At 68.7% G+C, this 54,505-nt stretch carries 59 protein-coding genes and 2 CRISPR repeat arrays; of the genes, 22 read left to right on the forward strand and 37 right to left on the reverse strand.

Annotated elements, in window-relative coordinates:
- Positions 1 to 105 precede the first annotated feature (105 nt).
- Both H0524_RS21920 and H0524_RS21925 read right to left on the reverse strand, forming a co-directional pair.
- Positions 106 to 2,196 carry a P-loop NTPase fold protein gene (locus H0524_RS21920; protein WP_180200340.1) on the reverse strand — a complete coding sequence of 697 codons (2,091 nt, stop codon included), beginning with the start codon at positions 2,194 to 2,196 and terminating at the stop codon, positions 106 to 108.
- Between the two features lie 355 nt (positions 2,197 to 2,551).
- Positions 2,552 to 3,208 (reverse strand): recombinase family protein, encoded by a 657-nt coding sequence (locus H0524_RS21925; protein WP_255436158.1) that lies wholly within the window; start codon positions 3,206 to 3,208, stop codon positions 2,552 to 2,554.
- 305 nt (positions 3,209 to 3,513) lie between these two features.
- Here H0524_RS21925 and H0524_RS21930 point away from each other — a divergent pair, with 305 nt between their 5' ends.
- Positions 3,514 to 3,759 carry a hypothetical protein gene (locus H0524_RS21930; RefSeq protein ID WP_255436159.1) on the forward strand — a complete coding sequence of 82 codons (246 nt, stop codon included), beginning with the start codon at positions 3,514 to 3,516 and terminating at the stop codon, positions 3,757 to 3,759.
- Positions 3,760 to 3,836: 77 nt separating this feature from the next.
- Positions 3,837 to 5,062: direct repeats of the CRISPR family, unit length 30 nt; unit sequence GTTGCGATCCCTGGTAGGGGCGATGAGGAC.
- 112 nt (positions 5,063 to 5,174) lie between these two features.
- On the opposite strand, the gene cas2 is transcribed toward H0524_RS21930, so the two are convergent.
- From cas2 to H0524_RS21975, 9 genes are all read right to left on the reverse strand, one after another.
- Positions 5,175 to 5,438 carry a CRISPR-associated endonuclease Cas2 gene (gene cas2 / locus H0524_RS21935; RefSeq protein ID WP_180200342.1) on the reverse strand — a complete coding sequence of 88 codons (264 nt, stop codon included), beginning with the start codon at positions 5,436 to 5,438 and terminating at the stop codon, positions 5,175 to 5,177.
- 3 nt (positions 5,439 to 5,441) lie between these two features.
- Positions 5,442 to 6,422 (reverse strand): type I-B CRISPR-associated endonuclease Cas1b, encoded by a 981-nt coding sequence (gene cas1b / locus H0524_RS21940; protein WP_180200343.1) that lies wholly within the window; start codon positions 6,420 to 6,422, stop codon positions 5,442 to 5,444.
- Positions 6,422 to 6,916, reverse strand: coding sequence for a CRISPR-associated protein Cas4 (locus H0524_RS21945; protein WP_180200344.1), 495 nt, complete (start codon positions 6,914 to 6,916; stop codon positions 6,422 to 6,424). Before H0524_RS21945 ends, cas1b begins: the two co-directional genes overlap by 1 nt.
- Positions 6,916 to 9,354 carry a CRISPR-associated helicase Cas3' gene (cas3, locus tag H0524_RS21950; protein ID WP_180200345.1) on the reverse strand — a complete coding sequence of 813 codons (2,439 nt, stop codon included), beginning with the start codon at positions 9,352 to 9,354 and terminating at the stop codon, positions 6,916 to 6,918. The genes H0524_RS21945 and cas3 overlap by 1 nt, the downstream gene beginning before the upstream one ends.
- 4 nt (positions 9,355 to 9,358) lie before the next feature.
- Positions 9,359 to 10,039 (reverse strand): CRISPR-associated protein Cas5, encoded by a 681-nt coding sequence (gene cas5, locus H0524_RS21955; protein WP_180200346.1) that lies wholly within the window; start codon positions 10,037 to 10,039, stop codon positions 9,359 to 9,361.
- Positions 10,039 to 11,070, reverse strand: a complete 1,032-nt coding sequence (cas7i, locus tag H0524_RS21960; protein WP_180200347.1) for a type I-B CRISPR-associated protein Cas7/Cst2/DevR — start codon at positions 11,068 to 11,070, stop codon at positions 10,039 to 10,041. Before cas7i ends, cas5 begins: the two co-directional genes overlap by 1 nt.
- Positions 11,067 to 12,530 carry a hypothetical protein gene (locus H0524_RS21965; RefSeq protein WP_180200348.1) on the reverse strand — a complete coding sequence of 488 codons (1,464 nt, stop codon included), beginning with the start codon at positions 12,528 to 12,530 and terminating at the stop codon, positions 11,067 to 11,069. Before H0524_RS21965 ends, cas7i begins: the two co-directional genes overlap by 4 nt.
- On the reverse strand, positions 12,527 to 13,318 hold the full coding sequence (locus tag H0524_RS21970) for a CRISPR-associated endoribonuclease Cas6 (RefSeq protein ID WP_309225198.1): 792 nt from the start codon (positions 13,316 to 13,318) through the stop codon (positions 12,527 to 12,529). The genes H0524_RS21965 and H0524_RS21970 overlap by 4 nt, the downstream gene beginning before the upstream one ends.
- Before the next feature lie 248 nt (positions 13,319 to 13,566).
- Positions 13,567 to 14,872: a CRISPR direct-repeat array (repeat unit 28 nt; unit sequence CCTCATCGCCCCTACCAGGGATCGCAAC).
- A 169-nt stretch (positions 14,873 to 15,041) separates the two neighbouring features.
- Complete coding sequence (locus H0524_RS21975) at positions 15,042 to 15,626, reverse strand: hypothetical protein (protein WP_180200350.1); 585 nt, start codon at positions 15,624 to 15,626, stop codon at positions 15,042 to 15,044.
- A gap of 526 nt (positions 15,627 to 16,152) precedes the next feature.
- Between H0524_RS21975 and H0524_RS21980 the strand changes: the two genes are divergently transcribed.
- The 3 genes from H0524_RS21980 to H0524_RS21990 all read left to right on the forward strand — a co-directional run bounded on the left by H0524_RS21980 (position 16,153) and on the right by H0524_RS21990 (position 18,156).
- Positions 16,153 to 16,893 (forward strand): ParA family protein, encoded by a 741-nt coding sequence (locus H0524_RS21980; RefSeq protein WP_026185875.1) that lies wholly within the window; start codon positions 16,153 to 16,155, stop codon positions 16,891 to 16,893.
- 1 nt (position 16,894) lies between these two features.
- Positions 16,895 to 17,791 (forward strand): ParB/RepB/Spo0J family partition protein, encoded by an 897-nt coding sequence (locus H0524_RS21985; protein ID WP_180200351.1) that lies wholly within the window; start codon positions 16,895 to 16,897, stop codon positions 17,789 to 17,791.
- A gap of 137 nt (positions 17,792 to 17,928) precedes the next feature.
- Complete coding sequence (locus H0524_RS21990) at positions 17,929 to 18,156, forward strand: hypothetical protein (RefSeq protein WP_180200352.1); 228 nt, start codon at positions 17,929 to 17,931, stop codon at positions 18,154 to 18,156.
- A gap of 145 nt (positions 18,157 to 18,301) precedes the next feature.
- On the opposite strand, the gene H0524_RS25190 is transcribed toward H0524_RS21990, so the two are convergent.
- From H0524_RS25190 to H0524_RS22055, 13 genes are all read right to left on the reverse strand, one after another.
- Positions 18,302 to 20,194: a hypothetical protein gene (locus H0524_RS25190; RefSeq protein ID WP_255436160.1), complete on the reverse strand. Its 1,893-nt coding sequence runs from the start codon at positions 20,192 to 20,194 to the stop codon at positions 18,302 to 18,304.
- 574 nt (positions 20,195 to 20,768) lie between these two features.
- Complete coding sequence (locus H0524_RS22000; protein ID WP_180200353.1) at positions 20,769 to 21,023, reverse strand: hypothetical protein; 255 nt, start codon at positions 21,021 to 21,023, stop codon at positions 20,769 to 20,771.
- A gap of 87 nt (positions 21,024 to 21,110) precedes the next feature.
- Positions 21,111 to 21,914, reverse strand: coding sequence for a phage Gp37/Gp68 family protein (locus H0524_RS22005; RefSeq protein WP_309225200.1), 804 nt, complete (start codon positions 21,912 to 21,914; stop codon positions 21,111 to 21,113).
- Positions 21,915 to 21,916: 2 nt separating this feature from the next.
- Positions 21,917 to 22,516: a hypothetical protein gene (locus H0524_RS22010; protein WP_180200354.1), complete on the reverse strand. Its 600-nt coding sequence runs from the start codon at positions 22,514 to 22,516 to the stop codon at positions 21,917 to 21,919.
- A 24-nt stretch (positions 22,517 to 22,540) separates the two neighbouring features.
- Positions 22,541 to 24,571, reverse strand: coding sequence for a hypothetical protein (locus H0524_RS22015; RefSeq protein ID WP_180200355.1), 2,031 nt, complete (start codon positions 24,569 to 24,571; stop codon positions 22,541 to 22,543).
- 87 nt (positions 24,572 to 24,658) lie between these two features.
- Positions 24,659 to 25,687, reverse strand: a complete 1,029-nt coding sequence (locus tag H0524_RS22020) for a hypothetical protein (protein WP_180200356.1) — start codon at positions 25,685 to 25,687, stop codon at positions 24,659 to 24,661.
- Positions 25,687 to 26,154: a hypothetical protein gene (locus H0524_RS22025; protein WP_180200357.1), complete on the reverse strand. Its 468-nt coding sequence runs from the start codon at positions 26,152 to 26,154 to the stop codon at positions 25,687 to 25,689. Before H0524_RS22025 ends, H0524_RS22020 begins: the two co-directional genes overlap by 1 nt.
- Before the next feature lie 12 nt (positions 26,155 to 26,166).
- A complete protein-coding gene (locus tag H0524_RS22030) occupies positions 26,167 to 26,520 on the reverse strand; it encodes a hypothetical protein (protein ID WP_180200358.1) in 354 nt (117 codons plus the stop codon).
- Between the two features lie 189 nt (positions 26,521 to 26,709).
- Positions 26,710 to 28,044 (reverse strand): hypothetical protein, encoded by a 1,335-nt coding sequence (locus H0524_RS22035; protein WP_180200359.1) that lies wholly within the window; start codon positions 28,042 to 28,044, stop codon positions 26,710 to 26,712.
- 41 nt (positions 28,045 to 28,085) lie between these two features.
- The gene (locus H0524_RS22040; RefSeq protein ID WP_180200360.1) at positions 28,086 to 28,301 is read right to left on the reverse strand and encodes a hypothetical protein; all 216 of its coding nucleotides are present in this window, start codon (positions 28,299 to 28,301) and stop codon (positions 28,086 to 28,088) included.
- A complete protein-coding gene (locus tag H0524_RS22045) occupies positions 28,302 to 28,808 on the reverse strand; it encodes a hypothetical protein (RefSeq protein WP_180200361.1) in 507 nt (168 codons plus the stop codon).
- The gene (locus H0524_RS22050; RefSeq protein ID WP_180200362.1) at positions 28,805 to 29,482 is read right to left on the reverse strand and encodes a GGDEF domain-containing protein; all 678 of its coding nucleotides are present in this window, start codon (positions 29,480 to 29,482) and stop codon (positions 28,805 to 28,807) included. Before H0524_RS22050 ends, H0524_RS22045 begins: the two co-directional genes overlap by 4 nt.
- Positions 29,479 to 29,775: a WhiB family transcriptional regulator gene (locus H0524_RS22055; protein WP_180200363.1), complete on the reverse strand. Its 297-nt coding sequence runs from the start codon at positions 29,773 to 29,775 to the stop codon at positions 29,479 to 29,481. The genes H0524_RS22050 and H0524_RS22055 overlap by 4 nt, the downstream gene beginning before the upstream one ends.
- 239 nt (positions 29,776 to 30,014) lie before the next feature.
- Between H0524_RS22055 and H0524_RS22060 the strand changes: the two genes are divergently transcribed.
- Entirely contained in the window at positions 30,015 to 30,779 is a 765-nt protein-coding gene (locus H0524_RS22060) for a GntR family transcriptional regulator (protein WP_180200364.1), read from the forward strand.
- A gap of 13 nt (positions 30,780 to 30,792) precedes the next feature.
- Positions 30,793 to 31,626: an aldo/keto reductase gene (locus tag H0524_RS22065; protein ID WP_180200365.1), complete on the forward strand. Its 834-nt coding sequence runs from the start codon at positions 30,793 to 30,795 to the stop codon at positions 31,624 to 31,626.
- Between the two features lie 79 nt (positions 31,627 to 31,705).
- On the opposite strand, the gene H0524_RS22070 is transcribed toward H0524_RS22065, so the two are convergent.
- The 3 genes from H0524_RS22070 to H0524_RS22080 form a co-directional block, all read right to left on the reverse strand.
- Complete coding sequence (locus tag H0524_RS22070; protein ID WP_180200366.1) at positions 31,706 to 32,119, reverse strand: hypothetical protein; 414 nt, start codon at positions 32,117 to 32,119, stop codon at positions 31,706 to 31,708.
- Positions 32,116 to 32,277, reverse strand: a complete 162-nt coding sequence (locus H0524_RS22075) for a hypothetical protein (protein ID WP_180200339.1) — start codon at positions 32,275 to 32,277, stop codon at positions 32,116 to 32,118. Before H0524_RS22075 ends, H0524_RS22070 begins: the two co-directional genes overlap by 4 nt.
- Positions 32,278 to 32,506: 229 nt before the next feature.
- The gene (locus H0524_RS22080; protein ID WP_180200367.1) at positions 32,507 to 33,664 is read right to left on the reverse strand and encodes an epoxide hydrolase family protein; all 1,158 of its coding nucleotides are present in this window, start codon (positions 33,662 to 33,664) and stop codon (positions 32,507 to 32,509) included.
- A 63-nt stretch (positions 33,665 to 33,727) separates the two neighbouring features.
- On the opposite strand from H0524_RS22080, the gene H0524_RS22085 reads away from it, so the two are divergent.
- Together H0524_RS22085 and H0524_RS22090 are read left to right on the forward strand one after the other, a co-directional pair.
- Positions 33,728 to 34,708 carry a YafY family protein gene (locus H0524_RS22085; RefSeq protein WP_180200368.1) on the forward strand — a complete coding sequence of 327 codons (981 nt, stop codon included), beginning with the start codon at positions 33,728 to 33,730 and terminating at the stop codon, positions 34,706 to 34,708.
- Positions 34,709 to 34,893: 185 nt separating this feature from the next.
- Positions 34,894 to 35,409, forward strand: coding sequence for a hypothetical protein (locus H0524_RS22090; protein WP_255436162.1), 516 nt, complete (start codon positions 34,894 to 34,896; stop codon positions 35,407 to 35,409).
- Here the strand turns inward: H0524_RS22090 and H0524_RS22095 are convergent.
- Positions 35,393 to 35,689 carry a hypothetical protein gene (locus H0524_RS22095; protein ID WP_018223808.1) on the reverse strand — a complete coding sequence of 99 codons (297 nt, stop codon included), beginning with the start codon at positions 35,687 to 35,689 and terminating at the stop codon, positions 35,393 to 35,395. The genes H0524_RS22090 and H0524_RS22095 overlap by 17 nt on opposite strands.
- Positions 35,686 to 35,970 (reverse strand): hypothetical protein, encoded by a 285-nt coding sequence (locus tag H0524_RS22100; RefSeq protein WP_018223807.1) that lies wholly within the window; start codon positions 35,968 to 35,970, stop codon positions 35,686 to 35,688. Before H0524_RS22100 ends, H0524_RS22095 begins: the two co-directional genes overlap by 4 nt.
- 188 nt (positions 35,971 to 36,158) lie before the next feature.
- Here H0524_RS22100 and H0524_RS22105 point away from each other — a divergent pair, with 188 nt between their 5' ends.
- Positions 36,159 to 36,344: a hypothetical protein gene (locus H0524_RS22105; RefSeq protein ID WP_018255990.1), complete on the forward strand. Its 186-nt coding sequence runs from the start codon at positions 36,159 to 36,161 to the stop codon at positions 36,342 to 36,344.
- A 17-nt stretch (positions 36,345 to 36,361) separates the two neighbouring features.
- Positions 36,362 to 36,748 (forward strand): hypothetical protein, encoded by a 387-nt coding sequence (locus tag H0524_RS22110; RefSeq protein ID WP_180200369.1) that lies wholly within the window; start codon positions 36,362 to 36,364, stop codon positions 36,746 to 36,748.
- 155 nt (positions 36,749 to 36,903) lie between these two features.
- Here H0524_RS22110 and H0524_RS22115 read toward each other — a convergent pair whose 3' ends face one another.
- The 6 genes from H0524_RS22115 to H0524_RS22140 all read right to left on the reverse strand — a co-directional run bounded on the left by H0524_RS22115 (position 36,904) and on the right by H0524_RS22140 (position 40,987).
- Complete coding sequence (locus H0524_RS22115) at positions 36,904 to 37,305, reverse strand: hypothetical protein (protein ID WP_180200370.1); 402 nt, start codon at positions 37,303 to 37,305, stop codon at positions 36,904 to 36,906.
- Positions 37,302 to 37,607, reverse strand: coding sequence for a hypothetical protein (locus tag H0524_RS22120; RefSeq protein WP_180200371.1), 306 nt, complete (start codon positions 37,605 to 37,607; stop codon positions 37,302 to 37,304). The genes H0524_RS22115 and H0524_RS22120 overlap by 4 nt, the downstream gene beginning before the upstream one ends.
- A 41-nt stretch (positions 37,608 to 37,648) precedes the next feature.
- A complete protein-coding gene (locus H0524_RS22125; RefSeq protein ID WP_180200372.1) occupies positions 37,649 to 37,810 on the reverse strand; it encodes a hypothetical protein in 162 nt (53 codons plus the stop codon).
- Positions 37,811 to 38,053: 243 nt separating this feature from the next.
- The gene (locus H0524_RS22130; RefSeq protein ID WP_180200373.1) at positions 38,054 to 39,076 is read right to left on the reverse strand and encodes a hypothetical protein; all 1,023 of its coding nucleotides are present in this window, start codon (positions 39,074 to 39,076) and stop codon (positions 38,054 to 38,056) included.
- Positions 39,054 to 40,547, reverse strand: coding sequence for a relaxase/mobilization nuclease domain-containing protein (locus H0524_RS22135; protein ID WP_180200374.1), 1,494 nt, complete (start codon positions 40,545 to 40,547; stop codon positions 39,054 to 39,056). Before H0524_RS22135 ends, H0524_RS22130 begins: the two co-directional genes overlap by 23 nt.
- Positions 40,544 to 40,987, reverse strand: a complete 444-nt coding sequence (locus H0524_RS22140; protein ID WP_309225201.1) for a hypothetical protein — start codon at positions 40,985 to 40,987, stop codon at positions 40,544 to 40,546. The genes H0524_RS22135 and H0524_RS22140 overlap by 4 nt, the downstream gene beginning before the upstream one ends.
- 411 nt (positions 40,988 to 41,398) lie before the next feature.
- On the opposite strand from H0524_RS22140, the gene H0524_RS22145 reads away from it, so the two are divergent.
- The gene (locus H0524_RS22145) at positions 41,399 to 41,734 is read left to right on the forward strand and encodes a hypothetical protein (protein ID WP_180200376.1); all 336 of its coding nucleotides are present in this window, start codon (positions 41,399 to 41,401) and stop codon (positions 41,732 to 41,734) included.
- A gap of 65 nt (positions 41,735 to 41,799) precedes the next feature.
- Here the strand turns inward: H0524_RS22145 and H0524_RS22150 are convergent, their stop codons facing one another.
- On the reverse strand, positions 41,800 to 42,978 hold the full coding sequence (locus tag H0524_RS22150) for a M23 family metallopeptidase (protein ID WP_375372021.1): 1,179 nt from the start codon (positions 42,976 to 42,978) through the stop codon (positions 41,800 to 41,802).
- A complete protein-coding gene (locus H0524_RS22155; protein WP_180200378.1) occupies positions 42,933 to 43,355 on the reverse strand; it encodes a hypothetical protein in 423 nt (140 codons plus the stop codon). The genes H0524_RS22150 and H0524_RS22155 overlap by 46 nt, the downstream gene beginning before the upstream one ends.
- Positions 43,356 to 43,689: 334 nt before the next feature.
- On the opposite strand from H0524_RS22155, the gene H0524_RS22160 reads away from it, so the two are divergent.
- The 11 genes from H0524_RS22160 to H0524_RS22210 all read left to right on the forward strand — a co-directional run bounded on the left by H0524_RS22160 (position 43,690) and on the right by H0524_RS22210 (position 54,360).
- Positions 43,690 to 44,109, forward strand: coding sequence for a DUF6668 family protein (locus H0524_RS22160; RefSeq protein WP_180200392.1), 420 nt, complete (start codon positions 43,690 to 43,692; stop codon positions 44,107 to 44,109).
- Positions 44,106 to 44,402, forward strand: a complete 297-nt coding sequence (locus H0524_RS22165) for a hypothetical protein (RefSeq protein ID WP_180200379.1) — start codon at positions 44,106 to 44,108, stop codon at positions 44,400 to 44,402. Before H0524_RS22160 ends, H0524_RS22165 begins: the two co-directional genes overlap by 4 nt.
- Before the next feature lie 9 nt (positions 44,403 to 44,411).
- Positions 44,412 to 45,155: a hypothetical protein gene (locus H0524_RS22170; RefSeq protein WP_180200380.1), complete on the forward strand. Its 744-nt coding sequence runs from the start codon at positions 44,412 to 44,414 to the stop codon at positions 45,153 to 45,155.
- A gap of 78 nt (positions 45,156 to 45,233) precedes the next feature.
- A complete protein-coding gene (locus tag H0524_RS22175; protein ID WP_255436164.1) occupies positions 45,234 to 46,418 on the forward strand; it encodes a hypothetical protein in 1,185 nt (394 codons plus the stop codon).
- Positions 46,415 to 47,884, forward strand: a complete 1,470-nt coding sequence (locus H0524_RS22180) for an SCO6880 family protein (RefSeq protein WP_180200382.1) — start codon at positions 46,415 to 46,417, stop codon at positions 47,882 to 47,884. The genes H0524_RS22175 and H0524_RS22180 overlap by 4 nt, the downstream gene beginning before the upstream one ends.
- A gap of 9 nt (positions 47,885 to 47,893) precedes the next feature.
- Positions 47,894 to 49,372, forward strand: a complete 1,479-nt coding sequence (locus tag H0524_RS22185; RefSeq protein ID WP_180200383.1) for an ATP/GTP-binding protein — start codon at positions 47,894 to 47,896, stop codon at positions 49,370 to 49,372.
- Positions 49,369 to 51,144, forward strand: coding sequence for a type IV secretory system conjugative DNA transfer family protein (locus H0524_RS22190; RefSeq protein WP_180200384.1), 1,776 nt, complete (start codon positions 49,369 to 49,371; stop codon positions 51,142 to 51,144). The genes H0524_RS22185 and H0524_RS22190 overlap by 4 nt, the downstream gene beginning before the upstream one ends.
- A complete protein-coding gene (locus tag H0524_RS22195; protein ID WP_180200385.1) occupies positions 51,141 to 51,614 on the forward strand; it encodes a DUF4913 domain-containing protein in 474 nt (157 codons plus the stop codon). Before H0524_RS22190 ends, H0524_RS22195 begins: the two co-directional genes overlap by 4 nt.
- A 50-nt stretch (positions 51,615 to 51,664) precedes the next feature.
- Positions 51,665 to 52,126 carry a hypothetical protein gene (locus tag H0524_RS22200; RefSeq protein WP_180200386.1) on the forward strand — a complete coding sequence of 154 codons (462 nt, stop codon included), beginning with the start codon at positions 51,665 to 51,667 and terminating at the stop codon, positions 52,124 to 52,126.
- A 96-nt stretch (positions 52,127 to 52,222) separates the two neighbouring features.
- Positions 52,223 to 53,170: a tetrahydrofolate dehydrogenase/cyclohydrolase catalytic domain-containing protein gene (locus H0524_RS25675; RefSeq protein WP_218942422.1), complete on the forward strand. Its 948-nt coding sequence runs from the start codon at positions 52,223 to 52,225 to the stop codon at positions 53,168 to 53,170.
- Positions 53,167 to 54,360 carry an amidase gene (locus H0524_RS22210; RefSeq protein ID WP_180200388.1) on the forward strand — a complete coding sequence of 398 codons (1,194 nt, stop codon included), beginning with the start codon at positions 53,167 to 53,169 and terminating at the stop codon, positions 54,358 to 54,360. The genes H0524_RS25675 and H0524_RS22210 overlap by 4 nt, the downstream gene beginning before the upstream one ends.
- Positions 54,361 to 54,505: the final 145 nt, after the last annotated feature.

Genomic DNA, 54,505 nt, shown 5'->3' on the forward strand with positions numbered 1-54,505 from the left:
AAAAAAACCACCACGACCGCCGGGCACGGAGGCATCAGGGGCAAGGTGACCCGGACCGCAGCGCCGGCCACGGCGCGAGGACCGGAAGCACCGCGGCAGCCAGGCTTATCGGCAGGGTTCGCCGGGGCTGGCGTCCAGGCCTGCCTGTTTTCTGAGACGGCTGATGTGTACGTAGGCCAGTTCCACGCTGGTGGGCATGACGCTGCGGGCGACGGCGAGGCGTTCAGCCACTTCCATCAGGTCGGCGGTGGTGGAGGGAAGGAAGACTTGGAGAATCGTGCCGTAGTAGAACAGGGCGACGCCGATCTCCATCGCGATGCGGTCATCGATGACCGCATCTTCGTGGGGGGGTAGTAGCTTGCGGGCCGCGATCAGCAGAGCCGCGGGGTCTCGTTGGGGCCAGTCGGGGTCGGCTAGGCGTTGTAGGTGACGGACGGCGGCGCTGCCCTTCAATTCGGTGTGGACTCGGCTGATCAATCCGGATTTGAGACGCTGGATCTCTTGGTGCACGAGTTCGTGCGCTAGTGGCGTGAGGTGGTCCTCGTGCAGACTGCGTCGCGAGTCGATGAGGGCGCGCGCGGACCGGATGAGGTCTCGGGGGATGCCACCACTGAGGCAGTGACACAACGCGATGAACGCGGTGGGGACGCCGACCAGTCTGCGGGCGAGCAGGTCCTGGGACTGGTCTATCTGTAGGACGGGAAGCCGGACGACTTCGTCGAAGGTGCTGTCGATGACTGGCCTGATTCCGATCATCCGTCGTTCGAACTGGGCCAGGGCGTCCTCGGATACGGTCAGTAGGTAGGTGCAGTGATTAATCCCAAAAATTCCTTTTATATCGTTGATGAAGCGCTCGGCGGCTTCGGCGTCGGTAACCCGATCGAGTTCGTCGATGACAATGATGAGGTTTTTGTCAGTGCCGGCGTGGTGCCGCCACCAGGTGACGAACATGTTGGCGAACTGCTGGTATGACCTTACGAGGTCGGGCAGGGACGCCGCGTGCTCCAAGAGCTGTCGTGTGTGCTTGCGCCCCAGTTCAAACCCGATCTTTGCTTTCAGCCCAGCGCTGTGCTCGGTGGAGACGCTCTGAAGGAACCGGAGTTTCTGCTCGTCATGCGCGGCACGTTGAAGGAGGTCGGCGGCTCCGGGTAGACCCTGAGGTGGTCGGAGTGCACCGATCCATATCGTGCTGACGACTAGCGCAGCGATGAAGGCACCGGCCTGCCAAGCATTGATCGGTGGGTGGCTGTCGGTCAGGTGTTGCGGGAGTTCGGCAGCAGTAACTTCCCACTGGAGCGCGGCGAGGTACCCCGCTGTCAGCAGCCCGATGCCCTGGAGCGCAGTGATCAGTCTGTTCATGGCACGTCGCCACCGACTGTCGCGCACGGCCGAAACCCGCAGGGTCACATGGACGCACAGTTGCCGATGCAGTGCTATCACGAAGTCCCGGGCCTCGTAGGTGGCGGGCGCTTCCAACGACAGGCAGCTGTCGCCTCGAGCGTCGGCGTCGGCTGCGATGGCGTGCAGCAATGTGCTCTTCCCTGCACCTCGAGGACCGCTGACCGCTACCGCCGATACCCCTAGCTCCCGGATGAGGGTAGAGATCCGCTCTCGTTCGACGCGGTCAATGTAGTAGCCACTACCCGCACGGGCGCCCAACGCGGGAGCCTCGTCAAACAGAAGCACGTCCGGCGAGTGCCGCTCGGTCCAGATATTTATCGCGATCCGCACATGCGGCAGCAGACCATCACATGCCCGCTGTAACGCCAGCCGGTGGCGGAGGAAGCTAGCCCGTGCCGCGACGCAAAGCCCAACGATCATCGAGACCATCACGATCACCGCAGTGAGCATGACCGCGGCCATGCCCGTCGTTCCCAACTGCGCCATAGTCTCTCGTGTCCGCCGTTCCAACTCGTTGGACACAGGAGGAATGTTACTCGCAGTGATCACGGCGATGAGTAGGACCAGGCTGTACGTGAACAACTGTGAGCGCAACGTCTCTCGGAGTTTTACGTACTCGCTGATCTCCGCACGCGCGAGCCACTTCACGCGGTCCCGCACAAACTCCCCGGCATCATGAACCGACAAAAAGTGAGCGAACTCCGTTCTGGACAGTGCGTTCCTGACCGCCACGTCGGTAAACCACTTCGCGCGCTCGAGGCGCCACTGCCGCCGTACATCGATGGCTTCGTCCATCGCCGACCTTGCGTTGACTGTCAGCCACTGCACTACCCGCACAGTCTCGGCTCCCACGCGAGCACCCCACCGAGTCGACGCTGGGTGTGCCTCTGGCTTACGCGCTGACACGCCCTCACCCACGTCTTCCCCACGGTCGGACTTCTCCGCGGCGATGCCGCCACCGCGCTCGCCCCTTCGTGACTGCGACACACTCCCTCAATACCGGAAACAACCTCACGCATGGGGCGGACGTCGTCTTGACGACAAGGCGCTTGAGAACCAGGGTTCGGGAAGTCACGCCAGGCCGAGGTGAGGCGATTACTCTCGGTGGCGGCTCGCCTCGGCAGGCCTGGCGTTCGCTACGCGACCCCGGTTACGTCGACTTTGACGACGGCTGATCCCTGCCGTCGTCGGGTCGCAGCGCCCGGTACAGCGTGGAGCGGCCTACACCCAGGTGCGCGGCGATAGCCGTGACGGACTCGCCGCGGGCCTGTCGGGCGCGGGCGACGTCAAGCTGGTCGGCGGTGACGGCGACCGGTCGGCCGCCGCGGCGGCCCTGCGCGGCCGCGGCCCGCAGCCCGTCGAGGGTGCGTTCACGGATCAGCTCGCGTTCCAGCTCGGCGGCCAGGGCGGCGACGGCGAACAGCAGCCGGTCGGCGATGGTGGCGCCGTCGGGACGGTGCACGCCGGCGCACACCCCCGTCAGGATCTCCAACACGATGCCCCGGGCGTGTAGCTCATCCTCGATGAAGACCAACAGTTCCTTCATCGACCGGGCGACCCGGTCCGGCTTGTAAATCACCAGGGTGTCGCCGGGCTGGAGCCGGTCCAGGGTGGCGCGCAGCTTCGGCCGCGCGCCGCGGGTACCCGCCGTCTCGGTCACCACCTCGCGGCAGTACGCGCCGGCCAAGGCGCCGAGCTGCGCCTGGTGGTCCTGCCCGCGGGTTGACACCCGCGCGTAGCCGACCCGGATCCGGTTGTGCGGCTGCTGCCTGGCGTTGGCTGGTACCACAGCGGGGGCGCTCGTCATGGCGAGCATCGTCTCGGAAACGTCCCGCAACACGGGGGACGACACACCGGTTTCGAGACGAGTTTCGGGACTCCGCGGCCTGCGGAAACGTCGGCGGCCACCACCGCGACGGGTCCGTCCCGGAAACCCTCATTTCCGGGACACCACCGAGCGAGGCTGGCCACGCGAAGTCGAACGACATACCGCCGCGCTCTCCCGCATCCACGACCTGCTCACCGAACTCGGAGAACCGGCCAACTCCGTCGTCTACGAGCCCGCCGCTGGCGGCCAGGTAGCTCCAAGCGAGGCTTGACCGCATGAGCTCGATGGACGACACACGCTGGGTACGCAGCCGCGCAGACCTCGTCACCTTCGTTGAACGACTCAGCCAGGAGGCCGCAGCCGGGCCCGCAGACTGGGAGAACCCGACGGTGGACCGCTACCTCGAAGCCCTCAGCGCCTGGATCGACGGCATGGACGACTACTTCCGTAACCGTGGCGAGCCCGTGCCGGAGCAAATGACCTGGGGCCTGATCGCCGACATGCTCCGGGCCGCTTGCTTCTACGAGTAAGCGCCCGTCCGCCAAGATCGCGGAAGTGTCCAGAAAAGGAGAGACGTTGGACCAGAACAGTGCGCCACTCCGCCCTAGTTGCGATCCCTGGTAAGGGCGATGAGGACCGTGTGGAGCGCCCTCGCAGTGGTGCTGCTGTTCGTGTTGCGATCCCTGGTAGGGGCGATGAGGACGAGAGCTCGCCGTTGTCTGCGAAGGATCGCACTGCCATGTTGCGATCCCTGGTAGGGGCGATGAGGACCGGTTCTCCAGGTCAAAACTGCTGGGTAGCAGATGTTGCGATCCCTGGTAGGGGCGATGAGGACTGGAACGGGTGATGGGTCCGTCGGTGATCCAGGCGCGTTGCGATCCCTGGTAGGGGCGATGAGGACGAGGGTTCGCCCAACGGACACAATCGTCGCTACCGTTGCGATCCCTGGTAGGGGCGATGAGGACGACCCTGGTCGCGAGGTCGCTATCTCCGTCGAGGAGCCGTTGCGATCCCTGGTAGGGGCGATGAGGACCGCCGCCTACGCCATCGCCAACGACGTACACAACCGGTTGCGATCCCTGGTAGGGGCGATGAGGACAGGGTCAGGCGCGCCGAAGCCGTTGACGTGCAGCCTGTTGCGATCCCTGGTAGGGGCGATGAGGACCCCCGCGTGCCGGTGCGCTGGAGCGTGCCGGCCATGTTGCGATCCCTGGTAGGGGCGATGAGGACCGGAGGTGGTCGACTCGGTGCAGCTGGTCGGCAGACTGTTGCGATCCCTGGTAGGGGCGATGAGGACCAGGAACGCCACGGCCTGGAAGGTCGCGCTCTGATCCAGTTGCGATCCCTGGTAGGGGCGATGAGGACCGATCAGCCACGCGGTACCGGCCGCGCCCAGTGCACGTTGCGATCCCTGGTAGGGGCGATGAGGACCGCTCCCCAGTAGCGATCATCGCGGTCGACCTCCTGCGTTGCGATCCCTGGTAGGGGCGATGAGGACCCCCGCCGGCCGGGGAGAGCGAGTCGCAGGCTCGCCGGTTGCGATCCCTGGTAGGGGCGATGAGGACCTGCTAGCGAGCAGCACCCCGAGCACGACATCCAGTGTTGCGATCCCTGGTAGGGGCGATGAGGACGCGTCCAAGAAGCACCCGGGCAACACCGCCCCCTCATGTTGCGATCCCTGGTAGGGGCGATGAGGACGGCGACGCCGAGCGCCGGGCCACCACCCGACCCGACACGTTGCGATCCCTGGTAGGGGCGATGAGGACGTGGGACCTAGTAATGGAAATGGAGTCCTGTGATTATGTTGCGATCCCTGGTAGGGGCGATGAGGACCCCAACGTTAAGTCCCTGGTCATGGGCCCTCTGACTGGCCAGTTGCGTGCTCAATTTGCAGCGAACCTCCGGTAGTGCAATCTACCTCGGCATGTCGCTGAACCGGCCAAGATCACAAGATATCTGAAGGGCTGGGTTGAGACCGCCCCCACTCCTGCCGCTGGCCAGTCGTGCCGGGAGGGAACGTGTAGACGAGCACGCTGTCGTACGACGCGTCGATCGCCTTGTCGACGGCGCTCCGGAAGCGGCGGAGTTGTGCGTCGCTGAGGTTGCCTTCGAACACGCTGCGTTGGACGTGGTGCAGGTACTGGCGGCAGGTACGCAAAATCTTGGGGTTGCGGTTCGCGGCGGTGTCGTAGACGACGATCACGTACACGGGTCACCACCAGATCCGAAACGGCTTGTACGGCTCGCGTTCCAGGCAGTAGCGGGCCAGGCGCAGCGCTTCCAGGTACAGCAGTTCGTCGTAGGCGACCTTCCGGCCGAGGCTGCGGTGCTGGACCGTCTTTGCCAACTCATCGCGTACGGTCTGTACGACCAGCTTCCGGCCGTTTTCGCTGAGCATGGCCTGGTTGACGTCAGAGTCGAAGTGGTGAGGTTCGAGCTGGTCCCGGCTGGCCAGTCGCAGGAGTAGTCGTTCGGCGAACAGAGGTTTGAACACCTCGGCCAGGTCGAGGACCAGTGAGTGTCGCTGCCGTTCCATGGTGCTGTGCAGGAAGGCGATGCCGGTATGCAGTGGGGTCAGACGCAGCGCGGTCAGCACTCGGGCGTAGACGATGCCGTTGACGTATGAGATGAAGGCGTTGCCAGCGTTGCGCGGCGGTCTGCGGTGCCGGCCGCTGAGTTGAAGCCATTCGGGTAGGCGAGTGTCGAGCACTTGCCACGCGGAGCGGCGGAAGGTGCCTTCGGCGCCCATGAGTTGGTTGCTCGACTCCGCCGCTCGCACTGATGTCTTCAGGGTGGCATAGGGCGTGTCGAGCAGGTCACGGTCAACGACGCGGCGGACGTTGAACGCGGTGGCGATCACCAGGTCCCGGGCGATGGGGAGGCTGGCGTGCGGGTCGGTGGCGAGCTTGGCCTGGGCGATAACTGTCTCGCCGGAGGTGCTGGTGTCGCTGGTGAGCAGGGAGCCGGCGTAGTCGCCGTAGTGGCTGAGAAAGTGGAGGTTGACGCGGTGCCGGTTGAACAGGGAGACGACGGCCGTGTTGATGTCAACGGTGGAGCAGGCAACGATGTCGCGGACGTCGGTGATGGGGATGTGAACCTTGTCGCCGGTGTCACGTTCGATCACGAGGGACTGGTCCTGCCGTCGAATGCGGCAGGCGGTGGTAAGCCAATAGGTGCGGCTCGCGGCTGGCATCAGTCACTCCAGCAGTAGTCGAGGAAGCTACATCCGCGGCAGGCGCTGCGGGTCAGTCGGGGTGGCGGGGTGTCGGCAGAGACGACGGCGAGGGCTTTTTGGACGTCAGCCAGCGCCTGTTCTACCTCGCTAGCGCCATAGACAATCTTCTTCGTACGCCGGGTCTTGGGGTAGTGCAGAACCGCCCCTTGTGCCGGGACATCGACTTCATGTAATCGGTAGCAGTAGTGGATGGCCTGTGCCTCATCGGCTGGGGTGGGCCGGGTGGAGGACTTCACCTCGTGGACCCACTGCTGGCCGTCCATGTGATCGAGTCGGGCTGCACCGAGGTCGACCGGTGAGCTTCGCTGGTAGGAGGTGTCGTGCACGGCTTCGCCCAACTGCACGGCGGTGTTGAGGTGTTCGGGGCGGACGCCGCGGGCGTAGAGCCAAAGCTGCCGTTTGCAGTGGTAGAGGTACTTGATGTGCACGCCGCCGATGTCTGCTTCGCGCATCAGATGACCTCGCCGGGCTGATACCGGTTCGCCCCGACGGTCCCCCGGATCGCGGTGAGGCCCCGGTCAGGGCGGTAGTCGCCATCGATGATTTCGACGCCGAGGGATCGGTCCAGGCGGCTCAGCCCGACTGCCCAGCCGGGCAGCGGGATAAGCCAGTCCGCAGCGAGTAGGCGGCCTTCGGCGCGGCGGGTGGTCGAGGTCAGCGCGGCCTCATATTCGGGCAGGTCTTCGAGCAGGACCGCTTCGGTGCCGTCGAACATGCTGTCGAAGGCATCGGCGAGGTGGCTGCGATCGTCGTACGGTCGCTTGAAGGTGAGAAAAGCCTGTTGGAAGTCGGCACGAGCGGTGTCGACCTGGTGCCGCCACTCCTGTCCCCAGGTGCTGGCGTAGATCTCGTCGAGCCACTTCGTGGCGTGTTCCTCGTCCACGGCGAGGTCGGCGTGCTGGTGCAGGATCCGCATCGCCGCGCGGGTGGGTTCGCTGTCGTAGACACCGTCGGCGTAGTCGACCTGCCGGCCCGCGCCGCGGCGGGGGCAGAATGACGGCTCGTGCACGACGACGTCGGCGGGTTCCCGGGCACCGGCCCGGTTGACCCGCCCGAACCGTTGCAGCAACGCTTCCAGCGGCGCTCCGGAGGTGAACAGCAGGTCGAAGTCGACGTCGAGGGAGACCTCCACCACCTGCGTCGCCACGACGAGGCCGGGGAACCGACGCCCGCAATGGGTTCGGTGAGCGCCGTACCGGTCGATGATTTTCCGCTCGATGCGGGTGCGGTCCATTCGCCGGAACCGGGAGTGCAGCAGGATGGCACCGTCCGGGCCGTGCGCGGCGATGGCGTCGTCGGCCAGGGCGTCGAACACTGTCTGGGCGTCGGCGACGTTGTTCGCGACCATGAGTACGGAGCGGCCTGCGGTCAGGTGAGCTCGGGCTTCCCGCAGGGCCTCGTCGTCGGTGAGGTGGTGCGGGCGTAACCGGAGCCGGTGGCGGGGCAGGGTCAGCCCATCCGGAGCAGTGACCAGCTCGACCGGATCTCCGATAGCGTCCCGGACCAGGTCCGCCAGCACGGCCGGCAGGGTCGCCGACATCACCGCGACGCGACCACCGAGCCGCACCCAGATTCCCGCGCCCGCCAGGATGAACCCCAACCGCTTTGGGTCGTACGCGTGCAGCTCATCGAGAACGAACACCGAGTTGGCCGAGTCGAGCAGGATCCCAGCGTGCGCCGGCCCCGCCAGCGCCGCGCGCAGCAGCTGGTACGGCGTACCGACCCGGACGGTTTCGCGGAAGAGTTCGGTGGCGGCACGCCGAGCTACCGCCTTGCGGGCGGCGTAAAGCGGCAGCGCTCCATCCGGGCCGGGGGCGTCCGGGTCAGCGCTGGCGGCTTCGTCGATCGCGGTGGCGAGGTGGTACGACGCGGCGCGGGAATGCGCCACGCCGACGAGTTCCCGGTCGCCGAGTACGCCGACGAGGCGGTCTGCCATCGCGTTGATCGACGCCAGGTAGGGCAGCACGAGGAAGACCCTCGGTGCTCCCGCGCCGGCGGCGATGAGGTCAGTGACCTGTCGGGCGGCCCAGAACAGGCCGGCCTCAGTCTTGCCGCTGCCGGTCGGCGCCCGCAGCAACAGGTGCCCCCGCAACGCGCCGGACTGCTCTTGGTGCGGGTACGGCCGCCGGCCGTTCTCACTGAAACGCTGGCGCAGCCGTTCGGAAAAGCCCGGCCCGATGGGTTGCGTGACATGCAGAGTGCCGTGTGCCGACGACAGATGATCGGCGAGGGTGACGGCTCCCTGCAGCAGGATGGCGGTCAAGCCCTCGTCGGCGGGTGCCCGGCGGCGACGCCACCGTCCCAGTACCTCGGTCAGCACCTGATGCGCCCGAGCCACGACATCAGGGCCGGTCACCGTATCGTCGGCACGGTCGGCGGCGAGGAGGTGTCTCCCGGCGTGGGTCAGCCAACGTTCGAGTGCCGCAGCCACTGCCGGGTCCACTGGGCCGAAACGCTCGCGGAAGTCGGTGAGGGTACAGCCGCCGTACAGAGTCATGATCGACCGGAGGCCGGCCCCGGTCGGGCTGGTCAGCGGGCGGTGGTGAGTGACAACTGCCTCTGCCACCCACAGCAGCAGCCCACCATCCGGCACCAACGGTGGCAGGAAGCCCAGGGACAGCACTTCGTGCCGCTCGCCCCACGGCCCGCCGCCGGTCACCATGGCTTGAAACCCTGCGGGGACCTTACCGGCGTCGTGAGTCAGCGCGGCGAGCAAGGACACCGGCCAGAACCGTTCACCCAAAATGGGCTCGGTGACGGCGATCGGCCCGATCCGGCGCCGCAGGTCGACGGCCGCGCCTAGCGTGGCATCCAGGTGCTCGATGAGCAACTCGGCCGGGCGTCCCGACCGGGCACTCTTGGCCAGGACACGGTCGAGAACCTGGTCCACCCCGCTACGCCTGCGCCAATCGCCCGGACGCTGCCGGCTCGGCGTGCGCGGGGTGAGTTGGCGGTAGCAGGACCACCACCTGACCGCCGGCGTCAGACCAGCCGGACGGCACCCGCTCGGCGGAGCCCGCCTCGTGGTAGCGGTAGTCGTCCCACCGGGTGCGGGCTCGGTCGAGCGACACGGCGGTGGGCAGACGCATCCGCGTGCCCGAACGCGTCGCCTCCCCCGGCAGCAGCGCATGGCCCTGCCGGCCGCCACCCGGTTGCAGCTCCACCTCGCGGACCGCGATGGCGACCAGGTCCTGGCTGCGCCCCAACCGCAGCGGCCAGACCGGCCGGCGTAGCCGACGTCGCCAGTCGTCAAGGTCGCCGACGAGCCAGACGGTGAGTTGCACCCCGGCGAGGAATTGCCGCCCCCGAGGGGTCGGGTCCGGCTTACCGCCGGCCGCCGCCAGCGGATGGTACGTCTCCAGATCTTCTCCCCGCCCCCGCGCACGGAAGGCCATGGCGAAACGGGTGCCGGGGTCGACCCGTCCCCATCCGCCGGCGGCCGCCGCCAACAGTCCACCGACGGTGGCCGGTGGTGGACACGCGAGAGTCAGCTGAACGGCGGCGTAGAGCGGGTTGCGGAACGAGGCGACCGGAGCGGTGACGGTCACCTCCAACGCGCTGACCGGCCCCGCCATCAGCGCTTTGGCTCCTCGAACCAGTCGTCGTGCTCACCCTGCTCGATCCGGTCGGCCAGGGCCTGCAGCATCGTCCGAGGGTGCCCGATCGTCACCTTCCCGTCGGCGACCAGATCCGCCAGGTCGTTGCTCGCCTTGGCCCGCTGGTCACTCAGGAAGCCCGGGGCCCAGCCGAGGATCACCGGTGCTTCCAGCTCGTCTTCCCACGCGTGCAACTCATCCCGCAGGACGTCCGCGCGGAAGACAGTGCGCCCGTCCTGGGTGGCCAGAATGCGGGTGAACGGGTTGATCCCGCCCTTCATCGGGGCCAGCAGCAGCATTGCCGGGGTCCGGTCGCCGTAGTGCAGCGACTGCTTGGCGCCGCCCCTCAACGCGGCAAGCGTACGCAGCAGCACCGCCGTCCGTCTGCGCCGCTCCGCGATTCCCAACCGCAGGCAGGCGGTGTCCCGGAACTGCACTTCGTCGGCTCCGGCTGCCTTGGCTTGCGCGGCTGCCGCGGCTGGCAACGCCACCTTGAGCCCGGAACCGCCGGTCTCGAACACCCCGACGCGCGGCAGATCAAGCAGCAGGTCCCCGGCCAACTCGGCGCTGTAGAACTCGTGCCCATGCAGCACCGGGTTCTCGCCCGCCGCGAACCCCCGGCTCATCGTGCCGAAGTCTTCCTTTGGCTGCCGGGGCGTGACCGCGACCAACGTGCCGGTGGCCAGCACCGTGTCCCGTTGGCAGGTGCCCTTACCACCCTTGATCGCCACCATGTACCCGAACAGGTCATCATCGAGATACCGATCCGGGCGGCCTTCGGTGTACGCCTGCTGCTTCTTACCGGAACCCGACCGGGTCACCGGCGACCGCTTCTCCTCCGCCGGCATCGAGTCCCGCAACCACCGCCGGAACGCCTGCGCTGACACGTACGGATAGACATCGCGGCCGATCCGCATCGACTTGGCCTTGGCGACGTTGTCCTCGCTCAGACCATTGTTCGGCGCACCCGCGACGACTTCGATTAATACCTTGCCCGCCAGGAAGGTCATCGTGTCTCCCTGCCCTCGACCAGGTCCTCGTCCTCCATCGCGTCCTCCTCGTCCTCGGCCAGTTCCTTGGCCGCCTGGTCCGCGTCCTGCGGCCGCCAGTCGAGCTGATGCAGCTTCTCCAGCACCGCGAACAGGAACAACTCCCGGTGGAACCACGCCTGGCTGTCCAACCCGGGATCGAACAACAACTCGTACGCACGCGTGCTCACCAACGACGGTCCCGGCACCGAGGCGCCCATGCCGGTCGCCTGCGGACCATGCAACGCCCAGTCCGCCGCCTGCCGACGCAACCATCCGCGCAGCAGAGCCGACTTACGGAAGGCGGCGTAGAACTTGTTGAACTGCCCAGCGGTACCTTCGCCGAGCAACTGGCCGACACGATCGGCCGTCGCCCGGATCTCCGCTAGATTCTCCTGGTCCATTCCCATGACCTCATCGACGTAGGACATACACAACGTCACCAGCTCCGACGTACCAGCCGGCAACCGGCCAGCGCACGCTTGCCGACTCAGCCAGCCACTGGCCGTAGCCACGATCCGGCCCGGATCCCGGAAAGCGTTACGCGCCAGCGCGACCACCCCGGGCCGATCCGCAGTCTTGTGCGCCCGCAGCAGAGCGGAGTAGCCGGCCCGAGCCGCCGGCGCCTGACTGGTCCGCCGAAGCCACTCCGCCAACGGTTGATCCATCACGTGCACGTCGAGCACCTGGCCGCGGTTGTTGTTGCTGTAGACCAACAACTCGACCCCGGCGTTCAGCTCATCGCGATACTCCCGCAGAGCCCGCAGTGCGAGCACCTCCCGGGACGGCGGCTGCCGCGGCACGCCTCGCCCAACGAGAATCTCCCGTCGGTTGCGATCCACCTGCTCCGCAACGGTCCACGCCAGAAAATCCTCGTCCCAGCTGTGCAACGCCATCCCCGGACCGCCGCTCAGCTGGCTGCCGTACGGCAATGCGTAGAAACAACACAGACAAGGCCAGCAGAGCGCCATCCCCTGATGACCACGGGGTGTGTTGTTCCGGTAGGCGTCGCTCTCCGCCAACGCCACGTCCAACTTGCCGTAGAACCCCACCCCCGGCCGACCGCACAGCACGCACGGGGCTAACGGATCCCGGGCGGAGGACGGGCGGCCCCGCCACCTCCGGACCGCGTCCGCCACTACCGATGGGGCCTTCTTGCCGTTACTCGGGTGGTTCATCGGCGAGTTCGGAAAGAACGACAGACTGCACTTCAGCCAGAAGCCCTCCGGCGCCTTGCTGTCGGGGCCCGTCGCCGCAGCGACAGCATGATCAGTCATCAAGGCTGCTACCGACTCGAGGCGCCCACCCGACACCACCGCCACGGAATCCACCTCGGCCAGCGCCGCCAACGCGTACGCACCGATGCGTTGCAGCGGATGGGCCGTAAGCTCCACGCGGTCCACCAAGGGCGCGTCGCCCTGCTCAGTCGCCGTAATGGTCACGCCACAATCCATCCGAAGCCCGCCGAGTTGGCCTGCCCCAACCCCCAACTCCAGATGGCCCGCAACGCCTCAACATCGCCGCTCAACGTCACCTCGATCGGCGCACCCGGCTTAGCAGCTCCACCCACGGCGAACGACCGCTTCGACCCGACCCACGTGATCGATTCCAGCGTCGCCGTGCCCTGCAGACCCAACGTCTCCACCTTGCGACGCAGATTGCCCTGCACGTAAGCCGGGAACTCCGGATCGGTCGGCAGCAGCCACACCCGCTCCCCCGATGCACCGACCTGCGACCTGGCACGGTCTGCCGGTGCCTCGACAACGCCGGCGTTACGCCGCGCCGCTACCGCCGCGGGAACCACACCGCCGCGCTTCATGACAACCGGTGTGGCAGTCCGCAGCCTCGCTCGCCCCCCAGCGAACTCCGGTGGCGAGACCACCTCCACGTTGGCGATCCGCATCGCCACCCCGCCCCAGTCGAGCATCTCCCGCTGCCGAAGCGCTCTCGCCCACGCCTCCACCACCTCCGGCAACGGGCTGCCAAACTCCACCACACCCCGAGCACCGGCCGCATACCGGCCGCGCTGACGTCGCGCACCAGGAAACACCGGAGCACTGTGCGCGATCGGAGTCATGCCGTAGGGCCCTACACCCTTTTCATGTAGCCGCTCTCCGAGATCAGGCTGCGCCACCGCAAGCAACTGGTACGCGATCCCGCGCCCGGGAGCCAGCACCATCGGCCACGGAATCTCCGACGCCCGCGTCGCCACGTGCACCCGCAACCGCACCAGCACCTCCCTGCTCTCCGGTCAACGACGCGGTCACCCTAGACAGACCCACCGACAAGAGAAGCGATCTGTCACATGAACGACGCTCCGCGCCAACGCCAGATCCAGCACCTGACGGGACCGAGACTTTGATCATCTAAGCCGATTGCAGCGACACTCCGGGGTAAGCTGCAGCACCGGAGGTTCACCGCAAAATGAGCCAGCAACTCACCCAACACGAGCCCCCTGATCAGGGACTTAAGTTTGGGGCCCTCATCGCCCCTACCAGGGATCGCAACCTGCTAGTCGGGCTGGCCGCACTGCGGACCGGACAGGCCCTCATCGCCCCTACCAGGGATCGCAACTCAGCGCCTCCCGGGGCTGCCTTGTTTTCCTCCTCTGCCCTCATCGCCCCTACCAGGGATCGCAACACCTTAGAGAGCCGGAGCTGGAGAAGGCGGCGCACAAGCCCTCATCGCCCCTACCAGGGATCGCAACATGGCCTGCTGATAGGTGAAGGTGGTGGTGTGTGGGCCCTCATCGCCCCTACCAGGGATCGCAACCGGATGAGGCTGATGGTTCGTTGTTGCCGGTGCGCGCCCTCATCGCCCCTACCAGGGATCGCAACGAGTAGTACCCGACGCGGCGTGGCAGGCCCGTCACCAGGTCCTCATCGCCCCTACCAGGGATTGCAACATCTGCGCCGCGGCCGCATCCGGGTCGGCCGCGATGGTCCTCATCGCCCCTACCAGGGATCGCAACGCTGTCTCCGGCGCGTACGCCGCGACCCGGTAGGCGCCCCGTCCTTATCGCCCCTACCAGGGATCGCAACGTCGGGAACGTACCCGGAGTTCCAACTCGGCGCCAGGTCCTCATCGCCCCTACCAGGGATCGCAACAGCATCACGCCAAAGTGTCCGCCAAGCGCGGCAGCCTGCCCTCATCGCCCCTACCAGGGATCGCAACACCCGACCCGCCGCACCATCACCGCCAGCCAGGTTCGCCCTCATCGCCCCTACCAGGGATCGCAACTCGGTGCGGCCGTCGATGGGCTGATCGTTGATGCGCGAGGCCCTCATCGCCCCTACCAGGGATCGCAACATCGAGATGCGGATGGCCAGCGGTGGACGCGCTCGGCAGGCCCTCATCGCCCCTACCAGGGATCGCAACCGTGACACACCCAACCCGGCCACACCGCCGGCCGCGCAGGCCCTCATCGCCCCTACCAGGGATCGCAACAACAAACCGAGCAGGAACGCCGTACCCGCACAGCCGATGTCCTCATCGCCCCTACCAGGGATCGCAACATGACCAGTGCCGCGGGCCTGCCGGCCGTACGCGAGCCCTCATCGCCCCTACCAGGGATCGCAACAGGCTCGGGCCCGTGAGGCGTCCTTCGCGGAAACCCTGGCCCTCATCGCCCCTACCAGGGATCGCAACAGGTGCCGTCGCCGCCGGGCTGGCCGCCCTACTGGTCGGTCCTCATCGCCCCTACTCAGGGATCGCAACACCTTCGGACTGCCGGCGTAGGCGAGCAGAACATCACGTCCCCATCGCCCTACCAGGGGTCGCAACGCGGTTTCCGCCAACCCAGTACGAACCATCTACCCGGCAGTCCTCACGATGCCTTCGCCTGGCGACGCCCAGATATGACTGTTGGCCGGCACCCGGTTCGGGTGCCGGCCAACAGTTTCTTTCCCCCTTGTGTGGGTCAGGTCTGTGGGTGGGGGTTTGTGCGGTGGGGGTCAGCTGGTCCAGTGCTCGGCCACGAGGTCGGCGGCCTGGGTTTCCCACTGGGCGTAGTGGAACGGGTACGCCGATACCTGGACCTTCTGGGCGGCTTCGGTCAGGGGCAGTTCCTGCCAGCCCTCGACCTGCTTGAGGCCCTTGAGGAAGGCGGTGGTGGAGTACTCGGGGTCGGTGATCTGCTCCACGCTGCCCCAACCGCTCGAGGGGCGCTGCTGGAACAGTCCCTGCGAGTCGTGGTCGTTGCGGTCGCCCAGGTGTCCCAGGTTTTCCAGCTTCGACTCCTGCAGGCTGGTGCCGATGGCCACGACGGCGGCGCGCTCGTCCATGCCGGCCTTCTTGGTGGCCTCGATGATGGCCTTCACGTTGCCGGTCTGCTCGTCGCCCAGGTCGATGCGCGACTGCTCACCCTGGGTGCCGTGCGGGATCAGCTTGTCCATGTCGGGCTTGTCGGCCTGCACCGCAGCGGCAGCCGCTGCGGGGGTGGTGTCGGTGAGGGTGGCCAGGGGGCCGGCGACGACACCGGTGGACAGGGCCAGACCAGCGATACCAAGGACGCTACGACGCAGAATCGTGTTCTTCATGGGGGTTGCTCCATTCGGGGGTCGACACCCCACACGCCCGAAAAGGGGGGATCAGGCGGCAAAAGAGGGGGTGCAAGCACCGTCCGGCGCTCAAAGAAAAAGAAAAGGGGGTCGGCGACCGCGGGCCGCACAGGGGGCCTGCACGGTGCCGGGTCCAGGTGTAACGACCGGCGGACCGCCAACATTCCGGGGCTCACGCACGGCCGGCATCCGCCACCGGCGGAACGCCTGCTCGGTCGTACGCATGGTGTAACGCCCCGACGGACGCCGGGATTCCGCCACCACTGCCCCCCGACCACACCTCACACGGGAATCAATCAGACACCGACGACACCCGCCTCAGGACGTAAACCTCTTACGACATCGGCATCAAACGGCTACGAGCCCCGTCGGCGATTAACCGCGGTTAACGAAGACACTCCGGGGCGGACCACGCTTCTGAGCAGGCCGGAACTGGATCTAGCATGGGGCGCATCCGAAGTACCTCGGCCGCGACGGCCAGGGAAGCACACGGAACGGAGCCAACATGACTCAGGTGCATGTCATCGCCAACCAAAAGGGCGGCGTCGGCAAGACCACGCTCGCCGTCAACCTGGGGGCGGTGACGTATGACGTTTTGGTTCACCCCGAGCCAATCCTCCGATCGACCGCTGAAGCGGTGGGTGACCCGGACAGTCCGGTGATGGTCGCCTCCACGGACCCTCAGGCGTCTTCTGTCTGGTGGTCAAAGCGGGTAGAGAAGCACGGCGGATTGCCGTTCGACTTCGCCCAGGTCGACGACCCACGCGACCTTGGTAAGTTACGGAACCTGCACTACGAGCACATCTTCGTCGACACACCGGGGTCACTCGAGGATGAGCGGATCCTCCAGGCCGCGCTCGACGAGTGCGATGACGTACTCGTGCCGATGGTGCCGGAGCCGCTGTGCTACGACCCCACAAGCCGCACGATCGAAGCCGTCATCGCACCCCGCGGCATCCCGTACCGAGTGGTCGTGAACAGCTGGGATCCACGTGACGGTCTACCCGACCTGCAGCAAACCGCGCAGTTCATCCAGCGCAAGGGCTGGGCCATGTGCAACGCAGTCATCCGCCGCTACAAACTGCACTCCCGAGCATCCGCCGAAGGCATGGTGGTGACGCAGTATCCGCGGAACCGTGTAGCGATGGAAGCGCGTGAAGACTTCTTCCGCCTAGCGCTGGAGATGGGCTACGGGGGGACAGCAGCAACCCCACCGCAGACCGCGCCAAGCCTCCAGGAGGTCTGACATGGCGGGGAAACGAATCAACCTGTCAGACCTTGCCAGCGAGCCGGCCTTGCCCGAGGCACGCGTCCCTACCCTTGCCGAGTCAGCGCCACGGACGGCTCGCGTACAGCAAGTCGCTGCCAACCCACTGAACACCCGAGACCTCGATACCGATCACGCGAAGATCGAGAGCGTCGCGGACTCGATGCGAACGCACGGACAACTCCAGCCGTGCGCGGTCGTTTCCCGGGAAGCGTTCCTACGGATCTACCCCGAGCACGAACCTGCGGTCGGTAGAGCCCCCTGGGTGCAAGTCACCGGCGGCCGACGCCGCGCAGCCGCACTGCTGGCCAACCTGGCCACGCTCGACATCATCGTCAAGAACCACTTAGCTGAGAGCCGAGAGACCTGGGTAGGTGCCACCGCAGCCGAGAACCTTGACCGGGAGAACTTGGACCCGATCGAGGAGGCACGAGCAGTTCAACTCCTGGTGGAGGAGTGCAGGACAGGGAAGGCGGCAGCCGAACGCCTATCCCGCACTCCTGCATGGGTGACCCAGCGACTCAACCTGCTCAAGCTCGGCGCGGAGCTGCAGTCGATGCTGAGGTCGGGTGAGGTGCCGCTACGAGACGTGCGAGACCTCCACCAGCTACCACCCACAGAGCAACTTGAGGAACTGCGACAGCGCCAGCACAAGCCAGAATTAACCGCGGTTAACGGGACCGCAGCCCCTGAAACCGCTGTAGGTAGCCGAGAAAAGGGTGAACGCCCGCGCAAGGCCGCGTTGGCCATCAGGCGCCTCGGCGGCACTCCTGACAAGATCGCGAAGTCGCTACAGGCAGAGATGACGCCTGAGGACCTTCGAGCGCTGGCTAACCTGCTGCTGCAGATCTATGCCGCTCCTGACGATCAGGAGTAGGTATCAGTCAGGCCCGAATATAGAGAACTCGCTATCGATCCAACCCCACCACCGGGCAGGTCCTACACCTGCTCGGTGGTGGAAACCTCGCCCCTGGGTCCGCGCAAAGATTGATCGACTTCCTTACCATCGTAGACATGGAGATTCTCTTCGGACTGTTCGCTGCCGCGGTCGTCCTCACCTTTCTCTGGCGTCGCCGTACGTCGGCGGGCCGGCACGGCTCGTCGGCGTACGCGTCGTCGGGGCCCAGCACGGCAGGCGGCGACGGCGGTGCCTCCTGCGACAGCGGTTCGAGTGGGGGCGGATGGTTCTCCGGCGGAGACAGCGGTGGAGGGTCCTCCGGCGGCGACGGCGGCAGCTGCTGACGGCGGCGGACGGTACGGCGCAGCCATCGTCGGCAACGGCTAGATCAACGGTTCACTCGGGGGACGCCCCGCAGCAGAGGGCTCCCACCGGGGGCTTAGAACGGCGCCGGGCCTAACGTTCGGTTCCGGGCGTAGCCCACCACCTCTAGTGGTCGATGCCGCCGGTGGGGATACCATCGCCGGGCTGCGCGACATCCGGCCAGTCGGCCGCGGCGATGGCGCGGGCAGCAGTGTGGTCGCCCCTGGCCGCAGCACGAGCTGCGGCCAGGGCGGCGTGCCGGCCGGCACCGGGCCCGGCGCGCTCAGCCTGGCGGGCCCGCTCCCGGGCGGCCCACTGCGCGCGGGTGGCCTCGCGGGCGGTGGCTGTCGTGGCGGCCTGGTCAACCATGTCCCGCCGACGCGTGTCCGCCGCCGCCTGGCGGTGCTCGTCGTAGCGGCGTGCCGGGTGCGGCGGCTCGTGCTCGCCGGTCAACGCCGCGTCCAGCAGCGCGACCAGGTAACCCAACGGCCGCGATGGAGCGGTCAGCAGTTCCCGGCCGCCCCGAGGCCGGTCGATCGCCTCCAGCAGGGCCTCAAGCGTCCAGGCCGGACCGAGCCGCGCCCCAATCGTGGCTGCCACCCGAGGCAACGGCACGCCCTTCAGCCACTCCAGGGCCCGCTGAATGCCCTGGGCCAGGGGATACGCCCAGTCGTGCCAGTCCGGACGACGCGGTCGTCGTGGGTTGGCACACTCGCTCTGACGTGTCCTAGGACGCGCTACCCGATGTGCCCCACCACTCCCTCGTGTTGTTGAGCGCGAAGCGCCGCCTTCCCCCCGACTCGGATCCCCCGACGTGGAGTGAGTTTTCGTCGGAGGTTGAGCAAAACCCCGAGACAAGCAGGAACTTAAGTACTCACCTTGAGACGCCGAGCGGGGGGGGAAGAAATTCCCGGTGTCGATCTGGGCCGCGGCGGCGACCTCCACATCGGTCAGGAGGGTGTCGCGGGCCGCGGCGACGGCCTGGCGGAGCTGCGCGCGGCGGGCCAGGACGGCGTGGTCGACCACGCCGGCGGTACGGGCGATGAGGGCGTCGAGGTCGTCCTGCGCGGCGGCCAGCAGCACCAGGGCGTGCTGCAGCAGGTCGTCGAGTACCAGCAGCGCCACCGGGATGTAGGGGGCGCGGACGGCCGGGTCACCGCGGTGCAGCGGGGCAAGATCAAACTCGGCCCGGTCGTTGCACCGCCCACGCTCGGTGCGCTCGGCCAGGCTCAGGCGGCGCCCGTGGTGGGTTCGTCTGGCCCAGCCCAACGCCTCGGCACGCGCCCAGCAGTCAGTGACGGTGCGGGTAGTACAGCCGGCCAGTTGCGCGGACCGCTCCCGACCCGGCAGCGCTCGGCGGCCCGTGCGCCAGTCACTGTCGACCGCGAGAACGGCGGCGACCCGGGCCAGCCGCGACGGCCGGCCACGCCGGCACATCCGCGCCCCCGCCTCCCTAGACAACACGTCCGCGAGCAGCTCGACCGCGCGGCCACGGCCACCGCCGGCCGCGTAAGCGCTCACCGTGACCTGGAGCCGCTGCACCCACCCGGCCAACTCCGCTACCCGCTGCTCGGCCTCAGCCCGCTGCGCGAGCTGCGCGAACCGTGCCTCGACGGCGGCGGCCTCCAGCGCCTGGGCGTGCTCGTGGTCAGCGCGGACCTGCGCCAGCCAGGACCAGCCACACAGCCAACATCCCGGCGACGGCTCCTCCCCGCCGCATGCCGCACACACTGGAGCCTCGACGAGAAGGGATGCCTCCAGGGCGGCGGCCCGCCGCTTGGCCGCCAGGCGACGGCGCCGCGCGGCATCGGCGCGGGTCCGCCAGCACGGAATGCACAGCGCATCCGAGCCCTCACCCTCGCGGGGCAGGCCCTGGGTGTCCCGGCCCACGATCGCGCACGAGACGCACGGCACCTGAACACCGGTCGGGTGCGTGATCCGACGGCGAACGCCGGCCGGGGCGACGAGACGGGTCTGTCCGGTGCCAGTGGTCTCCACCCACACCGGCGACCGGCCCATGTGCACGATGCACCGCGTATGCCCTGGAGCGGCTAACACCGCCTGCCCGCGTGCAGCGCAGACCGGGCAGTGCCCAGACGCGACCACCCGTTCCGCAGCCACCACCGCGCTGCTCATCGCGACACCGCCGGCTTGTGCCACGGCGAAACGGCCGCAGCTTGCGCTGCGACATGGGGAAAGGCTGGGAACAGGTAGACGTCACCGCGACACGCAGAAAACGTGTTCGAAGACAAGAGTGCACCCAGCCCGGGGCCAGGTGCTATTGTTGCCTCCGAGCTTGTCGGAGCCTCACGCCCTTCTCGCCGCCAAACGAAACGGGGTGTGGGGCTCTCTTGCTGTCTGGAGTTAGGGGTTGAGCGGTACCGCTCCCTCAAAGTCTGGTGATAACCAGTGGATCTTACGTCCACGTGCGCGCTGGATGTAGACCCAACACGCCCGGAACTATCAATATCCTGTATGGACCTGTCCCGCAACTGCGGGCATTCCCGGACAAGCCAGACATTCTTGTGCGATAAGGGGATCCATGCGTGGGCGACCCGCGGAAGCAGGCCGCCCGGCGGTAGATGGTGGGTGCTCACGCGGGCAAGTGGATGGTGTCGCAGAAGAGCGCGAGTCCGTCGCCGTCATGGCGGTACAGATCCGCGTACCGATCCGCAGGTCCGTCCACGGCGGCGAGCAGCCGGGCGGCCTGGTGGCAGGCCGAATCCATGTCGGAGGCCGTGAAGTAGATGACGGCCTGGGGGTTGTCCGGGTCTGGATCGCAGACGACATCCAACCGGTACTCGTCGGTCGCGCCGGTGATGTCGGTGGCGAACGGGCGGTGCATCATGGGTTAGCTCCTGTCATCTGTTGCGGATCAAGGGAGTGGCGGGCGGCCCCGGAGCTTTGGTAGGGCGTGGGGGCCGCCCGCGCGGCGTTACCAGATGGGCGAGTCCGGGCGTGGGTACTGGTCCCAGGTGCGTCCGTCGAGGTGACGCCCGTTGGCTTTGGGGGTACGTCCGCCCCACTGCTTGAAGAAGAAGGCGACGCCCGCCTCCTGGCAGCGGTCACGCAGGTCACGCACCCAGGTCGGGTCCATCGGCCGGGCGTGAGGGCCGGACTCGCCGCCGGCGATGAGCCAGTCGATGCCGGTCAGGTCGAGCGACGGCAGCGGCCCTAGCAGCGGCTCGGCGGAGATGAACCGGACCGCGGCCGGCGTGCGGCGCAGGTGCTCGGCGCGGATGGTGTGATCGTCAGATTCGATCGACGTACCGAGCCACACGTTCGGCAGCGGCCCGTCGAGCGGCCCGCACCACATCAGGTCATGCCGTTGCCAGGACCACCCGACGCGTGCCCACTGGGTCAGAAGCGTGCGAGCGCGGGCGGGACGCTTGGTGAGGACCTGGTAGGTGTGGCGCGGGGTAAGCCCCATGGTGTTCCACACCGAGCCGATGAACGTGACGGGCACCTCGTGGTGAAACAAGTCGCTCATCGAGTTGACGAACACGGTGCGGCCGGTCCGCCAGCGCAGCGGCGCGTCCAGGGTGTCCGGATGCGTCGCCACCCCGAAGCCGGGGCCGCTGGTGCGGGGGTCGCCGTCGGTCTGGTACTTCGCCGCCCCCATGCCCCTGAGCCTTTTGGCGAGGGTGAGGGCGTAGCAGTGGTCGCACCCGGCGGAGACGCGATCACATCCAGTGGTCGGGTTCCAGGTTTCCTGGGTCCATTCGATCGTGGTGGGCACGCTCAGCTGTCCTTTCGCTCGTTGACGGTCAGGAGCGGGGCCGTCCGGTCGGTGAGGATGTCGGTCAGGCTGTAGCGGCTGGTGGCGGTGTAGGCGGGTAGAGACAGCAGCAGCCACACGGCGACGGTCAGCCCGGCCGCGGCCGGGCCGGTGCCCTCGGGTGCCCCGGCGTGCACGGCGGCGGCGGTGAGTGCGCCGATGACGGCCCAGCCGATGCGGGCGTAGCTGGAGCCGGCCACGGCGGCGGCGTAGAGCACGCACACGGCGACGAGCCAGGTGATCCAGGCGTCGCGGCCGGTGGCGGGCAGCCCGGCGGTGTTGCTGTCGAGCCAGGCGCGCATGGGCTCGGAGATGGAACGGGTGATGGGCCCATCGGTGACCCAGGTGGCGGCGGCGGGGACGGTGTCACCGATCGCGCCGCCGGCCGCGCCGAGGCCGCTAATCAGGCCGGTGAGGATCAGCCAGAGCAGCCAGATGAGTGCGCCGGCCGCGGCTAGGGCGATGGGGGTGGCCACGGCTAGTGGCCAGTTCTCGCGTATGGCCAGGATCGCGGGGTTGGTGCGCCACCAGGTGCTCAGGCGTGGCGGGTGGGGGATGTGCACGCGGTTCTCCTTCTGGTGTGGGGGTCAGGCGGCGGTGGCCTGGTAGTGGCCGTATCGGGCTTTGCTGATCTGCTGCTGGTCGGTGAGTTGTTCGAGCAGGTTGTAGACCTGGCTGGCGCTGTAGCCGGTCGCGGCGACGATGTCTTTGGGGCCGGTGTGGCCGGCGCGGATGGCGTCGAGGACCTTGGCTTGGCCGGTGCTCAACACCGGGGCCGCGGGGGGCTGTTGCCAGAACTTCTCGATGCGCCGTACGGGCGGGTGGGCGCCGCCAAGGTCGATGACGTCGACGGTGGTGTTGGAGGCTGCGGCGGTGTCCATGCTGCGCTCCAGGGCCTCGATGTCCTCGACGGTGCCGGCGTCGGCCATCGCGAGCAGCATCTCGTCGGCGAACCGCTGCTCTGAGGCGGCCTGGTGGCGGCGGGCGTAGTGCGTGCCGGCCATGTTGGCCTGCCGGTCGGGCAGTGACCGCCAGGTGATGCGCCCGGGCCAGTACTCGGCGAGTTCGTCGGTGACGTGGTAGCCGCGAAACGGCGCGGAGCGGGCGCCGGGGTCGGGGTCGCACAGGTAGCCGTAGCCGGGCAGCTTCGGAAACGTCTTGGGGCTGATGTCCACACCGAAGACCGTTTTGGCGTTGGCGGTTTTCGAGCGCAGGATCAGCCCGTTACCGGCCAGCAGGCAGGAACGCAGGGTGTCGGCCAGCCCGGAGCTGCCGAACGCGTCCAGCGTCACCGACTGCGAGGCCATGAGCAGGCTCACCCCGACTTTGCGGCCCTCGCGGGCGATGGCGGTCAAGCCGAGCTGGGTGGCCGTGGCCAGCAGCGGGTTCTCCGCCGCCGACAGCGGTTTGTGGCACTCGTCGAGGATCACCAGCAGGCCCGGCCGGGCGTCGGTGGGGGTGAACCCGTTCTGCTTGTTCAGCCGGTTCTCCACCCCGTTGATCTTCATGACGCGGATGGCGGCTTGGACCATGTTGTAGATGCCCTCGAAGGTGGTGGCGGCGTAGTCGGCGTGGGCGACCAGCAGCGGGGAGCTGTCGCCGCGTTGCCCGTCGCCGTACCAGACGATCGTCGGGTGTGAGGTCGACGCGGCGCATGACATGGCGATCTGATCAATGAAGCGGGACTTCCCTGAGCCTTGTGCGCCTTGGATGTAGCCGCCCCAGATGCTGTCGGCGGTGTACACCCGCCAGCAGGCCACGCCCTCACCGTCGGCGAACGGACCCAGCCGTACGCACCCGTGCCGCGGGTCGAACCCGTCTTGCGGGCCGGGCCACGGCTGGGACCGGCTGATCGGGGGGCGGGTGACGACGGTCAGCAACGCTGTCGGGGCGGGCAGGTCGGGGTGGGTCTCGACGATGAGGTCCTGGCCGGGCATCAGCCGCAGCCCTCCGCGCACGGTAGTGACCGCGGCGGCGACCTGCTCGACGGTCTGCTCACCGGGCACCAGCTCTAGCGTGTACCGGTAGCCGGCGGTGATGACCTGCGCATCGGCCAGGACCGACCCGACGAACTGTCTACCCCGGGCACCGAGGTGCGTGGCCCACCGCTGCACGTACAGGTCCGCGTCATCGGCCACCGGTAGCGACTGCTCCCCCACCGCAGTGACGGTGACGGCGGCGGCGGTGGCGGGGAAGTCGTGGCCGATGCGGTGCCGCCGCCACCACAACAGACTCACCCCGGTGCCCAGGATCGCCAGCGCGGCGACCGCGTCGAGGCTGACACCGGTGGCGGAAACCACGCTGAGCCAGGACGCGGCCAAATACACCGCAGCGACCAGGCGGTGACGCAGCCGCCGGTCGTGCACACGCCGACCGGCGGCCACCGCGGCGACCACCGCGACCACGAACGCGGTCGCAGCCACCCCGTAGGCGATCTGCGCGTCAGCGTCGGTGGCGTGCTGGGCCAGGCGCACCGCCCCGGCCGCCACGACCAGCGCGCCCATCGCGGCCCACGGAGTGACCTGCGCGCGTAGTCCAACCTCGGGCATCCGCGGCGCCGGCACCACGGTGGGGGCGTCGGTCGGCAGCTCGCCGCTGGGGTACGTCGTCGTAGTCACGGGGCCTCCTTGGCCGACGAAGACAGGGAAAAGAGGGCGGGGGCGGGGCCGGGCCCGAGCGGTGAGGCTCGGGCCCGGCCTCACCGGTTAGCGGCCCTGGGTCTGGTAGTCCTTGTCACCGGCGTCCGGCGCCGCGTCGTACGCCTCCTGCACGGTGCGCTGCTTCTCCAGCTCCGCGGCGTGTGCCGCCGCGGCGGTCGCCGCGTTGGTGAACGCCTCCTGCATCTCCGCCGCGGTGCGCAGCGCGTCACCGCCGACCTTGTGGCCGGACAGGTGCGCGGTGTAGCCCTCGTTACCGGCCGTGGCGTGCTCACCGGCGAACGTGGCCAGGCTGGTGGCGTAGGCGATGGACTGGTCCAGCCCGATGACCTCGGTGTTGATGTCGGTGTTCATCTGCTCCTCCTGCGGTTTGGTGGGAAACGGAATGACCCTCGCGCCGGCCTCCGACGGGTCGGCATCCGACGGTGGGATCGACTGGGAAGGCTGCGGGGACTGCTCCAGGTCGGCATCCCCGCCGGCCGATGCGGACGCCGGCGCGTCAGATCCGACGATCTGGACTCCGTCGGCGGGCATCCTCTGGGTGTCCGGGCACCGGTGCTCCGCGGCGGCGTTGCGGGCCCGCTCGGCGTTGTCGTAGCCGAAGCCCTTCCCCGGGCAGCCGGGCCGCCGGCACGACCAGGCCCACAACCCGGCCTCGCGGTAAGAGGTGGACACCCCGTCGTGCACGACCGACGTCGGCCGCTCATCGTCGTCATCGGTGTCGGTGTCTCGGCCGGTGTCGGTGTCCCGCACCTCGGCGGTGTCCCGACGGCCGCCGAGATCCTGGTCGTCGTCGTGGTCCTGGTCGTCGTCGTGGTCCAGCACCCGGGCCTGTTTGCTGGCCGCCCGGCGGCGCCGCCACTGGGTTTGCGCGGCCAGCCCGTCGGAGAGCAGATCATCGAACCAGTCCCGCGTGCCGTACCGAGGCTGCACCACGCTCTGCCCGGCGGCGCGGGCCTTGGCCTGCTTCTGCGCGAACCGCGGGTTCGGCTTACCCGTCACCGCGTACGCCACGTCCATCGCCGCGGTGCGCACCAGCCACGTCACCAGCCACAGGGCGGCAAGATCGATCAACATCACGCCACCCCCGCAGCCCTGCTCTTACGCACCACACGGCGGGCCATCACCAACGCGCCGAGGATGCACGCCACCGCCAGCCCGGTCGCCGACTCGGTCACCCAGACGTGCAGCCACCCATCGATCGCGGCGAGCAGCCGCCCGCACCAGTGCGACACCTCGTCACCGAGGCGGCCCGTCACCGACGCGGCGATCGACGGCATCGTCAACGCCGACAAGATCGCCATCTGGTTCGGCACGCTGTCGATGAAGATGTCCACACTCAGGCCGATCACGGCCACCGCCAGCAGCACCGGCGGGATCCACTCCCACGGCCACAGCCCCAAAAACCCCTGCACCACGCGACCCAGGAACGTCTCCGTCGCCAGGGTGCCGCCCACGACCGCGATCGCGAACGAGCACCACGCCAGCCCGGTGATGCCCTTCTGCTTGACCGCTCTCACCGCCGATTTCGCGCCTTTAGCCATGCCTTCCTCCCCTCACAGCAGGACCCAGGCCGCCAGGCCCAGGACAGGACGAATCAGGTGCTCCACCGCCCACTGCCCCGCAGTGGTGAGCACGAACAACCGCCACAGCACGTACACCGGCACCGCCCGGCCCGGCCGCTGCGCGACCCACTCCACGTAGCGGCACACCACGGTCACCGGCAGACCCACCAGGCGGTGCCACCACACACCCAGCCGCCGCACCGGCCCGTCCACGCCGCCCGTCCAGCCGCCCCGCCACGCGTACGCGGCCAACTGCGCCGCCGACGCCGGCGGCTCAGTAAGCACCGCCGGCGGCGTCCAATACGCCCGCGACGCCCGCAACCACCCCCACAGCCGATCACGCACCGTAACCGTCGTCGGGTGGAGAGTTGACTGGAGACTGGAGACTTCCAGCCCGCCAACCTGGGCCGAACCCCGCACAGGGGCACTTCCGAACTCTCCAGTGGAGACTGGAGAGTTACCACCTGTCACCGACGGTGGGTAGGGAGATGGCCGCCGCGCCGCAGCGGTCTGCTGCCCTGTCGAGGCCGTCATCTAGGCCACCTCCTCGACGACCGCAGCGGCCCGGCCGCCGGTCAGTTCCAGGACCCGGCCGACAACATCGGCCGGCACCGCGTTGAGAACACGGCTGATCGTGCGCACCGAAACGCCAGTGGCCGCGTTGAGTTCCGCCTGGGTGGCGTCCCGGTTTTCCGCCCGAGCCGCCAGGACGATGGCCACCGTTTCCGGTCGGACCTTGTCCACCTCCGGCAGGCCCACCGGCAACGGAGCCGCCACAGCCGCCAGGGATTTCCGGTTGGCAGGCGCCACGATTTCCGCCCGCCGCCCCGACCTGATTTCCGGTTTCTCCTGTACCCGAGCCAAGGCCCGGCGGGTGCGCTCCAGCTCGTTGACCGCACCCTCGCGGGCATTCGCGATCGCCTGCGTTTCCTGCTCCGCCAGGGCCCGGGCGGTGGTCTGACGCTCGGCGAACCGCTGCGCCTCGTCGAGCTGCGCGCGCAGCGCCCGCACCGTGTCGTCCAACTCCGTCGCGCGGTCCTGGACGGACTGTGCGGTGTATCGGGCCTCGGCCAACGCCTGCTGGGAGTCCCGTTCGGCCTGCTCAGACGCCTCCGTCAGGACCCGCACCTGCTCAGCGCAGGTCTGCTCCGCAAGCATCCGCGCGGCTGCGGCCCGGTCCGCGGCGTCACGGGCCTCAACGAGCCGGCCCTCCGCCAGACGCTGCGCCTGCACCGCCTCCGCAGCCCGCTGCCGCGCGGCCTGGGCATCCTCACGGGCCTCAGCGGCAACCCGCCCGCAGGCCGCGATTTCCGCCTCCGTGGCGGCCTCGATTTCCGCCCGCGTTTCCGCCTCAGCCACCGCCCGGGTTTCCACCTCCGCCCGCGCCGTTTCCGCCTCAACACGCGCAGCCGTTTCCGCCTCCGCCCGCGCGGTTTCCGCCTCAGCCCGCGCCGCCGTTTCCGCCTGCGCCGCCCGAGCCTCGGCCGTTTCCGCCCGCGCCACCCGAAGCTCTTCGGCCCGCCGAGCCGTTTCCGCCTCCGCCGCGATCTCCTGGTCCGTGCGGCCCGTAAGGCTTTTGACCCGCACCACCACGACCGGCGCGATACAGGCAACCGCGACCACCAGCCACCACGGCACCTCCTCACCGGCATCAAGATCGATAAACACCGGCACAAGGTGCACCGCGACCTGGCAGAAGATCATCAGAAACATGCCGATGACCATGTCCATCCACCGACGACGGTGAAACGCGGTCACCACATACACGTCGATCATCACCGGGTACATCCAGGCGATCATCGGACTGAAATGCGCCAGCACCGCCAGGTCGAACTCACCTTTTGCGGTGAGGATCACCGCCGCAGCCATCGCGATCCACGGCCCCCACGACACACGCGCCAACCGCGCCCTCACCGCAGCACCCGCTCATCAACGACCCGCGCCAGACTGGCACCCAGCAGCTCCCGCGCGATCTCGTCCTGTGCGCACGACTGGTGGCATGCCCGCCTCTGGGCGTCACGCATCGTCGTGGGGGTGGCGCAAACCCGGCAGGGCAGCGGTCGGCCGTGCTCGTAGTGCTTCGAGTCGGACCAATCCAGGCGTACCCGCACCAGCAGGGTGGCCATTCAGCACACCTCCCCGCGCGCGCGGCGGCGGGCCCGCACCTGGGCCAGCAGCTGGCGGCCGTACGGGTCCAGATCGGCCTCGTCCACGTTCTGCGCGAGGGGGTGCCGACGGTCGTCAAACCAGCGGACCAGGCGGCCACCCGCGACCACTCCGGCGACCAGGCCGACCGCGACGACCGGCGAGTACAGGAGAGCCGGCGGGACCTGGTCGCCGTAGTCCGCAAAGGCTCGGCCAGCAAGCACTGCTCCCACAGCACCAGCACCAGCCACACCAGCGGCAACACCGAACACCCACGACCGGCTCACCGCTCCACGCGACTGTGGGACCAGTCGGCGTGCAGCCTGCCGATACTCCCGCTCGGCGTCCACCAGACGCCGCAGCCCGTCACCACCAGGCAGCACCGCCACCGTCGCGGCCCGACGCTCCAACTCCACGTCAGACAGATCCCGCAGCCCGGCCTGAAAGCGGCCCAGCATGGCGGTCATATCCACGGTCGGGGTCGTCATGCCGTCACCCCCAGCGCGGCGGTGGCAGCGGCCAACTCCCGCAGCCTCAGCAGCGGACGCGACTCCACCTCCGGCAACCCGTTCAGGGGGTTGTGCTCGACCAGGCCGTCCCCGCCCCGGGCCTTCACCTCATACGCGGCCTCGTCGGCCGCCGCCATCACCCGAGCCCGGTCCTCGCCCGTGGTCGCGTGGATCGCGCCAACGCTGGCCGTCACCGTCACCGTGACGCCGTCGACGACCTCGATCGGCGCGGCCAGCGCGGTAATGACCTCCGCGCCCAGGTAGTGCGCCAGCGGCACCGACGACGGTGCGACAAGCACGAACTCGTCCCCACCGATCCTGGCCACACACGCGCCGTCAACCTCGTCGACCACCTCGGCCAGCCGGCCCGCGGCCTCCACCAGCACCGCGTCACCCGCATCGTGCCCGAAGGCGTCGTTGATCTTCTTGAACCCGTCCAAGTCCAGGAGCACCAGGTCGTAGGGCTCACCCACCAAATCGGACAGGGCCTCGTGCAGGCCGGCCCGGTTCGACAAGCCCGTCAACGGATCCGTAGCCGCCTCCTGACGGGCCCGCACCAGCTGGACCCGCTGCGACCGGGCTACCCGCGCAGCCCACACATGCCCCACCAGCGACAACGCACCCAACGTGGGCAGCAACACCTTCGCCTTCACCGGGCCACCCCCCGACGAGCCTGGATCGCCGCGATCCGCTGATGCGGCGCCAGACCACCGAAGATTCCGTGGATTCGGTCCCGGGGCAGCCCGCGCTCCTTCCGCAGCGCCAGCTCGCCACATTCGTCTTTCACCGGGCAGCCGGCGCACACCCTGCGCGCCACCTCTTCCAGAGCGGACTCCTGCTCGGTCGCCGGAAACCAGGGATCTAGCTCCGCCGTCAGCACCGCTTTGGTGCACAGGCCACGGGCATAGACCTGCTTTTCCAGGAGCGTGGTCGGCTCGGTCGTCACGGCTACAGCCCGAGGGGGCGGAGCCGCTAACCTCGTCATAGGCACGTCGATCTCCCTTCCACGGTTTGGATCGGATGCCTCGGGCCTCGGCGGGCCGCAATCCCGCCGAGGCTTTTCGATCTCTGAACTGCCCTTATGAGTCAGAGCAGAATCAATCTAGCTAGCTAGCTAGCAGGCTAGATTTAGAGACCAGCAGAGTCAACAGATTGCTCTAGCTAGCTGCTGCGTAAACTCAACTCATGGCTAGTCCTGATCCGCGCAGCCCGGCTCGACGCATCGCCGATGACCTGCGCGCTCGCATCGAAAGCGGCGAACTTCCTCCTGGCGCCCAGCTGCCGACCATGCGTGAACTGATGGCGCAATACGACGTAGCCAGCGCGACGGCGAATCAGGCGTTTGCCCAGTTGAAGGCGGCCGGACTGGTCGTGACACGCCCTGGGGCCGGCGCGTTCGTTCGGGAGCGAGTACGACCAAAACGGCACGGCATCGACCGCTATGCCCGCAGGCGGTGGCAGCAGGGAACAGCGATTCACGACGGCGAGGCCGGCAGCCAAGGTCTGCCGGTGAAGCAGGTCTACCGCGAGATCGACGAGATGCCGGCGCCGGCCGTCGTCGCCGCAGCATTCGATGTTCCCGAGGGCGAGAAGGTGTGGGTACGACGGCGTACTACCGTCGTCGATGGCCGGCCTCATCAGCTGGCCGACTCGTACTATCCACTCGACCTTGCGCTGGGTACGCGTCTGACGGAGGAGAACTCCGGGCCCGGCGGTGGCTTCGCTCGACTGGACGAAGCGGGCGACCCCCTCGCGGAGATCAGCGAGGAGTGGGTCACCCGGATGCCGACTGCCTCTGAGGGTGTGGCGTTGAAGCTGCCCGCTGGCACTCCGGTGATGGATCTGACTCGGATCGTCTACGACACGAAAGGCCGGGCGGTCGAGGTGATGCTCGCCGTCATCGCGGGCGACACCGTGACGATGAGCTACCGATTCCCGATTCCCGACTGATCAGGAGTTCCTGATGTTGCCCCACGCTGTTCCCACGATCGAACTCAACGATGGCAACTCCATTCCTCAGCTCGGCTTCGGGGTCTTCCGCGTGCCGAACGATCAAGCCGCCGCCGCAGTCAGCACCGCGTTGGAGACGGGCTACCGGGCCATCGACACCGCGGCGTACTACGGCAACGAGACTGGCGTAGGGGAGGGCCTGCGGATGACCGACGTGCCGCGCGCCGAGGTGCACCTAACCACGAAGGTGTGGCACACGGACCTCGGGTACGCAGCGACTCTTAGGGCGTTCGACCGCAGCCTCGCCAACCTCCAGGTCGACTACGTCGACCTGTACCTGATCCACTGGCCGGTCCCGAGCAGAGATCTCTACGTCGAGACATGGCAGGCACTGGAGAAGATCAAAAGCAGCGGCGGCGCACGCTCGATCGGGGTGTCGAACTTCCCTCAGGCGCAGATCGAACGCCTCCTCACCGAAACCGGCACCGCTCCTGCGGTCAACCAGATCGAGCTGCACCCCTGGCTTCCACAGAAGAAGCTTCGCGCGTACGACGCGCGCCAGAACATCGCCACACAAGCCTGGAGCCCGCTCGGTCACGGACAGCTCGTCACCGATCCCGTGGTGCGGGCGATCGCCGAGGCCCACAGCAGGGACGCCGGTCAGGTACTGCTGCGCTGGAACCTGGACCTGGGCAACATCGTGATCTCCAAGTCCGTCACTCCAGAGCGGATCCGCTCCAACATCCAGGTGTTCGACTTCGCGCTCACCACCGACGACCATGCACGACTCGCCGCCCTCAACGCGGGCAAACGAACCGGCCCGAACCCGGAAACCTACGGGATCTAACGGCCCAGCTAGCCGCAGGTATGAGTCGTGTGACATGCCATACGACTCATACCTGCGACCAGGTGCTGCCGCAAAAACATCACTGGCTGAGGTCGAGGATGCTCCAGCCGGTGGGCAGGACGGCGGCGGCCGGGCCGGGGCTGGTGGTGGCCAGGTGCGCCTGGTGGGCGATGGCCGTGCGGGCGGCATGTCCGAGGGCGATGTCACCGCCGGCAGTGCGGGCGAGCACACCGACCTGGCGGGCATCGTCGACACCGGGCTCCGCGCCAAGGGGCAGCACGGTAACGGCCGGGGTGGTTGTCAGGAGCGTGAGCAGTGCGGCGCTGACCTCGCTGCTCGCGGCGGCGTACGCGGCGGCGAGACAGACGGCCGGCACGCCCACGGTGCGGTCCTCCTCGGCTACCTCGGCGATCAGTTCACCGACGGCGAGCTGCCCATCGACGTACGCGGCGAGCGCGGTGGCGTCCAGGACCACGGCGACCGGGCCGCTCACGCGGCCTCGTCGAGGATCCGCTGTCCCTCGGCCAGGGCCTCGGGCGGGATCGGGGCGGCCAGGCGGTCACGCCAGCGGGCCTTACCCGCGTCGGTGACCTCAATCCCGGCGCGGCGCAGCCGAGCCGTCCCCTGATGTACCCGGACCTTGAGGGTCATCCGGTGGCGAGCTGCGTGCGTGCGTGCATCAGGGGTGCCCGTAGTCCTGGCGGAAAAATCAACGGATTTGGCTGACCAGGGCAAACGTGTTGGGGGCATGGCAGGGTGCGGGCGGTTCCTTGAGGGGGCCCGGACGGGCCAGCAGCGGCGCCGGGTCGCCCCGTCTCTTAGCCGGCCGGGCGGTGGTGTTCCGGACCACTTGACGCGGGCGGGCCGGGGCCGCAGTGGTTCAGCTCCGGAGGTCCCGGAAGAAGGCCCGCAGGTCGACGGTCAGTAGCTCGGGTTCCTCCAACGCGGCGAAATGGCCACCCCGGTCGACGTCCACCCAGCGGGTGATGGTGTTCTCGGTCTCGGCGTAACGGCAGATGCCCACGTCGTGGGCGAAGACGATCGACCCGGTCGGAGTCCCGGAGTTCTCTTGCTGGGCGCCCCAGGCGGAATCCTGGGCGTAGCCGACGTACGCCGCCGAGCCGGCGGTGCCGGTCAGCCAGTAGATCGTGGCATTGGTGAGCAGCCGGTCCCGGTCGATGATCTGGTCCGGCAGGGCTTCGCGCGGGCAGGTCCACTCGCGGAACTTGTCCATCAGCCAGGCGAGCTGGCCCACCGGGGAGTCTGTCAGCCCGTACGCCAGGGTCTGCGGCCGGGTGGACTGGATCGCGATGTAGCCGAACTCCTCCTGCATGAACGCCTCGATTCGGCGCACCCGGTCGCGTTCCAGATCGGAGAGGGTGGCCAGTTCCTCCTCGGGCAGCGGCAGCGGCGGCATCGGGCCAGGGCCGCCGTTGACGTGCACCCCGGCCACCCGGTCCGGGGCGACCCGGCCCAGTTGCGGGCTGACCGCCGCGCCGATGTCGCCGCCGTGGGCGCCGTACCGGTCGTAGCCGAGCCGGCGCATCAGCTCCGCCCAGGCGAGGGCGATCCGGTTGGTGTCCCAGCCGGCGTCTCCGGTCGGTCCGGAGAACCCGAAGCCAGGCAGGGACGGGATCACCAGGTGGAACGCGTCGGCCCGATCACCGCCGTGCGCGGCCGGTTCGGTCAGCGGCCCGATCAGGTCGAGGAACTCGACCACCGAGCCGGGCCAGCCGTGGGTGAGTACCAGCGGGAAGGCGTCCGGCTCGGGCGAGCGGACGTGCAGGAAGTGGACCCGCTGCCCGTCGATCACTGTGGTGAACTGCGGGTACGCATTGAGCCGCGCCTCGGCGGCCCGCCAGTCGTAGCCCGTACGCCAGTGGTCGGCCAGTTCCCGCAGCCACCCGGTCGGCACGCCGGTGTCCCAGTCGTCGCCGGGCAGCGGGGCGGGCCAGATGGTGCGCTCCAGCCGCTCCCGCAGGTCGTCGAGGCGGTCTTGGGCGATGTCGATCCGGCATGGGGTGACTTCTGCATTCATGACTCCGACACTAGGAAGCAGCTAGGACAGGTCACGCCCTAGCTTGCTGGAAGACTTCCGGGAATGTTGGAAACGTCGGCGCGGCTGCTGCGCCTGCTCTCCCTGCTGCAGACGCCCAGGAACTGGACCGGCAGCGATCTGGCCGAGCGCCTCGACGTGGATGTCCGGACGGTTCGCCGTGATATCCGGAAGCTGCGCGATCTCGGGTACCCGGTGCACGCCACCGCCGGCGCGGCCGGTTACCGGCTCGGTGCCGGGTCGAAACTGCCGCCGCTGCTACTCGACGACGACGAGGCGGTCGCCGTGGCCGTCGGGCTGCGTACCGCCGTACGGGGTGCGGTCACCGGCATCGAGGACAGCTCCCTGCGGGCGCTCGCCAAACTCGACCAGGTCCTTCCGTCGCGCGTCCGGCACCGCGTCGACCTGCTCCGCTCGGTCACCGTGACGGTTCCCGACGGCGGCCCGACCGTCGACCCGGACGTGCTGACCACGATCGCCCCCGCCTGCCGTGACCACCAGCGGCTCCGGTTCGACTACCAGCGCCACGACGGCAGTACCGCACTGCGCGAGACCGAGCCGCACCGCCTCGTCCACACCGGGCGCCGCTGGTACCTGGTCGGCTGGGATACCGATCGCCGCGACTGGCGTACGTACCGCGCTGACCGGATCCAGCCGCGGATCCCGGGCGGCACCCGGTTCACCCCGCGTACGCCGCCCGACGTCGACCTCGCCGGCTACCTCTCTCACGGCGTGTCCTCCGCGCCCTACCGCCACCGGGCGCGCATCACCCTGTACGCCCCGGCCGAGACGGTCGCCGACCGGGTCCCACCGACCATCGGTGTGGTCGAAGCCGTCGACGCGGACAGCTGCCTGCTGCACACCGGGTCGAACTCGCTGGACGAGCTGGCGCTCTACGTGGCGCTGATCGGGTTTCGGTTCCGGATCCACGAGCCGGTGCAGTTGATCGCCCACGTCCGCGACCTGGCCGCCCGCTTGGCCGAGGCCGTCGACTCAGGCGAGCCGAAAGGTGCGGCCCAGCGTTGATCACCGGCCCCGCCACTGAAGCTACACGCACGTGAAATTCACCGGTCCGGGCCCCCTCAAGGAACCGCCCGCACCCTGCCATGCCCCCAACACGTTTGCCCTGGTCAGCCGAATCCGTTGATTTTTCCGCCAGGACTACGGGCACCCCAGGCACACCATCGGCGGCCGTTGGTGCCCTCCGCATCATGAACGGCGGCGTGGTCGAGCACTTCGTACTGGGTGATGTCTGCGTGGTGCTGGACGTCAGCGGTCACGTGCAGGTCATCACGGACAACCGCGTGAGCCTCACGGCAAGCTCAGAGCGAGCCGAAGCTGACCGCCACCCAATCGGATCACCGGCGAAGCAGGCCGCGCTGTTGCGCATGAAGCGGCAGGAGTTGGCGGCCCGCAACCAGCCGGGCGGCTACTGGGTCGCCGAAACCAATCCAGCCGCTGTAGATCACGCCTTGACCGGACATACGCACCTCGACCAGCTGCGACGCTTCGCGGTGCTCTCGGACGGAGCAGCGCGAAGCGTCGCCTTCGGCCTGCACGACGACTGGACCAGCGCCCTGGAGCTGATGCAGGCAGCGGGCGCAACCGAGCTGATCCGCCAGGTACGTGCCGCTGAGCGGAGTGACCCGGACGGGACTCGATGGCCTCGGAACAAGCGCAGCGACGACGCCACGGCTGTGTTCGGGCTACTCACGCAGCGCGTTTGACTGCGGTGTCTATCGCGCGGTGAAGGTCAGCCACGCGGATGGTGACGGTTTCCTCTTTGCCGCTCTCGGCGGTGCTGAGTCCGGCCTCGACGTACTCGCGGATGAGTTCACTGGGGGTCACATCGCGTCGCTGCGCTTCGGCGAACAGCCGCTCGGTGAGGTGGTGGCTCATGCGGGTGGAGTGCACGATGCTGACGCCGCGAGGTCGGGCAGTATCGATCTGGGCGGTGGACCAGTCGCGGCTTTCCAGTGCGGCGTTGGCCTCGTCGAACGTGCTCACGGCTGGTCCCCTTTCATGCGGGTGATCGCGTTGATCTCGTTGTTGTCGAGCCGGCGGGCGCCGGTAACGATGTAGTGGTCGTCGCCGCCGCGTTCGATCAGCGCGACGCCGATCCAGGCGCCGGCCCGGTCCTGACCGGCGATCTGCAGTGCCGCGCCGAGGTGGCGGCGCACTTGGAAGCCGCCGCCGTGAAGGACGTCGAGCACAGACATCGGGGTGATGCCCGCGGCGTCCAGTCGTTCATACGTAACGTCGCTGAACTGGTAAAACTCCTCCGGCACTCCACCAGTGTATGACATCTGTAAACGGATGGCCTCGGGTTCGGGGCGCTTAGCGAAACGGGCGCTCCGGTAGCGGTACCAGTAGCTACCCCCGATAGCCGACCATGCGCTCATCGGGTCACCACCGCGTAGATCAGTCGAGGCCGGTCATCCTGTCTAGTAAGCCACCGTGGGGGTATTCTGCGCGTGTGGCCCATACTCCCGAGACCGGCACCGACACTGCGGCGATGCTCGCGGCGGTGAACATCACCGTGACCGAAGAGGGTAAGCAGCGGGCCCGCCGGCGGCTGCGTGAGGCCCGTGAGCGGTGGACCCCCGAGCTGGACTCCGCGGTACGCGAGCAGCTGGGCCTGACCGACCGTACCGCCGCCTGACCGGCCGGCGCCCTCACGTGGAAGACGTCACGGTCCGGATCATCCTTGATACGAGCGCCATCGTGGCGTTCACGCGCGAGTCGATCGCTGTCGGCGAGATCATCGCTGAGATAGCCGACGAGCCTGGGTGTGCGGTTGGCCTGCCGGTGCTGTGCCTCGCCGAGGCTGCCCGGGTAGCGGCCGATTCCACCCGCCTCGACCTGCTCGTCAACCACCAGGCCGCGCTCGTCCTCACTCCGGACCCGGTGTCCTGGCGGGCTCTCGCGATCACTCACGACACAGTCGGTCGGCTGGACGCCGCCAGCGCGGTCCTGATCGCCATTGACCTTGGCTGCGACGTGCTCACCAGTCAGCCGGGCTTGTACGCCGGCCTCGCTGGAGGCGGCCCCATCATCAGCCTCTAACGAGAACCATCATTCGTACACATGTCCTATCCACATGTTGTGGATAAGAAGCCGGGCCAAGCCGCCACGCAACCTGGTGGGCGAGGTCACCGCCGGCGGCGCGGGCGAGCACACCGGCTTTTGCGGGTGTCGCCAACGCCTGGGCCGGCGGGAGGTCACTGCGGTATGTGGATGACCGGCAGGTGCTCGCCGTAACGGGTGCCCTCTCCGGTCAGGATCGAGGCTCCTCCGTTGTCCAGTGATGCCATGACTGTGGTGGCTAGGTCGATGCGGCCGGTCAGGCCGCGCCAGTAGGCAAGTTCCAACCAGTCACCGCTGGTGGGGAGCATTGCGCAGGACTGCTGGCGTAGCAGTCGGTGCAGGTGTTCGCGCTGTTTGGGGTCGGTCACCAGCGTCAGCGTCTCGGCGACGGTGACGTCGGTGACGCCGTATCGATTTCCGTCTCGGATGACCTCGCCTATCGGCTCGTCCACGTGCATCGAGTAGGGGTAGGCCAGCAGAGCTGAACGGTCTAGCACGAGCGTGACCGCACCTGGAGGCTCGTCGTCGACGCTCACGCCGCTGGTGCCTGCTGGTCACCGTTGGACAGCTCGCCCGTCATGTGGTCACGCACCCGCGCACGTAAGGCCGCCACCCGCTCTGGGGTCCACTCGGCCTCCACAGCCAGTCGGCGGGCCCGCGCTGCGGCCATGCCCTGCTCGGTAAGGTGCACGCCGGCCTCGGCCACCAGGTCGCGGAACTGCTCGAAGTTCCGGCGAGCCCGCACAGTCTCGGTGACGTATGCGGAGGCGTTGGGTTGCTGCTCCAGGGTCTCGGCCACGTCCGAGGGTACGGATATGGTCACTCGACGCTTTGTCATACCGCTAGCCTACCCTCGTATGACATCCGGAGTGCGGTGCATCACCCATCCAGGCGCGTGAGGGTGGCGTTGATCAGTTGGATGGGTCGGGGCTGGGCGCGCTGGCAGGTGGGGCCGGTGATGCTGCTGCGGCAGCCCAGGTGTGCTGCTCTGCCGCGGCCGATGCGGACGGGGGCGAGCTGGGCGGGACGGCTGGTGGTCATGGTGTTCTCCCGAATGGCGGGACAGCCTATTCACCGCAGCCCGCCGCGCCGTCCACGACACCGTCCGCGCCACGACCAGCCACGCCGACACGACAGCCCACCATGCCGGGACAGCCGCCGTAGCAGCCATCGCATTCCCCTCCACCACCGCCGCGTCCACGACGGCGCAACCCACCGTGCCGGTAGCCCGCAAACCCGCGCCAGCATCTGAATCTCAGCCCACCCGATAGGCCCCGCTCGGCGCTATCGGCCCGGCGCAGCCACGGACACACTCGGCGCAGCAGGACGGACAGCGGGCCGCTGCTCCTCGCCCCCTTGACTGGCTGAGGCGACCTCGGTGATCGCCGAGATGGTTGGCTGCGGAAACGCGGACGAGGCAATCGCCGCCGGCTCGGTACTGGCATCGGTAGCCACCGACGAGTCAACTCCGGCCAAAGTCCCCTCATGGTCAGCCGGCCGATCGGCGCTCTGCCGGCTGTGCTCTATCCGCACCGTGCCGAGATCGACGGTGTCGTCGAGCTGGTCTTGCACCACCCGGCACGCGTAGGCGGCCGGCCTTTCGGCGCGGTCCACGAACCTGGACACGCCGCGTAGGAGCTGCTGCACGTCGTGGCCGGAGTGCTGCGCCTGGTCCAGGGTGTATGCCAGGGCACCCCACGCCTCGCACCCGATCACCGTGTCAGCCCGCTGCCCGGACGGCCACGCCTTGCGCACCTCAGCGGCCATCCGCTCGTGCCTGTCACTCACCGCCTCGGCGGACATCGGCAGCCGCTGGGACTGTTCCGTTTCCTCGAACACCACTCGATCGACGGCATCAGACAACGCCTCTATGCCATCCAGCGCCGGTGCGGGCTCGTGTGTCTCGGACCCCGCCCGACCCGTCCGTTTGGCGAGCTGGTCGACGACCATCTGCCGAGCCTGCTGCGCCCGAGGGTCAACGTGGTGCCACGTTGATGCCGCACGCCACACCCGGGCGATGTCCTCCGTCCCCGCGGTGCGCCACCACCCCGGCCGCATCGCCGGCCGCCACACTGCCGCATCGGCCTGCTGCGCGGCACGGGTCTGGGCGCGTATCCGGCGAGCCTGCTCGTCGCTGGCACGCGCCGCCCGCTGCAGCTGCATGATGCGGGCCTCGATCACTACCTGCGCCACCTCGCCGGCGGCCTGGATCATGGCGGTGACCGCCGCGGTAGCCCGCTGGTGAATCTCGGCCATCTCGTTGTCGGGCACTACCTCGTCCTCCTCATCGCTGCGCTTCCCCGTCACCGCTCAGATCTCGGGCTCGGGCCGGCACGGTGTGGGGCTGCGCCTGCGGCGTACTGCTCTGGGTCGGCACCTGCACCTGGATGCCGGGCTGCAGCAGGGGCATCAGATGCGCCGCGGCGGCGGCAGCTGCGCCGGCGGCATGGGCCTGCTGCTGGGCAGCACGCAGCTCGGCCAGCGCCACAACCAGCCGCGCCGCCTGGACCACCACGGCCAGCAGGATGGCCGCCTCCCCGCCGTTGCGGGCGTGCCCAGCGACCAGCAGCGCGTCCGCCACCCGGCCCAACTCGGCGGCCACCGACGACGCTGCCGGCGCGGGCGCGCGACGTGGTGGTGCCGCCGCACGCGCCAGGGCATCGGCGGCGCGGGTCACCGGGCCCCGCCCGGATGGTTCGGCGCCCGCCGCTACCCGGGCCAGCAGCTCGGCGCTGGCCCGGGTAGCGGCCGGCCACTGCGGCGAGTCGGGAGCGATCCGGGTCAGCCGGGCGCTGATCGCCTCCAACGCGGTGGCGGAGGATCGCCACACCGCCATCCGGTCCTCGCCGCTCAGCCGGATCCGCGGCGACTCTGCAGGGTCAGCCGCCTTCCACTGACCGGCCGACGGCGGCTCGACATCGGGCCACCGCTTGCGGACCTGGGGCAGGCTGAGGTCACCGTCCAGACTGCGCCCGGCGTACCAGGTTGGCTTAGCGGCTCCGGCCGGCCGCACCGCCACGGCGTACCCGACCACCACCTGCTGCGAGTCCTTTGCCGCGGTGCGTGTGGCCACCAGGAGGCCCGCGCCCTTCATCCGCGCCACCCACTCGGCCTCGCTGCCGGCTCCAGCCAGGGCCGCTCGGACCTGTCGGCGCAGCAACTCCCGCTCCGGTGCCTGGCCGCTGCGTCGAGCGCGGTCGACCTCCGGCCGGGTCAACTCCGGCCGCTTCGTCGCACCGGCCCGGCCGGGTGTCCACTTACCCAACCCGAACTCGTCCTCCAGCAGGTCAGCTACCCGCTGGCTGCGCCGCTTGTCCTGCCGCAGCCACACCGGCGCCCCGTCCTCGGTAGCGAGAGTGACGACCAGGTGCACATGGTCATTGCCCCTCGCGCTTAGGCAGTGGCGTACCGCGATCCACCGGCACCCGGCCCGCTCGACGCCACCGGCGAAACCCATCTCGGCCACGAACCGGCCCGCGATACGCGACCAGGTGGCGTCGTCAAGCTGGCCCTCCTGCGCAGGCAGGCTCAACGAGCACTGCCACACGTACTGGCGCACCCCGCGCTCACCGGCGGCGATCTGCGGCGCGTCCAGCCGCGCCGCCAACTCCTCCAGCGACCAGCCGCCGTCGTGCGGACGCTGCTGCGGGGCGAGCAACACGACATCGTCGTACCCGGCAACCAGGTGCGGATCAACGTGTTCCTCGACCTTTCCCGGCCCCCACAGGTACTCCAACAAACCGCGGACCCGACTGCCGTAGGTCACCTTCGGAATCATCGCCGGCCTGTCTGCGCGGCGGCGATCGCGGTGACCAGGTCGTCAACCCGCGCCGCGACCCGCGCCAGGTACGCCGCGGTCGCGGTCAGGTCCCCGGCCGGCTCACCGGTCGAGTGCAACCGCGCCACCGCCTGGTTGAGGTTGTGCGCCGCGCCCCGTACCTGCCGGTGCACACCCATCAGCTCAACCAACAGGGGCCCGGTCTCCGTGGCACCATCCGGGCCAGCGGGAGCGGGCACGAGCGGCGCTGAGCCGGCTTCCGCCAGATACGCCGAGGTGGCCAGCCGGGCCGCCGCCGCGTTCGCCTCGACCGCCGTCATCTCCGCCTCGGACAACCGCACCGTCACCCGATGCACACGCGGATCATCATCGGTATGGGCACGCCGCCGGCGGTGGCTCGCACCGAACCGGACCGCGCCGATCTGCGCCGGATCAGCCACGTCGACCACCCTTACGGCGGGCGTCCACCACCGTGTTGCGGCCGGCCGCTACGCGGCCCGTCTGACCAAAAGTCAGACTTTTACTCCAACTTGCTCCGACAGCGTCGGCGGGAAGCGTGCGCCCAGCGTGGTCGCACTGACAGGTCGAGTGCGCCTGACGGCGCACACCAGGAGCCCACCCCGTAAGGGTGGCAAACGATAGCCGGCCGCCGTCCAGCGTCAAGGGCGCTACGCGTCGCTGCGCGATGGGCCCATGGCCCACCCTTGACCCTGGCCACCGTCCTCGGCTGACGACCAGGACGCCCCCACGGGCCGGAAACAAGGGTGGAAAAGCGGTAACACAAGGATCGATCTTGCCCACTATGCTCTGCCTCCACAGCACCCGGCCGTCGTCATTTTGGGGAGGACTCCATGGCCGACCAGACCGCTAAAGCCGTCCGTAGCCAAACCGAGAAAGCCGCGCTCGCGCTGCTGCGGGAACGTGCCCTCCTGGTCGGGGAGGCGGCGACGGCGCGGCACGAGCGAGACCAGCTCGCCGAGGCCCTGCGCCAGGCCACCGACCACTACAGCACCCGGTACGCCGCCGCGGTGGCCGGCGGTTGGACCGCCGACGACCTGGCCCGCCTCGGACTGGACGCACCCGAGTCCAGCTCGCCGCGGCGCCGACGCCCACCCCGCCCAGCTACCGAACCGGAATCGGCCGGCGAGCAGGGCGTCCAGGCGGGTGAGCAGGGAGTCGGGCTGTAGCGCGACAGCCCGCGTGGTGGCCTGCCCCGCCGTGGCAGGGCAGGCCACCCGGTTGGCTACCCGCATCACGTGCCCTGCCCAAGTGGTGCGCCCTGGGCCGCCATGAACTGCACCGGGTCGACAGCGTTGTCGCGGTCGGCGTTGTACGGACCCGGCGGGACATCCAGGTGCACCTCGAAGTGCAGGTGCGGACCGGAACTACCGCCACTGTTGCCCACGAACCCGATGACCTCACCCGCAGCGACACTCGCGCCCATAGCCACCTCAGGCTGGCGAACCATGTGGCAGTAGCGGGTCACGATGTCACCCGCGTGGCGGATATCGACATACCAGCCGCAGCCCCGTGAACCGGTGTGACCATCGCGGTCGCACGTGGTGTACCAATCACACTTGACCTGCTCCACCACCCCGGCCGCCGCCGCCCGAATCGGCGCGCCCCGCACGTCGACGCGGGACATGTCCACCCCGGCGTGGAATGCACCGCCGCGCGGCCCGAAGCCGCTGCCGACGTTGGCGTTCACCGGCTGCACCCACCCACCCGGGCCCACCAGCACCGGACCAAAATCATCAACACCGCACGGAGCGCTCGGCGCCCCACCGCCGATGTCCTCGATGCTCCCCAGCCCCAGCACATGCGCGGCCAGCTGTTCGGCGGCGTCCTCCCACTTCTGGTACGCCTCCGGGTACGCCGAGCGCTGCACAGCCTGCGCCGCGTCGGTCAACCGCATCTGCTGCCAACCCTCCACGCCGGCCAGCGCCTCGTAGAACTTGTCCGCGGCGTAGGAGGGCGTCATCCGCTCCCGCACACTGCCCCACCCCGGGCGCTGCTGGAACAACCCGACCGAGTCGTGGTCATGGCCCACCCCCTCATGCGGCAGGGTCAACGACTCCGGCACCGTGGAGTTGGCCAGGTTGCGAAGGCCAGACTCCTGCATCGCGGTAGCCAACGCGATGACGTAGCCGCGCGGCGGCACCTCGCGCGCCGCTCCAGCGGACACAATCGCCGCGGCGTGCGCCGTCTGGGTCCCATTCCACGACCCAGTGGCGGGCGGCTCCGCACCCGGCGCGGACACCACCTCACAGGCCGCCGCCTCGGCATCGCTGAGGCCGAACATCACCACCGGCAGCACAACCATGCCGCCGCACATCAACCCCGCCACCGCCACCACCGCGACGATCACCAGGATCGGCCGCCGCGTCACTGGCTCACCGCCCTGACGAAGTCGACCCCGGTCGCCACCCACCGGCCATCAACGCCCGCGAGCGTGACCGTCACCGTGCCCGCATCAGTGGGCACCTCGAACTCCGCCGCGCCGTCTGCCGGCGCGTGCGTGGCCACCGGTGGGCCCGTCACCCGCGTCGCCGGTACCTGCGCCGGATCAACCGTGCGCAGCAGCCCAGCGAAGCCCTCATCGCACAGCGGGGCGAGCCCCTGCCACCAGGCGGTGGCCGACAGGTCAGGTCGCGCCCACGCCGAGGCGAACCGCGCCGCGACCGGTGCCGCCTGCGCGGCAGGTGGCGGCTCGGGCGGCTCCGCATGGTCGTGGTCATCGTGTCCCGGTTGTTCTCCCGCTGATTCCGGGGCGGTTGCCGACGCCACAGTGGCCGGCTGCTCCGGCACCGGGGGCGCGGACGATTGCGGCGACCCCGTCGCACACCCCGCCACAGCGGCAACCGTGACCACCCCAACCGCACGAGCAATCACCCAACGCGCACGCACAATTGCTCCCCCCGCTTGCAATCGCCCCTAACGGAGCCATAACAATAGATCTCTTCGGAAACGCAGTGCTACGGTCACGTGCTCGTGGGTGACCTTGGATCGCGGGGGAGAGCATCGAGTGACGACGCGAACACGTTTGTGGGGTCGAAACGCGACACCTCCGCCCGTACGACAGCCCGGACCCACCCGGAAACTGCCGATCCAAGAGGTACCCACCCTCCGCGATTTGCCGCCCGTGTGGTGGGTCGGATGCCACGGCGGCGCGGGCACCAGCACCATCGCCCGCCTCGTCGGTGGACTCGACTTCGGCCAGGCATGGCCACGCCTGACGCCCGCCGCGAACGTCGTCCTGGTCTGCCGCGCATCAGCCCAGGGCGTCTGGGCCGCCGTCGGCGCCGTCGAGCAGTGGCGGATGGGAGCAACCGGAGCCAAGCTGGCCGGCGTCGTCGCGGTCGCCGCATCACCACGGCGCCCCCCACGCATCGCCACCGAGCGGCTGCAACTCCTGCGCGGGTGGTCGCAACGCATCTGGCACGTCGCCTGGATCGAGGCGCTCACCGCCGCCGACGACCCGACCGATATCGGCGTGCCACCCGACATTGACGCACTACGCCACGCCATATGGCCCACATCCCACCGGGAAGGGACCCGATGACTCTGCTCGACCAGATAGATCAGCTGCTGCTCGCCTGGCCGGCTGTTGACGTGCCCAACCCCGGCGGTGGCGAGGCGCCACCCGGAGTGGTGGGCGACAGAATCCTCACGCTGCTGCAGTGGGTGGCCTACCTGGCCACCGCCTCGGCCGTCGGCGGGGTGCTGTACACCGCGGCGAAAATGGCCCTGGCCCACCGCCGCGGCGACGACACCAACCTCTCCCAACTGGGCTGGGTATTCGCCGCCTGCATCCTCATCGGCAGCGCCTCCGCGGTCGTCGGAGCCCTGATCTAGGAGACCCGGATGTCGCAGCAACAGGACTTCGCCGACCGCCCTCCATGGACCAGACCCGCATTCATCGCCTCCGCGGTCCTGGTGCTCATCGTCATCGCCGCCGGCGCCCTCATCGCCGTCCTCGGTACCGACGACGGCCGTAACAACAACGCCGACGATGCACCACCGGCCAGCCCGGCACCGGCCGATCCCGCACCGCAGAGCCCCGACCAGGCGCTGCCCACCGCGATCCCCACCACCGCCCCGGACGGGGTCCGGTGGGAGTTGGTTCGTTCGCTGCCCGTGCCCGTCAGTGACACCGCGGGACCGACCCAGGTCACCGGCACCACCGCGTCCGGCTTCGCGCGCACTCCGGAGGGAGCACTGATCGCCGCCGCTCAGATCGGCGTGAGGTCCGGCTACTCGCTGGGACGCGATTACTGGGAGCCCACCATGGAGCACCAGTTTGTGCCCAGCGCTGATCGTGACAAGTTGCTGGAGCTGCACCGCACCAGTGACGCCGCTCCGGCGGCTCCGGGGACACAGAGCCAAATCGCGGGGTTCCAGTACCTGTCCTACACCCCGGATAGCGCAGCGATCGGTCTCGTAATGCGAGCACCATCCGCCGGCACCCCGCGCTATCACGTGCTGACGCTGACCCTGCTGTGGCGCGACGGTGACTGGCTCATGCAGGCACCGCCCGGAGGCACGTGGGTCTCCGTCAACCGCAACATCAGTAACCTCACCGGAATCGTCGAGTGGGGGCCACGGTAGATGTCCGAGTGCCCAACGTTTGACTTCAACTGCCGCGGCGAAGAACTCGTCAGGAATGCAGCTGACCGATTTTTCAGCATGATCGCCGAGCAGATGACCCAAGCGGCGGCGGAGATGCTGGAGTTGGTGGTCGCCGGCTGGCTGGCCGTCGATACGCCCAGCACGTCCGAGTCCTGCTCTGCCGTGGACGGCGAGCTCGTCTGTGAGGGCGCTATCGGCTACCTGCGCGCCTACACCAACTGGGCGGTCGCGGCGATCGCGGTCGGCGCGGTGCTCGTAGCGGCGATCAAGCTGGCCCTGGACCGTGATGGCCGGGAGGCCGGATCTGTCGGCAAAGGGCTGGTGGCGTTGGTCGTGCTCGCCGGCGCGGGCGTGCCGGCGGTGCGGTACCTCATCGAGATCGGCGACCAATACTCCACCTGGATCCTCAACGCCGCCGCCGACAACGAGCTCGGGGAGCGGCTGATCGTCTTTGCTACGCCGGCCGCCATCTCTCCGATGATGACCATCGGCATCTCGCTCATGCTGTTTTTGGCCACGATGGTGCAGCTGCTGCTCCTACTGGCCCGCAACGCGGGATTGATCCTGCTGTCCGGGCTGCTGCCGTTGGCCGCAGCGGCGGGCATCTCCGGCTCCGGCCGGTCGGTTCGCGACCGGTACCTGACGTGGCTGATCGCCCTGGTGCTCTACAAGCCCGCCGCCGCCACGATCTACGCCACCGTGTTTTGGCTCATCGGTGAGGGTCAGAGCATCACTGAAGTGCTGACAGGCCTGGTCATGTTCATCATGGCCGTCGTCGCGTTGCCGGCCCTAATGCGGCTGATCGCACCACCGGTAGGCGTCCTCTCCGGCGGTGGGGGCGGCGGTGCTGCGGTCGCCGCTGTGGCCGGCGCCGGAAAGCTCACCACCGGCGCGCTGCGCCTGGCCGACCGACCCGGCAAAGGCAGCGGGCAGCAGTCCGGTGGAGGAGGCCGCCCGAATGGTGCCGACCCTGGCACCCCGCATCCAGCCCCACAACCGTCCAGTGGCGGCACGGGTACGGCTGCCAGCACGGGCACGACCGCGGCGGCAGCGGGCACTCAGGCCGGGCGCACCGCCGCGGCCACCAGCACCAGCTCGACCGCGGCGGCCGGCGCGGCCGGCGCGGCGGGACCGGCCGGTCTCGCCGCCGGCGCGGGGGTAGCGGCGGCCAAGGCCGGGCCGGCGGCAGTGCGCAGGGTCGGCGGGACAGCCTCCGGAGCGATTGATGGTGAGCACACGTGAGTAGCGGGGTACAGGACCGCACCAGCGGGCAGCAACGCACCTACGGCAACTGGCGGCTGGGGCGCGGCGCCGGCCTGTTCGGGCTGGGCCCAGCCGGCACGATAGCCGCGTTCGCGGTCATGGTGCTGTCCGCCGTGATGCTGCCGGTGTCCACCCTCGCGGCGCTGATCACCGCGGTCGCCGGGCTGCTCGTCCTGGCCCCCCTGGCCGTGCGCGTACACGGCCGCACCGGCTTCCAGGCCCTCGCCGCCCGGGTGGCGTGGTGGCAGGCCCGCGCGCGCCGCCACCACGTCTACGTCTCCGGGGTCGCCTCCCGGGTCACCGCCGCCCACCAACTGCCCGGAGTGCTGGCCCGCAGCGAGGTGTGGGAGGTGGAGACCGGCCGCTCCGGAGTCGTGGCCGTGGTCGTGGTGCCGCAGAGCCGGCACTACACCGTCAGCCTGCGCTGCGCGCCAGAGGGCATGGACCTGGTCGATCAGAGCAGCATCGACGCCCGCGTCGGGCACCTCGCCTCGTGGCTGGCGGCGCTTGGCCGCGAACCGCACCTCGTGCAGGCACAGGTCACCGTAGAGACCACCCCAGACCCCGGTACCCGCCTCGCCGCGGAGGTAGCCGCCACCAGCCGCCCCGACGCCCCGCAGCTGGCCCAAGCAGTTCTCGCCGACGTCGTGCGCTCCTCACCGGCCGGAGCAGCGACCGTCGACACCCGCGTGTCGCTGACCTACACCGCGCCGGCCGGCCGCTCCATGTCACACGAGGACGTGTGCCGGGAGGTCGCCGCGCGGCTGCCGAACCTGCACGCCGGTCTCACCGGCGCCACCGGCGCCGGCATCAGACCGATGAACGCGCGCAACCTCGCCGGCGTACTCCGCGCCGCCTACGACCCCGCCGCCGCGGTCGACCTCGCCCGCGACCCGCACCTGGCCCCCGACTGGACACAAGCCGGGCCCGTAGCCACCCGGGAGGGCTGGGACACCTACCGGCACGACTCTGCGGTCTCACGTACCTGGTGCATGACCGAAGCGCCCCGCGGAGCGGTGGACTCGCGGCTGTTCGCCCGGCTCACCGACCCGGACCCGCAGCTGCTGCGCAAACGGGTCACCATGCTCTACCGGCCGTACTCCCCCGGCGAAGCCGCAAGGCTGGTGGAGTCTGACAAGCGCGACGCCCGGTTTTTGGCCGGCAAAAAGCACCGTCCCAGCGCCCGCGACTTATCGGACCTCGCCGCCACCGAGCAGGCCGCACAGGAAGAGGCCACCGGCGCCGGCGTCACGCGGTTCGCGGTGCTGGTCACCGCCACCGTCGCCGACGACACACAGCTGGAGGAGGCCACCGGTGTCATCCAGGCCCGCGCCGGCGAGGCACGCCTGACGCTGCGGCCGATGTACGGCTGCCAAGCCGCCGGGTTCGCTGCCGGGCTACCCGCCGGCGTGGTCCTGCACACCCACGCCACGATCCCCTTCTAAGGACCCGGCATGAGCCCATCCCGCACCCCCCGCCCACCCGGACGGCCCGGTAGCCGCCGGCCCGGCCGCCTCGGCCACGCCGGGCCCGGCGGCGGCACCTGGTCCTACATCGAGGCACCCACCGAATACCGGGGCACCACCGTGCAGGTCTGCGGACTGTTCCCCTTCGGCACCGGCGCCTCCACCCCCATGACCGGCGTACCAATCGGCCGACACCTCTACACCGGGTCGGCCGTGTGCTTCGACCCAATCTCCTGGTACACCCGCGCCCGACTGATCAACAACCCGTCGGTGTGGATCGAGGGCGAACCCGGCATGGGCAAGTCCACCGCGGTGCGGCGGATGGTCCTCGGCCTCACCGCCCAAGGCGTCACCCCGCTGATCCTCGGCGACCTCAAACCCGACTACGCCGCCCTGGTCCGCGCCCTCGGCGGGCAGGTACTGCGCGTCGGGCCCGGCCTGGACCGGATCAACCCCCTCGACGCCGGCCCATGGCGCAACGTGCTGGACCGCGTCGACGAACGCACCGGCGCCGTGGTGCGGGCGGCGGTCACCGACCGGCGGCTCAACATGCTCGTCGCCCTGGCCACCCTCGTGCGCCGCGGACCCGTCACCTCCGACGAGACCACCGTCTTGTCTGCGGCGCTGCGCTACCTCGCCGAACGCGAAACCGATGACAGCCAGCCCGTGCTCTCCGACGTCCTGGCCGTCATCGCCGACGCCCCCGCCGACGTCCGCGCAGTCACCCTCTGGCAAGAGGAACAGGACCTGCATCGGTTCCGGGAGGAAACCAACGGGCTGCGCCGCACCCTGCTCGCGCTCCTGCACGGCCCGCTCGGCGACACCTTCGAGGGGCAAACCACCACCGCGATCCGCCTCGACACCCCCGCCGTGTGCGTGGACATCTCCGGCATCGACGACACCGACGAACTGCGCACCGCCGCGACGCTGCTCTCCACCTGGTCCTACGGGTTCGCCCAGGTCGACGCCGCGCACCTGATGGCCGACCTCGGCCTCGCCCCCGCGAGAACCTTCTTCACCGTCCTCGACGAACTGTGGCGCGCGTTGCGGGTAGGGCACGGCCTGGTCGACCGCGCCGACGGCCTCACCCGCCTCAACCGCCAAAAAGGCACCGGTACCGCGTTCATCACCCACTCCCTGGCCGACCTCGAGGCGTTGCCCACCGCCCACGACCGGGCCAAAGCCCGTGGCTTCGCCGAACGCGCCGCCGTACTGATGATCGGCCCCTGCTCCGAGCAGGAACTCGACGCCGTCTCCCGCGTCCGGCCGCTCTCACACGCCGAACGCCGGGAGGTGCTGTCCTGGTCGGCGCCACCATCCTGGACCGCCACCGAAGACAGCGAAACCGTCGGCCGCGGCAACTTCCTGATCAAAGTCGGATCCCGGCCGGGTATCCCCGTGCACCTGGAACCCACCGACACCGAGAAGGACCTGGGTAACACCGACTTTCGCTGGACCATGACATGAGCCGCCGCCCGGCCGGACCTCGCGGTGGCCACGACGACGCCGGACTCATCGTCGGCGCCATCTCCGCCCTGGCCCTGGCCCTCGCCACCGCCGCATGGCTACCCGTCGCGCTCGTACAACCCCCCGGCTACACCGGCGGCGGCCCCATCGCCACCACCGCCGCTGTGCTGCGCGGTGACATCACCTGGACCACCACCTGCACCCTCATCGCCGCCGGCGAAGTCGCCGCCCTGGTGCTGTTGACCACCGCGGCGGTGGCGGCCTGGCGGTGGACACGCCGCCGCCGCACCCGCGTCGATGGCGCCGCCCGCAAAATGGCCTCCCGCGCCGACCTGGCGCACCTCGGGCCCAAAGGCGTCGCCGACAGCGGCCGGCGGCTGCGCCCCAGCCTCGCCGACGTGACCCGACCCGACCCCGACCAGCTCGGCGTGCTCATCGGGCACACCGTCGCCGGCGGCATGCCGCTACGCCAATCCTGGGAGGACATGGCCGTCGACATCTGGGGACCACGCACCGGTAAAACCACCAGCCGCGCCATCCCCGCCATCGTCGCCGCCCCCGGCCCCGTCCTGGTCACCAGCGTCAAAGGCGACATCGTGGATGCCACCCGCGACATCCGCGCCAACATCGGCACCGTGTGGGCGTTCGACCTCCAACACATCCTCGGCGGCGGCCAGGGCATGTGGTGGAACCCGCTGCGCGCGGTCGCCACCGTCACCGACGCTCGCCGCCTCGCCGAACACTTCGCCGCCGCCGAACGCGAACCCGGCGTCAGCCGCGACGCCTTCTTCGACCCGTCCAGCGAGGAACTTGTCGCCAACCTGCTGCTCGCCGCCGCCGTGGCCAGCCGCGACATCCTCACCGCCTACCGGTGGGCCGTCAGCCCCCGCGACGACGAACCCGCCACGCTGCTGCGCGAACACGGCTACGACCTACCCGCCGACGCCGTCGCCGGTGTGGTCAACATGCCCGACAAAACCCGCGGCGGTATCTACGCCGGCGCCCAAAAAATGCTCATGTGCCTCACCGAACCGGCCGTCACCGCCTGGGTCACCCCACCCACCCGCGGCGGTATCCGCGAGTTCGACCCGGCCGCATTCGCCACCAGCACCGACGTGCTGTACCTGCTGTCCCAAGGCGGACCCGGTTCCCCCGCCCCATTGGTCGCTGCCCTCACCGACGCGGTCCTGCGCGCCGGCGAGCTACGCGCCCGCGCCTCAGCCGGCCGGCGCCTCGACCCGCCGCTGCTAAGCATCCTGGACGAGGCCGCCAACATCTGCCGCCTCCGGCAGCTACCCAACCTGTACTCCTACTACGGCTCGGCCGGCCTACCAATCATCACGATCCTGCAGTCCTACCCCCAAGGCATCGACGTGTGGGGACGCGAAGGCATGCGCAAACTCTGGTCCGCGGCAAACATCCGCACCTACGGCGGCGGCGTCGCCGACCCCGACTGGCTCGAAGAACTGTCCAAGCTGATCGGAGAGCACGACGTCACGACCCGGTCGACCAGCAGCAGCGGCACCGGATGGGGCCAACGATCCGTCTCCCACGCCACCCGACGCCAACGCGTCCTCGACATCTCCGACCTACACGCCCTACCCCGCGGCCGAATGATCGTCTACGCCTCCGGCGCCCCACCCACGCTCGCCCGCACCGCCCCCTGGCAAACCGGCCCCCACGCAGCGGCTATCCGCGCGAGCATCGACCACTGGGCCCCCCACACCGATTGGACCCTCACCCCCAACACCCCGCCGGAGCCCATCACATGACCACCCCGGCCCCCGGCCCCACAACCGACCCAGTCGCCGACCTGACCACCCTGCTCGACCAACTCGCCGGTGATCCCGGCGAACCGACCCCGGAGCAGGACCAGGCAACAGAGCCGGCCTTCCGCAACGTCGACCAATTCGTCTCCAGCTACCTGGTCCACGTCCTCGAACGACGCATCGCCTCCGGACCCACACCCGGCATCACCTGGTGCCCCCGCTGGTGGGCCCACCCCGAAGCCCTATCCCGCCTCTACGCCCTATGGCGAGCCTGGGAAACCCTCCGCATCAACGACCCCGGAACCGGCATGAGCATCTGGTGGCGCGACCACCTCGACCCGCACCTCACCGCCCTGACTGCCGACTACGGACCGTTCAACAGGTGCGGCCCGACCAAACACACCGAACCCCGGCCTCTGCCGGTCGAACCCGCGCCCCAAGAGGTACTCGCCCAACTTCCCGACGCATACTGACTCTGCCCGTAGTCACGACAACCAGGTTGGCCTAACAGGAGGTGCTAGAAGTGACCAATGACTCGCCAGTCTTCAAGTCTGACAGTCACCTGAGCGCAATCGTGCACTGGTCGCACCACCGCAACGGACGGGCACATTGCCTGGTACGTCTATATCGTCTCAGCGATCAGGTTACCGCAGTAGCGTCTGAGATCCGCTCCAACAGCGACAGCTACGGCATTGCCGATGACATGGCCGGCGTTGCCATGCAGGCGCTAGAACTTGCACAGGAACACCTCAACGTCGAGCCCAGAAACATCACCTGGATCGCCCATCACGGGAATTTCTCCTATTACGATGCTTTTGATCCAGACACATTCACTGCCATCCCCTTAACCTGGGACGGCTACCGCTACCAGGACAGACTTGAGGATCACCGCCTGCTGACCGAGAATCAGGTACACGAATTACTCGGCGGTTGCATTCTGGAGCCGGTGCCCGCCACACTCGCGCACCTCGGCTGGCCCAACTGAACGGTGCCAAATATGGTCACTGGAACCGAAAACCAAATCCCAGGCCGAGAGATCCTACGAAACGTCCATGATCTATACGTCGGCTACCGCGACTCCATGGCATCTCTCGACAAGAGAGCAACAATCATCCGAGTCGAGGCCGCAACTCACGACCCTGCGGATTGGAAAATACGCTCGGATGCCTCACGGATCTCAGCCGAACAGAAGGTCGCAAACTTTACCAAAATTGGCCTACATACCGACCATCTAGTTCTTCCGTCCCACGTCACCCCAGCGCAGTTCAGCGCCGCCATCGAAAGCGCTAACATCAGCCCCGCTGTAACCGCAATCATCGTGCAACAGCCAGTCCCGGCCCGGCTGCGTCAATTTGTGCAGGGTATCGCACCACACAAGGACATCGACGCCCTCACTGAGGCATCCAGCCGGCAGGTGTGTGCGACTGCCGAAGGGATCTGGCGAGTGATACGACCCTTCGCCCAGGATGCGCCATCCATCGCTGTCGTGGGAGCCCACGGGTTTGTCGGGCGCGGTGTCGTCAGCCGACTCGCCGAGCACGGTCACAAACCGCGCCAACTCGATCTCGGCGACGACCTGGACGCAGTTCGAGAAGCCGATATCGTCGTCTCGGTAACCGGCAGCCCGGGCATCCTTGGCCCAGAGCACATACGTCCACACCACCGGCTTGTGGTCGACTCCGGATTCGTGCCAGCACCCAACGGGAAAGTAGTTGGTGACATCTCCCCCGAGGCCACCAAAATCCCGCAAAACATTACCCCGGTACCTGGTGGTATCGGCCCCGTCGAGATGGCCGTCCTAGTCGAGCGGGCTATCCAAAAGGAGCTGCAACCTGAGCTGGAGTCGTGGCGGTACAAAGGACGTCCATATCAGGAACGCTTGAGTGAAGTCGACGCCTCCCGAGCTGCAGCCCTCGCCTTCCCCACCCCGACTCGCGTACCTCGCCAGGAGGGGCCGAGGACCACAAATCGGCCTCCCTACCAACAGGCTGGCCACGAACAAGGGACCGACCGAGACACACAGCGATGAGTTTGAACCCCGACACTGACCCAGCGCCCCTCAACGCCGTCGAGATCGCAAGGATGGTCAACAGCGGTCAACTCTGCCCCGTGGATGTCGTCGAGGCCGCCCTGAGACGTGTAGCGGCCATCGACCACGAACTACGGGCCTTCCGAGAGGTCTGGCCGGACCAGGCACGTCGTGCCGCGTACGAGCTACAGCGCATTGTCAGCACCGGCGTCAACCTGCCTCTCGCCGGAGTCCCGATCGGCATCAAGGCCACCGAAGGCATCGCCTCGCTACACGCCAAACGCCTCATCGCCGCCGGGTGTATCCCGATCGGTACCACGGCCGTGCCTCGCGGCACCGATTGGCAGACCTGGGGGCATACGGACCGCGGGCCCACCACCAACCCATGGCGAGTCGACCGCACCCCCGGTGGGTCATCCGCCGGCTCCGCAGCCGCAGTCGCCGCAGGTCTCGTACCGCTGGCTACCGGCAACGACGGTGCCGGATCTATCCGGATTCCGGCTGCCTGGTGCGGCGTGCTCGGAGTTAAGACCACCAATGGCCTGCTGCCCTCCGTGAACGCGCTCAACGCACCTGGTCCGCTGGCCCGCACTGTCGCTGACGCCACCAGCTACCTCGACGCCATCCTCGGCACACGACTTGCCGAACACCTCGCCGCCCCGTCACGAGGGCGACCAATCCGAGCAGTGTGGTCAGTCGACCTCGGCTACGCCGAGGTCGACCAACAGATAGCAAGAATCGCCCATGCTGCCGCAAACCGACTCGCCGAGGACGGATTCCTCCAATGGGCCGAACATGATCTAATCCTGAACGACCCTGAACCCGTATGGAAGGAACTCAGAACACAAACATCGACCGATAAAACTCACCCCAAAGAACTGCACATGCACAACAACCGCCAACTAGCCGAGCTGTTCTCCGCTGCCGATATCCTGGTCACACCAACAACCCCCTACACCGCTCACGGCCATGCGGGACCAGGTAGGCGCCTGAATGTAGCTCTGACCTGGGCATTTAACGTCAGCGGCCATCCAGCAGCCAGCATCCCTGCCGGCTTCGCCCCTGACAACACGCCTGTGGGCCTCCAAATAGTCGCCCAACACAACCGCGAAGACCTACTTATACGAACGGCTGCAGCCTTACAACACACCCAACCGTGGTCGAGTGCATACAAAGAAGACGCCAAATGAGCCCCCCTCCCCAAAAAAACCACCACGACCGCCGGGCACGGAGGCATCAGGGGCAAGGTGACCCGGACCGCAGCGCCGGCCACGGCGCGAGGACCGGAAGCACCGCGGCAGCCAGGCTTATCGGCAGGGTTCGCCGGGGCTGGCG

It is taken from the genome of Salinispora sp. H7-4 (assembly GCF_013416675.1).
In the GTDB taxonomy this organism is placed as follows: Bacteria; Actinomycetota; Actinomycetes; order Mycobacteriales; family Micromonosporaceae; genus Micromonospora; species Micromonospora vitiensis.

What these genes read in the sequence shown, in the direction of transcription:
- H0524_RS22000 (WP_180200353.1), bottom strand. Translation starts at nt 21,023, where the DNA reads ATGATGCACCGCCCGTTCGCCACCGACATCACCGGCGCGACCGACGAG.
- H0524_RS25675 (WP_218942422.1), top strand. Translation starts at nt 52,223, where the DNA reads ATGGCATCTCTCGACAAGAGAGCAACAATCATCCGAGTCGAGGCCGCA.
- H0524_RS21930 (WP_255436159.1), top strand. Translation starts at nt 3,514, where the DNA reads ATGGACGACACACGCTGGGTACGCAGCCGCGCAGACCTCGTCACCTTC.
- H0524_RS22175 (WP_255436164.1), top strand. Translation starts at nt 45,234, where the DNA reads ATGATCGCCGAGCAGATGACCCAAGCGGCGGCGGAGATGCTGGAGTTG.
- H0524_RS22065 (WP_180200365.1), top strand. Translation starts at nt 30,793, where the DNA reads ATGTTGCCCCACGCTGTTCCCACGATCGAACTCAACGATGGCAACTCC.
- H0524_RS22025 (WP_180200357.1), bottom strand. Translation starts at nt 26,154, where the DNA reads ATGGCTAAAGGCGCGAAATCGGCGGTGAGAGCGGTCAAGCAGAAGGGC.
- H0524_RS22190 (WP_180200384.1), top strand. Translation starts at nt 49,369, where the DNA reads ATGAGCCGCCGCCCGGCCGGACCTCGCGGTGGCCACGACGACGCCGGA.
- H0524_RS22035 (WP_180200359.1), bottom strand. Translation starts at nt 28,044, where the DNA reads ATGGCTGCGGCGGTGATCCTCACCGCAAAAGGTGAGTTCGACCTGGCG.
- H0524_RS22120 (WP_180200371.1), bottom strand. Translation starts at nt 37,607, where the DNA reads ATGACAAAGCGTCGAGTGACCATATCCGTACCCTCGGACGTGGCCGAG.
- H0524_RS21990 (WP_180200352.1), top strand. Translation starts at nt 17,929, where the DNA reads ATGGAGATTCTCTTCGGACTGTTCGCTGCCGCGGTCGTCCTCACCTTT.
- H0524_RS22195 (WP_180200385.1), top strand. Translation starts at nt 51,141, where the DNA reads ATGACCACCCCGGCCCCCGGCCCCACAACCGACCCAGTCGCCGACCTG.
- H0524_RS22060 (WP_180200364.1), top strand. Translation starts at nt 30,015, where the DNA reads ATGGCTAGTCCTGATCCGCGCAGCCCGGCTCGACGCATCGCCGATGAC.
- H0524_RS22165 (WP_180200379.1), top strand. Translation starts at nt 44,106, where the DNA reads ATGACTCTGCTCGACCAGATAGATCAGCTGCTGCTCGCCTGGCCGGCT.
- H0524_RS22040 (WP_180200360.1), bottom strand. Translation starts at nt 28,301, where the DNA reads ATGGCCACCCTGCTGGTGCGGGTACGCCTGGATTGGTCCGACTCGAAG.
- H0524_RS22170 (WP_180200380.1), top strand. Translation starts at nt 44,412, where the DNA reads ATGTCGCAGCAACAGGACTTCGCCGACCGCCCTCCATGGACCAGACCC.
- H0524_RS22085 (WP_180200368.1), top strand. Translation starts at nt 33,728, where the DNA reads ATGTTGGAAACGTCGGCGCGGCTGCTGCGCCTGCTCTCCCTGCTGCAG.
- H0524_RS21980 (WP_026185875.1), top strand. Translation starts at nt 16,153, where the DNA reads ATGACTCAGGTGCATGTCATCGCCAACCAAAAGGGCGGCGTCGGCAAG.
- H0524_RS21975 (WP_180200350.1), bottom strand. Translation starts at nt 15,626, where the DNA reads ATGAAGAACACGATTCTGCGTCGTAGCGTCCTTGGTATCGCTGGTCTG.
- H0524_RS22210 (WP_180200388.1), top strand. Translation starts at nt 53,167, where the DNA reads ATGAGTTTGAACCCCGACACTGACCCAGCGCCCCTCAACGCCGTCGAG.
- H0524_RS22185 (WP_180200383.1), top strand. Translation starts at nt 47,894, where the DNA reads ATGAGCCCATCCCGCACCCCCCGCCCACCCGGACGGCCCGGTAGCCGC.
- H0524_RS21925 (WP_255436158.1), bottom strand. Translation starts at nt 3,208, where the DNA reads ATGACGAGCGCCCCCGCTGTGGTACCAGCCAACGCCAGGCAGCAGCCG.
- H0524_RS22090 (WP_255436162.1), top strand. Translation starts at nt 34,894, where the DNA reads ATGAACGGCGGCGTGGTCGAGCACTTCGTACTGGGTGATGTCTGCGTG.
- H0524_RS22020 (WP_180200356.1), bottom strand. Translation starts at nt 25,687, where the DNA reads ATGTTGATCGATCTTGCCGCCCTGTGGCTGGTGACGTGGCTGGTGCGC.
- H0524_RS22145 (WP_180200376.1), top strand. Translation starts at nt 41,399, where the DNA reads ATGGCCGACCAGACCGCTAAAGCCGTCCGTAGCCAAACCGAGAAAGCC.
- H0524_RS22135 (WP_180200374.1), bottom strand. Translation starts at nt 40,547, where the DNA reads ATGATTCCGAAGGTGACCTACGGCAGTCGGGTCCGCGGTTTGTTGGAG.
- H0524_RS21945 (WP_180200344.1), bottom strand. Translation starts at nt 6,916, where the DNA reads ATGCGCGAAGCAGACATCGGCGGCGTGCACATCAAGTACCTCTACCAC.
- cas7i (WP_180200347.1), bottom strand. Translation starts at nt 11,070, where the DNA reads ATGACCTTCCTGGCGGGCAAGGTATTAATCGAAGTCGTCGCGGGTGCG.
- cas5 (WP_180200346.1), bottom strand. Translation starts at nt 10,039, where the DNA reads ATGGCGGGGCCGGTCAGCGCGTTGGAGGTGACCGTCACCGCTCCGGTC.
- H0524_RS22075 (WP_180200339.1), bottom strand. Translation starts at nt 32,277, where the DNA reads ATGACCCTCAAGGTCCGGGTACATCAGGGGACGGCTCGGCTGCGCCGC.
- H0524_RS22125 (WP_180200372.1), bottom strand. Translation starts at nt 37,810, where the DNA reads ATGACCACCAGCCGTCCCGCCCAGCTCGCCCCCGTCCGCATCGGCCGC.
- H0524_RS21920 (WP_180200340.1), bottom strand. Translation starts at nt 2,196, where the DNA reads ATGGACGAAGCCATCGATGTACGGCGGCAGTGGCGCCTCGAGCGCGCG.
- H0524_RS25190 (WP_255436160.1), bottom strand. Translation starts at nt 20,194, where the DNA reads ATGGGCCGGTCGCCGGTGTGGGTGGAGACCACTGGCACCGGACAGACC.
- H0524_RS22080 (WP_180200367.1), bottom strand. Translation starts at nt 33,664, where the DNA reads ATGAATGCAGAAGTCACCCCATGCCGGATCGACATCGCCCAAGACCGC.
- cas1b (WP_180200343.1), bottom strand. Translation starts at nt 6,422, where the DNA reads ATGCCAGCCGCGAGCCGCACCTATTGGCTTACCACCGCCTGCCGCATT.
- H0524_RS21985 (WP_180200351.1), top strand. Translation starts at nt 16,895, where the DNA reads ATGGCGGGGAAACGAATCAACCTGTCAGACCTTGCCAGCGAGCCGGCC.
- H0524_RS22045 (WP_180200361.1), bottom strand. Translation starts at nt 28,808, where the DNA reads ATGACGACCCCGACCGTGGATATGACCGCCATGCTGGGCCGCTTTCAG.